This window comes from Paraburkholderia sp. BL18I3N2 (genome assembly GCF_003001875.1).
Lineage (GTDB): Bacteria > Pseudomonadota > Gammaproteobacteria > Burkholderiales > Burkholderiaceae > Paraburkholderia > Paraburkholderia phytofirmans.
Window position 1 is genome coordinate 229840 of record NZ_PVNC01000005.1, and the last position, 57671, is coordinate 287510.

A 57671-nucleotide genomic window follows, 5' to 3' on the forward strand; every position below is an offset into this window, starting at 1 on the left:
CCCCGATCTGGATGCCGGCGTCGAGCGCGCGGCGCGCAATGATCGCGCGCAAGGCCGGATCGCCCTGGTCGTGGCCAGCGGCGGTCAGCAAGGTGGGCCGCTTGCGCAGCGCGCGCAGCGCGGCTTTCTGCAACGCGTCCGTGGGATACAGATCGGGTGATGCCGTCGCGCCGCCGAGATTCAGCGCGTCCGGATAGCGCTGGAACGTCGACACGATCGAGGAAATCACCGAGTGAATACCGACGAACTGCGCGGCGCCCGGCAGCGTCGCCAAGTCGGGCTCGGACGCGGCCGGCAACGCCGCGGTGGGTGGCACGCGCACGAAGTAACCGGCGCGCGGCCGGGCATCGATCAGCGCGTCGCGTTCCAGCACGCGGTAGCTCTCCGTAGCCGTGGCGAGACTGACGCCGTGGCGCTGCATGAAGGCGCGCATCGACGGCATGCGGTCGCCCGGACGCAGCACGCCGCTGCCGATCGCGCGTCGGTATTGATCAGCCAATTGCCGATACAGAGGCTGGCTATCCGGCAGCCGGTCCGCAGGCGCTGCCTGCCGGGTCAGGATGGATTGAGTCATGAACCGATGGTGCGGACAGTTCGCACGACGCGACAGATACACATTCGTTCGATTCCGACCGATACAGCGCATTGAAAAGCGTTGCTGTACCGGTTCACATTGTCGGTGGCTGCGGCTGTTGCCACGTGAACGGACTCAATAAGCTGTATGGCATGGAAACGCTTTAAAGGAAACGGCCATGTCAGCCTGTCAATCCCGCATTGGTTCGGCACGCGGCACTACCGCCCGCCTCACCGCCGGTCAGATGGCTGTGCACGACTTGCGCGCCCGGACCTCGATCGTGGCTGTGGAAGGCGATCTGCAACTCGAGTTCCGCGATCACTCGCTCGCGTGGCTGGGCGACGCCGTGCCGGTGACGTCGATCACGTTGCACGAAGGCGAATGTTTCGTGACGCCGCAGCGCGGCGTCGTGTCGATCAGCGCCGCGCAGGCGAATGCGGCTGCGTTCGTCCTGCAACCGTGGCGCGTGCGGAAGGACGGGCACGGTCCGATCCGTGAAGCGCTGCAGCAACTGGCGAGTCTCGTCAAAACGCGGCTGCGGCGCGCGGTCTGAAACGCCGCTTGGCGAAGGACACGGCCCGGTACAATGCATGACCCAAGCCGCTTCTTGCGAGGTGCAGGTCATGTCCTTCTTCCGCGCGCTGCTGTCCGGCCGTTCCGTTCGTCTGGCTACGTTCCTCGCCATCGTCGCGCTGACGCTCGACGGTTGCGCCGGCCTGTTCGGCGGCGATCCAGTGCGAGTGAACGTGGCGGGCATCGAACCGGCAGACAGTCAGGGCCTCGAGATGCGCTTCAACGTGAAACTGCGCGTGCAGAATCCCAACGATTCCGCGGTCAGCTTCAACGGCGTGTCGCTCGATCTCGAACTGAACGGCAAGCCGTTCGCGAGCGGTGTGAGCGATCAGGTCGGCACCGTGCCGCGCTACGGCGAAACGGTCGTCAATGTGCCATTGACCGTGCCCGCTTTCGCCGCGGTTCGCCAGGCCTTCGCCTTCGCGGGCGCTACCCAGTCGGGACAGATTCCGTACATTCTGCGCGGCAAGCTCGCCGGTGGACTGACGGGCACGACGCGATTCGTCGATCAGGGCAGCTTGAGCCTGCCGTCGTCAGGCATGGCTTTGCCTTGAAGCGGGTCGTCGGATCAGCCTGCACTACGCGCGAATAGAAAACGGGTGCCGCATGATTCGCGCGCTCTCACGCGCAGAACCACATGGCACCCGCCGCTCACTACCGTTCGAGACGGATCACACCACTTCGAACAAACCCGCCGCGCCCTGCCCGCCGCCGATGCACATGGTCACGACAACCAGCTTCGCGCCGCGCCGCTTGCCTTCGATCAGCGCATGGCCGGTCAGCCGCGCGCCCGACACGCCATACGGATGGCCGACCGCGATCGCCCCGCCGTTCACGTTCAGACGGTCTTGCGGAATGCCGAGCTTGTCGGCGCAATACAGCACTTGCACGGCGAACGCTTCGTTCAGTTCCCACAGGTCGATGTCTTCGACCTTCAGACCCGCCTGCTTGAGCAGCTTAGGCACCGCGAACACCGGGCCGATGCCCATCTCGTCCGGCTCGCAACCCGCCACCGCGAAGCCGCGGAAAATGCCGAGCGGCTGCAGCCCTTCGCGCTCCGCCACCTTCGCGTTCATCACCACGCAAGCCGACGCGCCATCCGAAAACTGGCTCGCATTGCCCGCGGTGATGACACCGCCCGGCAGCGCGGTGCGAATCTTCGACACGCCTTCGAGCGTGGTGTCGGCGCGAATGCCTTCGTCGCCGCTAACGGTCACTTCCTTCGTGAAGAGACGCCCGCTCGCTTTGTCGGCAACGCCGGCGAGCGCCGTCAACGGGACGATCTCGTCCTTGAACTTGCCGGCTTCGAGCGCGGCCGCGGCGCGCTGCTGCGAACGCGCGCCGTATTCGTCCTGGCGCTCCTTCGAGATCGAATAGCGTTTCGCGACGTTCTCCGCGGTCTGCAGCATCGACCAGTAGATTTCCGGCTTGTTCTGGCTGAGCCAGCCTTCAGTCAGCATGTGGTGGTTCATCTCGTTCTGCACGCACGAGATGGATTCCACGCCACCGGCCACGAACACGTCGCCTTCACCGGCGATCACGCGTTGCGCGGCGAGCGCGATAGTTTGCAATCCCGATGAACAGAAACGGTTCACCGTCATGCCCGGCACGCTGACCGGCAAACCGGCGCGCAGCGCGATCTGCCGCGCGATGTTCATGCCCGTCGCGCCTTCCGGATTGGCGCAGCCCATGATCACGTCTTCGACACGCGCCGGGTCGAGCTTCGCGCGCTCGACGGCGGCCTGCGTCACGTGGCCGCCGAGCGTCGCGCCGTGCGTCATGTTGAAACCGCCGCGCCATGATTTGGCGAGACCCGTACGGGCGGTGGATACGATTACGGCGTCAGTCATGCATGCTCTCCTACTTCCAGATGTCGATGATGGCGCGCGGGCGATTCGCCGCACAGCGCCACCTCAGTCAATTCACTCGCGCTGTAGTTCAGCCGTTGAACCCGCGGCTGTTCGCCGCCAGTTCCGCGATGCTCGGCGCCAGTTGCCACGCATCGCCGTTCGGCTGCGCCGCATAGCGGCGAATCGCGCGCTCGACGTTGTAGAGGCCGACCGTGTCCGCGTACAGCATCGGGCCGCCGCGATACAGCGGGAAGCCGTAGCCGGTCAGATAGACCATGTCGATGTCCGACGCCTTCGACGCAATGCCTTCTTCGAGAATCTTCGCGCCTTCGTTCACGAGCGCGAACACGAGCCGCTCGACGATTTCCTCGTCGCTGATCTTGCGGCGCTCGGCGTCGGTTTCCTTCGAGAACGCGACGATCATGTCGTCGACCACTTTCGACGGATACGCGGTACGGTCGCCCGCCTTGTAGTCGTACCAGCCGCCGCCGGTCTTCTGGCCGAAGCGCCCCGTCTCGCAGAGACGATCAGCGATCTTCGAGTAATGCATGTCGGGATGTTCCAGATAACGGCGCTTGCGGATCGCCCAGCCGATGTCATTGCCGGCCAGGTCGCTCATGCGGAACGGACCCATCGCGAAGCCGAACTTCTCGATCGCTTTGTCGACCTGCGCGGGCAGCGCGCCTTCTTCGAGCATGAAAAGCGCCTGGCGGATGTACTGTTCGATCATCCGGTTACCGATAAAGCCATCGCACACGCCCGAGACCACGGCGGTCTTTTTGATCTTCTTCGCCAGTTTCATCACGGTGGCGAGCACGTCTTTCGCCGTCTCCTTGCCGCGCACCACTTCGAGCAGCTTCATCACATTGGCCGGGCTGAAGAAGTGCATGCCGACCACGTCCTGCGGACGCTTCGTGAAAGCGGCGATCTTGTCGACGTCGAGCGTCGACGTGTTCGAGGCGAGGATCGCGCCCTGCTTCGCCACTTCGTCCAGACGTTTGAACACCTGCTCTTTCACGCCAAGTTCTTCGAACACCGCTTCGACGATCAGGTCGGCGTTTTTCAGGTCGTCGTAGGAAAGCGTGGGCGTGATCAGCGCCATGCGCTGTTCGAGCGCTTCAGGTTTGAGCTTGCCCTTCTTGACGGTCGCTTCGTAGTTCTTGCGAATCGTGGCGAGGCCGCGGTCGAGCGCTTCCTGTTTCGTTTCCAGCAGCGTGACCGGAATGCCGGCGTTGATGAAATTCATCGCGATTCCGCCGCCCATCGTGCCCGCGCCGATCACGGCCACCTGGCCGATGTCGCGCACCGGCGTGTCCGACGGCACATCGGGAATCTTGCTCGCCGCACGTTCGCCGAAGAACGCGTGACGCAGCGCGTGGCTTTCCGGCGTCTGCACGAGCGCCATGAAGCATTCGCGTTCGAAGGCGAGGCCCTTGTCGAAACCCTTCTGCACGCCCGCTTCCACCGCGTCGATACATTTCAGCGGCGCGGGGAAATTCTTCGCCATCGTGGCAACGGTGTTCCGTGCGAACTGGATGAAGCCGGCGGCGTTCGGATGCTCGATCTTGCGGTCGCGCACCTTTGGATGCGGGCCTTCCTTCGCGCCGACCTTGCGGGCAAACGCCAACGCTGCTTCGGCAAGATCGCCCTGTGCGAGTTCGTCGAACAGGCCGGAATCGGCGAGCTTCTCCGACATGACGGGCGCACCGGAGACGATCATGTTGAGCGCGGCTTCGAGACCGATGGCGCGCGGCAGACGCTGCGTGCCGCCCGCGCCCGGCAGAATGCCGAGCTTCACTTCCGGCAGGGCGATCTGCGCGCCGGGCGCGGCAATGCGGTAATGCGCGCCGAGCGCCAACTCCAGACCGCCGCCCATCGCGACGCTGTGAATCGCAGCGACTACCGGCTTCGCGCTGCCTTCCACGGTCTTGATGACGGTGGCGAGCGTCGGCTCCTGGCTCGCTTTCGGCGTGTTGAATTCAGTGATATCGGCGCCGCCCGAGAAGGCCTTGCCTGCGCCGGTCAGCACGATGGCCTTGATGGCCGGATCGTTCTGCGCGCGCTCGATCCCTTCGACGATACCCGCTCGCGTCGACAGGCCGAGGCCATTCACGGGAGGATTGTTCAGCGTGATGACGGCCACGCCGTCATGAGTTGTGTAGTCCACTGCCATCGTCCTGCCTCCATGCGATCCATGCGTGAGGGCGGCAACAGATGCCGCCCATCCGGTTCATCGAGTCGGATCAACGATCCGACCGATTGTCTGTCTTTCCCGGGGTCAGCAGGCAGAATACACAAAAAAGCACGCTCGTTCAATTCTCGTTTTTTTATTTTTAGGCGGGGTTTCCCCTGGCAAGCGGCGTCAGCGGACAGTCCTTTTCGTCTTCAAGCGCGGAAGGCAGCACGTGGTTGCGGAAAATGTCGCGCAGCTTGAGTTTCTGCAGCTTGCCGGTCGCCGTGTGCGGCAATTCGTCGACAAACGCGACATCGTCGGGAATCCACCATTTGGCGACCTTGCCGTCGTAGAAAGCGAGCAGTTCCTCGCGCGTGACCTCGAAACCGGGGCGTTTGACGACCACCAGCAGCGGCCGCTCGGTCCACTTCGGGTGCGCGCACGCGATGCACGCCGCTTCGGCCACCGCCGGATGCGCGATCGCCACGTTTTCGACATCGATCGAACTGATCCATTCGCCGCCGGACTTGATCACGTCTTTCGAGCGGTCGGTGATATGCAGAAAACTGTCGCGGTCGATGGTGGCGACGTCGCCGGTGGGAAACCAGCCGTCCACGAGCGGTGAATCGTCCTTGCGGAAATAGCGGTCGATCACCCACGGTCCGCGCACATGCAGATCGCCGAACGCCACGCCGTCCCAAGGCAGTTCGCGGCCATCCTCGCCGACGATTTTCATGTCAACGCCATACAGCACGTGCCCCTGCTTTTCGAGCAACGCGCGCTGTTCTTCGAGCGGACGCTGGCTTTGTTCCCACGTCAGTTTGGACAGCGTACCGAGCGGCGACATTTCGGTCATGCCCCACGCATGGATCACCTGCACGCCGTAGTCGTCTTCGAAGGTGCGCAGCATGGCCGGCGGACAGGCCGAGCCGCCGATCACCGTGCGATTGAGCGACGAAAACCGCACTTTCGCCTCGCGCAGATAATTGAGCAGTCCAAGCCATACTGTCGGCACGCCGGCCGAATACGTGACGCGTTCGCTCTCCATCAATTCGTACAGCGACTTGCCGTCGAGGTCCTTGCCGGGGAACACGAGCTTCGCGCCGGTCAGCGGCGCGGCGTGCGGAATGCCCCATGCGTTCACATGAAACATCGGCACGACGGGCAGCACGCAGTCGCGCGCGGAGAGACTCATGGCGTCGGGCAACGAGGCGCCGAACGCATGCAGCACCGTCGAACGATGCGAATACAGTGCGCCCTTCGGATTGCCGGTCGTGCCGGATGTGTAGCACAGGTACGAGGCTTGCCGTTCGTCGAGCGGCGGCCATGCGTAATTTCCGTCCTGCGCGGTGACGAGTGTTTCGTAGCTCAGCGCGGGCGTCTGCATCGCGGGCAGATGCGCTTCGTCGGCTAGCGCGATCCAGCCGCGCACCTTCGGGCATTGCGGCGCGAGGACGTCGACGAGCGGCGCGAACGTGGTGTCGAACAGCACGTAGGCGTCGTCGGCGTGATTGACGATGTAAGCGATCTGATCGGGAAAGAGGCGCGGATTGATCGTATGGCACACGGCGCCGAAACCGGTCGTGCCGTAATACGCTTCCAGATGACGGTAGCCGTTCCACGCAAGCGTCGCGACCCGTTCGCCGGGTTCGACGCCGAGCGCGATCAGCGCTTGCGCGAGCTGCTTCACGCGCTTCTCGCAATCACGATAGGTATAGCGATGTAGGTCGCCTTCGATACGCCGCGACACGATTTCGGTGCTGCCGAAATGCCGCGCGGCGTGTGTGAGCAACGAAGGCACGGTGAGGTGCACGTCCATCATCTGGCCAAGCAGCGGCGTCGTCATAAAGAGTGGTCTCCTCGGCTCGATCGTTTCAATTGGTTTGCAGCTCGGGGGGCGCGCCTCGTCGCGCCTTCGGCGAAAAGCGCAAGGCCGGCAAGCGATCTGAACAGGATCGGTACGGGACAGAGGTACGGCCGGCCAGCAGCTCCGCGGGCGCGGACTTACAATATCGGTTAATCAAGAGGCGCTCAACATGTCGTTTTCCCCAAGCATTGCAGGGTTATCCGGGCCTTTGTCGGCCCTTTCCGATGCGCTCACCACCTTGCACGAGAGCGCGTTCGCACGGCTCGGCAGCGTGTTTCTGACGCGTCTGCCGGCGGCGCCGCTCAATGCGCCGTACCTCGTCGGGTTCTCCGCCGAAACCGCCGCGCTGCTCGGTTTAGAGCCGGGCCTCGAGAATGATCCAGGCTTTGCCGAACTGTTCTCCGGCAACCTCACGCGCGAGTGGCCGGCCGAGGCGCTGCCTTATGCGTCGGTCTATTCCGGGCACCAGTTCGGCGTGTGGGCCGGTCAGCTCGGCGACGGCCGCGCGCTCGGTCTCGGCGAAGTCGAACATAACGGCCAGCGCTTCGAGCTGCAGCTCAAAGGCGCGGGGCGCACGCCCTATTCGCGCATGGGCGATGGCCGCGCGGTGTTGCGTTCGTCGATCCGCGAGTATCTGTGTTCGGAGGCGATGCATCACCTCGGCATTCCGACCACGCGCGCGCTGTGCGTGATCGGCTCCGATCAGCCGGTGCGGCGCGAGACCGTCGAAACGGCCGCCGTGGTCACGCGCGTGGCGCCGAGCTTCGTGCGCTTCGGCCACTTCGAGCATTTCTATTCCAACGATCGCACCGACGCGCTGCGCGCGCTCGCCGATCATGTGATCGAGCGTTTCTATCCGCATTGCCGCGAAGCCGACGATCCGTATCTCGCGCTGCTCAATGAAGCGGTCATCTCGACCGCTGATCTGATGGTCGACTGGCAGGCGGTCGGCTTCTGCCACGGCGTGATGAACACCGACAACATGTCGATCCTCGGCCTCACCATCGACTACGGTCCGTTCGGTTTCATGGACGGCTTCGACGCCGGCTACATCTGCAATCACTCCGATTCGCAAGGCCGGTACGCGTACAAGATGCAGCCGCAGATCGCCTACTGGAACCTCTTCTGTCTCGCGCAAGGGTTATTGCCGCTGCTGGGCGAAAAGCACGAGGAAAGCGTGCGCGGCGACAAGGCGATCGAAGACGCGCAACGTGTGCTCGGCGGTTTCAAGGATCGCTTTGCGCCGGCGCTGGAACGGCGCATGCGCGCCAAGCTCGGCCTCGAAATTGAACGCGAGGGCGATGACGGTCTGGTCAATCGCCTGTTCGAAGTGATGCACGCCAATCGTGCGGATTTCACGCTGACCTTCCGCAATCTGGCGCGCGTGTCGAAGCACGACGCAAGCGGCGACACGTCAGTGCGCGATCTGTTTCTCGACCGCGCCGCCTTCGACGCCTGGGCGAACGACTACCGCGCGCGTCTGTCCGAAGAAACACGCGACGACGCCGCGCGCGCCATTGCAATGAAGCGTGTGAACCCCAAATTCGTACTTCGCAATCATCTGGCGGAAACGGCGATCCGCCGCGCGAAAGAGAAGGATTTTTCCGAGGTGGAACGACTGGCCGCCATCCTGCGCTGTCCATTCGACGAACAGCCCGAGCACGAAGCGTATGCCGGGCTGCCGCCGGACTGGGCGAGTTCGCTGGAAGTGAGCTGCTCGTCGTGACGCGCTGAGTGACCTCTGATTGCGCGTAGTGATGTACGTGAGCCGAACCCGCCTGACCGTCTAGCCGCCCCCAAAACAAGCCCGAGACAGGAACCGACCATGAACAAACCCGACGAACTCAAGACCGACGCCCCCGCCGTGCAGAAAGACGACGCCGAGTGGCGCAAGCAGCTCTCCGACATCGAGTATCAGGTGACGCGCCACGCCGCCACCGAGCGCCCGTTCACGGGCCGCTACCACGACCACTGGGATCGCGGCATCTATGACTGCGTCTGTTGCGGCACGCCGCTGTTCGAATCGGACACCAAGTTCGACGCCGGTTGCGGCTGGCCGAGCTACTTCAAGCCGATCGACGGCGAAGTAATCAAGGAGAAAACCGACCGCTCGCACGGCATGCTGCGCATCGAGGTGGAATGCAAGAACTGCGGCGCGCATCTGGGTCACGTATTCGAAGACGGACCCGCACCGACCGGCCTGCGGTACTGCATCAATTCAGCTGCGTTACAATTCGAGCCCAAGTAACGCAGCGCGGAGTCCGGCGCGTTGCCGGCCGGCGTCTGCGTCCATTCAGGCGCGCGCCGGCCGCGACACCCTTCATCCAGCTTGCGAACCGTTTCACCTGCTTCGCACCGCGCCCCTATTCTCCGACTCTTTCTCCGACTTTTTCTCCCACTCCCGACCAGATAATGAAATTCCTGTTCGATCTGTTCCCGATCATCCTGTTCTTCGTCGCCTTCAAGATTTGGGGCATTTTCACGGCGACGGCAGTGGCGATCGTCGCCACGCTGGTGCAGATCGCGTGGGTGGCCTTCCGCCACCGCAAGGTCGATCCGATGCTGTGGGTGAGCCTCGGCGTCGTCACCGTGTTCGGCGGCGCGACGCTCGTGCTGCACAACGACACGTTCATCAAATGGAAACCGACCGTGCTGTACTGGGCGTTTTCAGTGGCGCTGATCGTCTCGCAACTGGCTTTCAACAAAAACCTGATCGAAGCGATGATGGGCAAGCAGATCTCGCTGCCGCACGCGATCTGGGGCAAGCTGAATGTGATCTGGGCGATCTTTTTCGTGCTGCTCGGGCTAGTGAATCTGTTCGTCGCGTACAACTACACGACCGACCAGTGGGTCAATTTCAAGCTGTTCGGCGCCACCGGTTGCCTGGTGGTGTTTATCGTCGGACAGAGTTTGTGGCTCTCGAAGTATATGAAGGAAGAATGACATGACGAGCGACGCCGATGTATTCATGCACGCCACCACCGCCGAGCGCGCCGCGTTAATCGAGGCGCGCCTCGCCGCCGCGCTGGCGCCGGTCGCTTCGATCCAGATCACCGACGACAGCGCGCAGCACGCCGGTCACGCCGGCGCCTCCGCCGGCGGTCATTTCAGTGTCACGATCGTGGCTGCCGCATTCGCCGGCAAGGCCCGCGTGGCGCGGCATCGCATGGTGTATGATGCGCTGGCCGATGCCATGCAGCGCGGCATTCACGCCCTTGCCATCACGGCGTATACGCCCGAAGAATTCGCTTTGTTGCCCCGCTAGGAAAATTTTCGATGACCTTGAAGAAAACCCGTCTTTGGGTATTGCTGGCTGCATTTGCAGCCGCACCTGCATTCGCACAGAACATCGCCGTCGTGAACGGCACGCCGATTCCCAAAGCACGCGCCGATGCGCTGATCGACCAACTGGTTCATCAAGGCCAGCAAAATACGCCGCAACTGCAGACCGCCGTGCGCGAAGAGCTGGTGAATCGCGAGATCCTGATGCAGGAAGCGCTGCGCCGCGGCCTGCCGAATCGTCCGGACATCAAGGCGCAAATCGCCGTGGCTCAGCAAACCGTCGTGCTGCGCGCGCTGATCGAAGACTTCGTGAAGAACAACACGCCGAGCGACGCCGAAGTCACCGCGCGTTACAACGCGCTGATCAAGGACGCGGGCGGCAAGGAATATCACCTGCACCACATCCTCGTGGACAACGAACAGCAGGCCAAGGACCTGATCGCGAAGATCAAGGCCGGCGCAAGCTTCGAGGATCTCGCCAAGCAATTCTCGAAGGACCCGGGATCGGGCAAGAACGGCGGCGATCTGGACTGGTCGGACCCGAAGGCCTACGTGCCTGAATTCGCGGACGCGGCCACGCATCTGCAGAAAGGCCAGATGACCGACACGCCGGTGCATACGCAATTCGGCTGGCACATCATCCGTGTCGACGACGTGCGCAACATCACGCCGCCGCCTCTGGAGCAAGTGCGTCCGCAGATCGTGCAACAGATCCAACAGGAAAAGCTGCAGGCGTTCGAGGAAGGTTTGCGCAAGAACGCGAAGATTCAGTAAGCTGAGTTCGATTCTGCTTAAGGCGCTGTTCAGTCAATGACTGAACAGCGCCTTTTTCATTGGGATCGACTGTGACCGGCCGGACGAAATCGCCCGCAATTACTTGCGCAATGCGCGGCTCATCTCCGCAAGCGGCATCGCAACGATCGAATCGAGCAGGCGGACTTCGCCGGCATTCGGCTGCGCGATTTCGTCGACGCTGCGCCGGGTGTCCGCCACGCGGGCGTCGAGCGTGGCCAGCATCTCATCCAGCAGTCTTTCCGAACCCTTCGGCGAAAGACGAAGCGCTTCGCCGAATGCGAGCATGTTCTTTCTGTTGATCTGCGCGAATTGAGTGGCGTCTCCGACAGGCATGGTCAGGTCGCAGTGCGGCCAACGGTCCCGCTGCTGTGGCTGATAGGTCGGCGTGTGGTAGACGACCGTGCTCACCAGATCGTAGAACGGCGCCAGCCTGTAACCGCGAGCGGTGACGAAGAACGAGAGGTTTTTCAGGTGTGAGTCGGCATTGCCGATGAGCACATTGAAGATCGCCCAGCGGAATACGTCCAGACGCGCCACTGCCCGCGTGCTCGTCTTCTCGATCGCATCCCTGAGCACCCGCGCGGTCGCATTCTGATATTTAAAACTGCGGTCGTAGTTCAACAATTGCATGGCGTCGACAGTATGCAGCCGCCGAGCCGGCTCACTGCTCGTGTCGCGGTCGAAGCGATCGATCACGTAACAGGCCGAAGGCACCCGCAAAAAATGCGTGGGCGGTACGCGCACACCCATTGCACGCGCGAGTCGCATGCAGAAAAACTCGTTGATCGCCGAATGCGGATAGCCTGTGCTGCGCATGTCGGGCTTGAGAAGATGCATGGATGGTTCACTGCCCACGGGCTCCAGCAGTTCGTAGTCCGGCGCGTTGCCTCGCAAGGTCAGCAGCAGCTTCTGTTGGGCGCCCGCCGCGGACATGCGTTTGGGCGCCGTGGCGGTGAGCGCATGTTGCGGCATCGCCTGAATGCGCGCCTCCAGATTTGCCTGCGACAAAGACTGCAGTCCGCCAGGCGCCTCCTGTTCGCCCTCTGCAAGCAGCGTCAAGGCGCCAGCCGATTCGCGGCCGTAATAAGCGAGCAGACCCCACGCGTCGCTCGCGTCGACTTTGGCCTCACGAGCGAGCGCACTGCGCATTTCCTCTTCAGGCAGCAGGTTGTCGAAGAACCATTGCACCGGCCGCTGGCTGGATCCGTCGACGAAAGGCTCGGCTAGCAGCGGGAAAGCGGGTGAAAGCGCAAACGCGTCCTCACGAGCCAGCCAGTCCTCGGCGTAGGCAAATGACCAGACACCGCTGTCATCGCTCACGACGCCCACGCGGCGGCCATTCGCATAGGCGACTAACGTTCTAGCGGCCATGGGAACTCCGGCGGCGATGGGATGCCTTGGTGGAGACGTCGGTTGGAATGTCTACGGAAACCTCGGCGCGCAGGGTGATGCCCAGTTCGCTGAGGAGATGCAGCACCTTGCCGATCTGCGCCGTTGGCTTACCTGCCTCGATGTGCGTGATGAACTTGGGAGACAGGCCGGTGGCGGTGGCGACGTCGTCGCGCGTCAACCCCTGCGCGAGCCTGGACGCCCGCACGAGATCGCCTAGCTCCGTCATGTTGCTGATGAAAACGTTGGACTCCATCACTCGCCCCGTGTGCGTTCGTACCCGCTCGGGAACATTATGCCATGAGAGCGCGCTTCGGAGCTAATTTCGTACCCGACCGGGTACGAATCGGTATGCCAAACGTCAATAGGGAACGTTTCGTACCCGATCGGGTACGAAAGACAGGAAAATCGAGGAATATGAGCGTGGACGTACCCGAGCGGGTACGAACGAGATATGTTCAGTCTGGGAGTTGCCGCGCAGGCGGACCGGTGCGCTCGCCATCCGCCGGCCTTCGACCTCGCACAACCGCGCGCGGCCGCGGCATCAGCAAGCTGGCGCGCAGCACTGCGCGCCAGCCCGTCTCACCTCATCACCCGAACCAGCGGCGCGCGTTCTGGAATACGCGCAGCCACGGGCTTGCGTCCGTGGCGCCTTCGCCCCAGCCTTCCGGATGCCAGCTCATCTGCACCGCGCGATGCACGCGCTCGGTATGCGGCATCAGGACCGTGAAGCGGCCGTCCGGCGTCGTCACCGACGTGATGCCGTTCGGCGATCCGTTCGGGTTGAACGGATACTGCTCGGTCGCCTGACCACGGTGATCGACATAGCGCATCGCCACCGCGACCTTCGACGCATCGCCTTGCTGCGAGAAGTCCGCGTAGCCTTCGCCGTGCGCGATCGCCACCGGAATGCGCGAGCCTTCCATGCCGCTGAAGAAGAGCGACGGCGAAGCCTGCACTTCGACCAGCGAGAAGCGCGCTTCGAACTTCTCCGACTTGTTGCGCGTGAACTTCGGCCACGCTTCGGCGCCCGGAATCATCGAAGCGAGGCTGCTCATCATCTGGCAGCCGTTGCAGATGCCGAGCGCAAACGTATCTTTACGGCCGAAGAACGCGGCGAACATGTCGGCCAGTTGCGCGTTGAAGCGGATCGCCTTCGCCCAGCCTTCACCGGCACCCAGCGTGTCGCCGTACGAGAAGCCGCCGCACGCCACCGCGCCGGCGAAGTCCGCCAGATTGGCGCGGCCGGCCAGCAGATCGCTCATGTGCACGTCGTGCGCGTCGAAGCCGGCGCGGTCGAATGCATACGCAGTTTCGAGATGCGAATTGACGCCCTGCTCACGCAGGATCGCCACGCGCGGACGCGCGCTCTTGCCGATGAACGGCGCGGCGACGTCTTCTGCCGGATCGAACGTCAGGATCGGTGAAATGCCGGGATCGGCCGCGTCGGAAAGCGCGTCGTATTCGGCGTCGGCGCAAGCGGGGTTGTCGCGCAGACGCGCGATACGCCAGCTCACTTCGCTCCACGTGCGATGCAGTTCGGTGCGCGGCGCGTCGTAAATCTTCTTGGCGTCGCGATAGATTTCGATCGTGTCGCGCTCGTTGATCTTGCCGATCACATGCGAGCACGCCGACAGCCCATGTTCGCGCAACGCTGCGAGCACGGCGTCGCGCTCGGACGCGCGCACCTGAACGACGGCGCCAAGCTCTTCATTGAAGAGCGCGCGGATCGTACGGTCTTCACGGCGGCCGCTGGTCTGCTTGGCCCAGTCTTTGGCGTCGCCGTAATCGGATTCGTGGTTCGGATCGAGCACCAGCATGTCGACGTTCAGCGACACGCCCACGTGGCCCGCGAACGCCATTTCGCACACCGTCGCCCACAGTCCGCCGTCCGAGCGGTCGTGGTAGGCGAGCAGCTTGCCGTCCTGGTTCAGCGCCTGGATCGCGGCGAAGAAACGTTTCAGATCTTCCGGATCGTCCACGTCCGGCACCGTGTCGCCGACCTGCTGCGTAACCTGCGCGAGGATACTGCCGCCCAGACGATGCTTGCCGCGGCCGAGGTCGATGGCGATCAGCACGGACTCGCCCACGTCGCTCGTGCGGCGCAGTTGCGGCGTGAGATGGCGGCGCACGTCCTGAACCGGCGCGAACGCCGAGATGATCAGCGAAACCGGTGCGACCACTTCCTTCGCGACGCCGCGGTCTTCCCACTTGGTGCGCATGGACAGCGAATCCTTGCCGACCGGAATGCTGATGCCGAGCGCCGGGCACAACTCCATGCCGATCGCCTTGACGGTGTCGTAGAGCGCGGCGTCTTCGCCCGCTGCGCCGCATGCGGCCATCCAGTTTGCCGACAGCTTGAGCTTGTCGAGCGACGCGATCGGCGCCGCCGCGATGTTGGTCACGGCCTCGCCCACCGCCATGCGGCCCGAAGCCGGCGCATTGATGACAGCCAAAGGCGTGCGCTCGGCCATCGTCATGGCTTCGCCGGTGAAGCCCGCGTAGTCCATGGTGGTGATCGCGACGTCGGCCACCGGCACTTGCCACGGGCCGACCATCTGATCGCGCGCGGTCGTGCCGCCCACTGAACGGTCGCCGATCGTGATCAGGAACGACTTGCTCGCCACCGTGGGATGACGCAGCACGCTAGTCGCAACATCCGACAGCGCGAGGCCGGTCACATCCACCGGTTCGAGCTTCCGCTCGACGCGTTTGACGTCGCGATGCATGCGCGGCGCCTTGCCGAGCAGCACTTCCATTGGCATGTCGACCGGCTGGTGCGCGGTGTCGTCGTTCAGTTCGGAATCGATCAGCTTGAGCTGACGCTCGGCGGTGGCTGTGCCGATCACCGCGAACGGGCAGCGCTCGCGCTCGCACATGGCGGCGAAAGCCGGCAGATCGGCCGGCGCGATGGCCAGCACGTAGCGTTCTTGCGCTTCGTTCGACCAGATCTCGCGCGGCGATAAACCGCTCTCTTCCAGCTGGATTTTGCGCAGATCGAAGCGCGCGCCCTTGCCGGCGCCGTCGACCACTTCCGGGAAGGCGTTCGACAAACCGCCCGCGCCCACGTCGTGAATGCTCAGAATCGGGTTCTTCTCGCCGAGCTGCCAGCACGCGTTGATGACTTCCTGCGCACGGCGCTCGATTTCCGGATTGCCCCGCTGAACCGAATCGAAGTCGAGTTCAGCGGTATTGGTGCCCGTCGCCATGGAGCTCGCGGCGCCGCCGCCCATGCCGATGCGCATGCCCGGCCCGCCGATCTGGATCAGCAGCGACCCTTCCGGCAGATCGTGCTTATGGGTGTGCTGGTCCGAGATATTGCCGATCCCGCCGGCGATCATGATCGGCTTGTGATAGCCGCGCACCAGACCCGCGACGTTCTGCTCGTAAGCGCGGAAATAGCCGCCCAGATTGGGCCGGCCGAATTCGTTGTTGAACGCGGCGCCGCCGAGCGGGCCGTCGATCATGATCTGCAGCGGCGAGGCGATGCGGTCGGGCCGGCCGTATGCTTCGTGCTTGTCGTCCGGATTGCGGTGCGCGAGCGGCTGCGCCGCGTCGCGCGCGTTTTCCCATGCCTCGACACCGTCCGGCAGTTCCAGGTTCGACACCGTGAAACCCGCCAGACCCGCCTTGGGACGCGCGCCGCGGCCGGTTGCGCCTTCGTCGCGGATTTCACCGCCCGCGCCGGTCGCGGCGCCCGGGAACGGCGAGATCGCGGTCGGGTGATTGTGCGTTTCCACCTTCATCAAGGTGTGCGTGAGTTCGTTGCTGCGGCGGTAGTGCTCCGGCAGCTCACTCGCGCCCAGGTCCGCGGGCGTGCGCGGGAACCAGCGCTCGGCCATGCCGCCCGCCATGATCGCCGAGTTGTCCGAATACGCGACGATCGTGCCTTGCGGATTCAGCTTCTCAGTGTTGCGGATCATGTTGAACAGCGAGATGTCCTGCTTCTCGCCGTCGATGGTCCAGTCCGCGTTGAAAATCTTGTGGCGGCAGTGTTCGCTGTTGGCTTGCGCGAACATCATCAGTTCGACGTCGGTCGGGTTGCGGCCGAGCTTTGTGAAGGCGTCGACGAGGTAGTCGATTTCGTCGTCGGCGAGTGCGAGGCCCAGTTCCGTGTTCGCCGTTTCCAGCGCGCCGCGGCCGTTGCTCAAGATGTCGACGGTTTGCAGCGGCTTGGCCGGCAGTTCGTCGAACAGATGCAGCGCGTGGTCGCGCGACGGCGACACGCTTTCGGTCATGCGGTCGTGCAAGGCCGCCGCGACAGCTGCGCGGGCTTCGTCGGAGAGCGCCTTCTTGCCGCCCAGCAGGCCGCTTTTCAGCGTGACCGTGTACTCGACGCCGCGCTCGATGCGGCGCACCTGCGTGAGGCCGCACAGATGCGCGATATCCGTTGCCTTGCTGGCCCACGGCGACACCGTGCCGAAACGCGGCACCACGAGAAAAGTCTCGGCCGTGCCGCGCTCTTTGGTTTCTTCGAGCGGATCGCCGTAATGCATCAGCGCTTCGATCTTTGCGTTGTCTTCAGCGGAGAGCGGCGTCTGCGCGTTGACGAAGTGCAGATATTGCCCGCGCACGCCGGTGATGTTCGGATCGATGCGCGTGAGCGTTTCGAGCAGGCGGGTTTGACGGAAATCGGAAAGGGCCGAAGCACCGGGGAAACACGAGAAGTGGGCCATGGACTTGACGTTGCGTCGCTAATGATGCCGATGAGTGATGCCGATGAGTCGCGCGTGAAGGCGACGTGAGGCGCAAAGGAAGTCCGGGATTATACCCCGGGAAGAGGCTTCCAGCGGGCTTGGCGGTGCGGCATCGGGTGGGTTTCGAGATAGTTTCGGGTGGGCTCCGCGCAAGTTCCGCGTGGGTTTCGAGCGGGCTTCGGCCGGCCTCCGGTGCTCCCACCGCGCTAATTGCGGCGGCGCTCCGGCGTTGCGCCCGCGTGGCCGCGCGGCCGGTTTGACTGCTATCATTCGCCCTTTCACCAGATCGGCGCGAGCGGCCCGAGAGGCCGGCAGCGCGCCGCATGTCACGCTCAACGGGCCAGCGCCGCTTCGGCGTCCCGGCGGCCAATCGAATCAGAACATGGATGTCATCGTCATCGGCGGCGGGATCGCGGGCGTCGCCACCGCTTATCAACTGCGCGCGGCCGGCCATCGGGTATGCGTCGTCGAGCGCCACGCCACGGTCGCGCAAGGCGCAACCTATGGACACGGCGGCACCGTCCTGCCGACCCCGCTCGACGTCTGGTTCGGCCCGACTTTCATGGCCAGCCGTCAAAACGCCAAAAACGGCGTCGTCAACAAGACCGGCTTCAACGGATCGGCGCGCCAGTTCGTCAAGCAGCTCGCCGAGTTGCAGGAACCCAACGCGTTCGGCCGTCAATACGGACTGCTGCGACCGCTGATCGAGCTGTCGCGCGACACCATGGCGGACATGGAGGCGCGCTTCGGCCTCGAGTTCGAACAGACCAGCGGCCTGCTCTACCTGGTGCGCTCCGAACAGGAATGGGAGCAGTTGCGGCCCGCGCGCGGCCTGCTGCAGCTTTTCGAAGTGCCCCATCACGAGCTGACACCTGAACAATGCGCCGCGTTCGAGCATTCCGTGCGCACCGAGCCGGAATTCGCGGGCGGCGTGCTGTTCGACCAGGAGCGCACGGCCAATGCGCCGCTCTTCACCAAGCTGATCAAGCAGACGCTGGATACGCAGGGCGGCGTGCAATTCATGCTGGGCTGCGAAGTCTCGTCGATCCGTCTGGACGGCCAGCGCGCCTCGGTAGAACTGGCGCCGCAGCCGGGAGCGACCTCCCGTTCGCGCGAAGTCGACGTGATCCACGCCAACGCGGTGGTCGTGGCCGCCGGCCATGGCAGCCTGCCGCTGCTCGACCGGCTTGGCCTGCGCTTGCCGCTGCATCCGCTGCGTCTGCACACACTGGTCGCGCCGATCGCGCACGAGGAATGCGCGCCGCACGTCGCCATCGTGGACGCGGTGAAGCGGATCGCGATCAGCCGCATGAACCATCGCTTGCGGATAGCGGGCGGCGCGGTCCTGCAAAGCGCCGGCCAGATCGACAAGCCGTTGGGCGAAGCGGTGACGAAAGAAGCCCTCGCGCTGCTCGGCCAGGCCACGCACGACTGGATTCCGGGCGCCGCGCGAATCTCGGTGGCATTGCCGTGGGAAGGCGTCAAACTGCTGTCGCCGGACGGCTTGCCGGTGATCGGCAACGCACTGCATCCGCGTCTTTTCGTCAATGTGGGCCACGGCCCGGCCGGCTGGGGTCTCGCCTGCGGGTCGGGCAAACTGGTGGCCGACCTGATTTCGGGCGGCACGCCGGACGTCCCCGTGGACACACTGGCCGCGCTGCGCCCGGATCGGTTCAGGTAAATCTCGCCGGCCCGCGCACGAGCGGGCCGCAAGAGGCGCCCGCCTGGCGCTCATCGGCACTACCATAGCGATTCCCCAAGCTTTTTCGCCTGCCACCGGGCGGACCGCCAAGCCTCGCCATGACAGAAGCCGACCACACGCCGCCGACACTCATCAGCCCGCACAACCGGGCGCTGCCGCTCCTGACGCTCACCGACCTGCGGATCGCCGAATCCCAGGCGGCGGCCGCCCTGCCGCGCCACACGCTGATGTCGCGCGCCGGGAAATCCGCCGCGAGCTTCCTGCGCGAGCAGATCACCCGCGATACCTCGGTCGAGAAATCCAGGCAGAAGGTGTGGCTCATCGCGGGGCCGGGCAACAACGGCGGCGACGCGCTGATTCTGGCGACGGAACTGCACCAGGCCGGCATTGCCGTCGAGCTGTGCATGCCGGTCGAGGTGAAACCGGACGACGCACGCTGGGCGCTCGAGACGGCCCGCGCGGCCGGCGTCGCGATCGCCAGTGCGCCGCCCGCGTCGCTGGACGGCTACAGGTGGCTGGTGGACGGCATGTTCGGCATCGGCCTGACGCGTCCGCTCGAAGGCGTATTCGCGGCCGTCGCCCGGCAGCTTTCGCAACGCGCCAAAGCGCGGCCGCGCAAAGGCGGCGTGCTAGCGCTCGACGTGCCCAGCGGCCTCGACAGCGACACCGGCACGGTCGTGGGCAATGGCGATGGCGCCGCCGTCCATGCGACCCATACGGTCACCTTCATCGGCGCCAAACCTGGACTCTTCACCGCGCAAGGGCGTGATCTCGCCGGCGCCGTCACGGTCGCGCCGATCGGCGTCGACACGAGCGGCCGCACGGCCGTGCAACTGAACGCGCCCGAACTCTTCGGCGCCTTTCTGCCGCCGCGCGATTTCGCAACCAACAAGGGCAGCTTCGGCAGCCTCGCCGTGGTCGGCGGTGACACCGGCATGTGCGGCGCGCCGATCCTCGCCTCGCGCGCGGCGCTCTACACCGGAGCCGGCAAAGTGCACGTCGCGTTGCTGGGCGAAGGCGCCCCGCCCTACGATCCGCCCCATCCCGAACTCATGCTGCATGCCATCGACGATCTGCCGCTCGACCAGATGGACGCGCTCGCCGTCGGCTGCGGCATGGGCCATCGCGAACGCGCCACACGCGTGATGCACGACGTGCTGCTACTCGACGTGCCCAAGCTGTTCGACGCGGACGCGCTGAACCTGATCTCGAAAGACCCCGCGCTCGCCGCCGAAGTGACCGCGCGCGGTGTGCAAGGCGATCCGTGCGTCCTCACGCCGCACCCGCTCGAAGCCGGGCGCCTGCTCGGCACCGACGCGCCGGGCGTGCAGCGCGACCGCCTCAGCGCGGCGCGCTCGCTCGCCGCGCGGTACGCGGCCGTGGTGGTGCTCAAAGGCACCGGCACCGTCGTCGCGGCTCCGGATGGCCGCCTCGCGATCAACCCGACCGGCAACGCCGCGCTCGCGACGGGCGGCACCGGCGACGTGCTCGGCGGCATCATCGGCGCCCTGCTGGCGCAACACTTGCCGCGCTACGAAGCGGCGCTCGCGGGCGTCTATCTGCACGGCCTCGCCGCCGACACGCTGAGCGCGCAAGGCCACGGTCCCGCCGGCCTGACGGCGGGCGAACTGGCGCCGATGGTGCGGACCTTGCTGAACCGCTTGTTCTATCCGGCAGCGGAGTGCTGAAGCTGTCCGTCCCAACCTATGGATGGACCGGCCAAACCGCTGCCGTCCGTCACGCAACGCCGTTATACTGACTGACTGCGCCGCGCGTCGGAGCCACTACGGGTGACGGCGAATTTTCACCGCCACCCCATGGCGAACCGGGCCGCGCGGCATCGCTCTAACAGCATCGTTGCATCATCCTCGGCAGCGCTTCACGCGCGCGCCTTTCTTCGTGCCACTTGGTTAGACGGACGCTATGACCCAGAACTCGCTCCCCTCCTGGTCCTCGCTGCAAACGCATTACGAAAAGATTCGCGATGCGCACATGCGCGACTGGTTCGCCCCCGAGAACGACCCCGCCCCTACCCGCGCCGAGCGCTTTGCGTTCGCGGGCGGCGGTCTCGCGGCCGATTTCTCGAAAAACCGCATCACCGAAGAAACACTGAAACTGCTCGTGCAAGTCGCGCGCGAAGCCGGCGTCGAGAAACGCCGCGACGCCATGTTCGCGGGCGACATCGTCAACCCGACGGAAGGCCGCGCCGTGTTGCACACGGCACTGCGCGCCACCGATCCGAAAGCGCCGTTCTATGCGCAAGTGCAGGCCGAGCGCAAGAAGATGGCCGCGTTCGCCGACCAGGTGCGCAGCGGCGAATGGAAAGGCTATACCGGCAAGCGGATCCGCTATGTCGTGAACATCGGTATCGGCGGCTCGGATCTCGGGCCGAAGATGGTCGTGCATGCGCTGCACCATCTGGCCACGCCGGAGATCACCACGCACTTCGTGTCGAACGTTGACGGCGCCGATCTGTACAACGTGATGCAGCAGATCGATCCCGAAGAGACGCTCGCGATCATCGTCTCCAAGACTTTCACCACGCTCGAAACCATGACCAACGCGCGCTCGCTGCGCGACTGGTTCATCGAGAAAGGCTGCCCGGAAAGCGCGCTGGCGAAGCACTTCGTCGGCGTGTCCGCGAATCCCGCGGAAGTGGTCAAGTTCGGCATCGCGAAAGAGAATGTCTTCGAGATGTGGGACTGGGTCGGCGGGCGCTATTCGCTGTGGTCGGCGGTTGGGCTATCCATCATGATCGCGATCGGACCGAAGCAGTTCGATGAACTGCTCGCCGGCGCCAACGAGATGGACCAGCATTTCCGCGACGCGCCGCTGGAAAAGAATCTGCCGGTGTTGCTCGGCATGATCGGCATCTGGTATCGCAACTTCTTCGGCTCGCAAAGCTACCTGGTCGCGCCGTACTCGCAAGCGCTGCATTTCCTGCCTTCGTATCTGCAACAGCTGGAAATGGAGAGCAACGGCAAGTCGGCGCGCCTAGACGGCGCGATGGTCGACTACCCGACGGCCGCGGTGACGTGGGGCGAACCTGGCACCAACGGTCAGCACGCTTTCTTCCAGATGCTGCACCAAGGGCCGACGATCGTGCCGATCGACTTCATCGCCGTGTTGACGCCGGAGCATCCGCTCGTCAGTCATCATCCGAAGCTGCTCGCCAACTGCTTTGCGCAAAGCGAAGCGCTGATGGTCGGCCGCACGCTCGAAGAAGCGAAGAAAGTGGCCGGCGCGGACAAGCCGGAACTGGCGCCACACCTCGTGTTTCCGGGCAATCGTCCGACCACCACGCTGCTGGTCGACGCGCTCACCGCACGTTCGCTCGGCGCATTGATCGCGTTGTACGAGCACAAGGTGCTGGTGCAGGGGACAGTGTGGAACATCAACTCCTTCGATCAGTGGGGCGTGGAGTTGGGCAAGATTCTCGGCAAGGTGGTAGAAGCCGATCTGACGGCGCCGAGTGCTGATGTGAAGAAGCATGATTCTTCGACGTCGGCATTGATCGCGCGGGCGCGTGCGGCGTTGAAGAAGTGATGGTGGGCGGCGCGGTGGTTCGCGCCGCCTGAATTGCTTGGTATGGCCGCCCGATACCGGATGAGCCACCATGAAAAAGCGGGCCCTTGCGGCCCGCTTTGTTTTTGCAGCGCGGCTCGACGCTCATTCAGGCGAGACGTCCCGCCTCGATCGTCACCGTCGTATCGCAACGGCGCGCCAGTTCGATGTCATGCGTGACGAGAATCAGCGTAGCGCCGTTCGCGCGGTTCATCTCGAACATCAGATCGATCACCGCGTGACCAGTGGCGGCGTCGAGACTGCCGGTCGGCTCGTCGGCGAACAGGATTGCCGGATGCGTGACGAACGCGCGTGCAAGCGCCACGCGCTGCTGCTCACCGCCCGACAGCAGCTTCGGATAGTGACTGGTGCGCTTGCCTAGACCCACCTGCTCCAGCAAGCCGCGCGCACGCGTTGCGGCCTCGCGCGTACCGATGCCGCCTTGCAACTCCAGCGGCAAAGTGACGTTCTCGAGCGCCGTCAAATGCGGCATCAGCTGAAACGACTGGAACACGAAGCCAACCGAACCGCTGCGCAATGCGGCACGCTCGTCTTCGTTCAACTCACCGAGTTCGCGGCCGAGCAACCGAACCGAGCCTGAACTCGCGCTGTCCAATCCTGCGAGTAAGCCGAGCAGCGTAGACTTGCCCGACCCGGATGCACCGACGATCGCCACACTGCTGCCGGCGTCGATAGCAAGATCGATGTCGTCGAGAATCGTCAGTTCGCCTGTTGCATCTTTAACCTTCTTGCACAAACCCCGCACTTCAATGACTGGATCAGTTTTGTTTAGCATGGTGAAGCGTAGGTTGAAAGTGCGTGCCATGACGACTCGCGCCACGGCGTTGACAACGGCATGCGGCTGCGCAGTCGTGGCGGCCACCCTGCTTTCGGTGAGCTTCACGGCGCGGGCCGCCAACGCGCCCGAACCGGCCAAGCCGGTGATCGTCGTGCTCGGGGACAGCATCTCCGCCGAATACGGCCTGCCCCGCGACACGGGCTGGGTTGCCTTGATGCGCCAGCGCCTCGCCGACGAGCGAATCGATTATAGCGTCGCCAATGCGAGCATTAGCGGCGACACCACGAGCGGCGGACGAGCCCGCTTGCCGGCGCTCATGCAACGCCTGAAGCCGAGCGTCGTGATCGTCGAACTCGGCGCCAACGACGCGTTGCGCGGCGTGCCGCTCTCCACCACCGAAGACAACTTGCGCACGATCATCGAGCAGGCTCAGCAAGGTCACGCGAAGGTCGTGCTGGTGGGCATGTATGTGCCGCCTAATTACGGCCCCGACTATACGCAAAAGTTCCACGGCTTGTACGGCGAACTGTCCAGACAGTTGCGTGTGCCGCTCGTGCCGTTTCTGCTCGCCGGCATTGCCGACAAACCGGATATGTTCCAGGCCGATCAGATTCATCCGACCCAGCAGGCACAGCCAGTGCTACTTAACAACGTGTGGCCCGCAGTCAAGCCACTCCTTCGCACAAGTTCGCCGCACTGAAAAGCCTGCTAACAACTTGTTTCCAGAACTGTGGGAACGCGGATCGGTAAGTTCTCTCTCACACTTTCGTAATCCCGCGTAACCGGCTCGATTTTGAGCGACTTTTGAGGAGATAACGTGAAATATTTACCGTTAATCGCTTTGACCGTGGCAATTTCCGCCTGCGCCGCTCAACCACCCGCTGGCGTTCAATCCGTTGGTGAAAGCCAGCAGCCGCCGAAGGCCGTCGCTACCTGCATCGCGCAGAAGTGGGCCGACAGCTCGCAGCAACAAGTGGTCTCGCAAGACACATTGGCCAACGATCAAGCCATGGATGTGTATGTTCCGGGTCAGCAGCCGCCCAATGGCGCCGCCGCTATCGTACGTCCATCGTACTCCGGCAAGGGTACGTGGGTCGGCTTCCGCGCCGGTGGCGCTGGCGGCAGCGACGCCACGAGTGCAATCAGCGGCTGCCTGTAACGCTCGCAGCGTACCGCAGCAAACCGTTTGACGAGCTTGCACTCGTCAAATGAAAAAGCCCCGCAATTGCGGGGCTTTTTTGCGTTCAGGCGGCTTTACTCGCCGCTCGCCTGGGCATTGCTGCTGTCGAGGGAACCGTAGAACTTCACCTTCGAACGCGCGCGCACTGCTTCGACATAGGCCTCTGCTTCGGACTGCGCATCGACCTGCGCGATCTGTTGCTGCGCTGCAGCCAGACGTTGCGGATCGACCGCCGTACCCGCCACCACCGCGTTCACGCGATAGATCGCATAGCCGTCGTCGCCGAGGTCCACCCCGACGTAAGCCGGCAATTTTTGCGCGTCCGCCTTGTAGATTGCACTCAATGCAGCGGGCGGCACGCCTTGCGCGTCGTTACGCGACACCTTCAGCGGCGACGAGAATCCGGTGGTTGCCTTCGACTTTTCGAACTCGGCAAGTTTCGCCACGCCGTCCTTGTGAGCCGCTTCATCAGACTGAACCGCGATCACTTTCTGACGCACCGCGTCCTTCACGGCGTCGAGCGCCGGCACTGCCGCGGCCTTGTAGTCGGTCACGCGCGCCGCGATCAGCGTGTTGCCGCCGACGTCGATCGCTTGCGTGTTGTTGCGTGCCGTCGTGGCGTCGTTCGCGAACACCGCGGCGAGGAACTTCGCATTGTTTAGCGGGCTGTCCGGCGCGAGTTTCGGATCCGGCTGCGGCGTAACCGTGGCGGTCTGCACTTGCAGCTTGTACTTGTCGGCGGCCGGCTGCAGGCTCTTGGCTTTTTCATAGACGATCGACGTGAAGCCTTCCGAGTCGTCGGTGAATGCCTTGCTGGCCAACTGCGTCTTGAGGTCTTTCGAGATCTGGTCTTTCACTTCGTCGAACGGCTTCGTGACCGCCGGCTTCACGTCCGTCGCCTTGACGATGTGATAACCGAAGTCGGTCTGCACGATTCCGCTGACTTCGTCTTTCTTCAGCGCGAACACAGCGTCGTCGAACGCCTTGCCGCCCGCGATCATGCCGCGGCCAAAGTAACCCAGATCGCCACCCTTCGACGCCGAACCCGGGTCCTGTGAGTTCTGCTGCGCGATCTGCGCGAACTGATCCGGATGCGCCTTGATCTGTGCGAGCAACTCTTCGGCCTTCTGTTTCGCCTTGGCTTTGTCGGCCGCGCTCGCGTCTTTCGGCGCCGCGATCAGGATGTGGCTCGCGCGCACCTGACCGTCGGTGCGGTAGTGCGCGATGTTGTCGTCGTAGTACTTTTTCAGATCGGCGTCGCTCGGCTGCGCGGAAGCCGCGAGGGTTGCCGGCGACATGACGAGATACTGGATCGTGGCCGTAGCCGGCGTGGCGAATTCGTTGCGATGCGCGTCGTAATACGCTTGCAGTTGCGCGTCGGTAGGCTGCACCTTCGCGGCATAGTCGCGCGGATGGAACGCGATGCCCTGCACTTCGCGCTGCTGTTCCGCGAGTTCGGTCAAATGCTGTGCAAGCGTTTTGGACGTGAACGCGCTGCCTTGAATGCTGGCCGGCAACTGCTGCGTGGCGATGCTGTAGCGCACGCGCTCGTCGTACTGGTCGGGCGTCATGCCTTGCATGGCGAGCAACTGCTTATAGCGGTCGACGTCGATCGTGCCGTCAGGATTCTTCAGCGACGAGATCACCGGATCGTTCATCAGCACGCGGCGCACGGCGTCGTCGGATGCGGTGAGATGCAGGCGCTGTGTTTCATCGGCCAACACACGTTGCTCGATCAGACCGTCGAGCATCTGCGCGCGGCGTTGCGGCGTGTCGAACGACTTCATGTCGAACTGCGCGCCAAGCATCTGACGGGCGCGGTCGAGTTGCTGACGCATCGCGTCGTCGTATTCAGCGCGCGTGATCTTGTGACCGTTGACGCTCGCAACGTTTGCGCTTTCGTCAAAGAAGCCGCGAAAGCCCTGAATACCCACAAAACCCAACCCCGGCACAATGACGAGGATGAGCATGAACATCATCAGGCGTTTGTGATTGCGGAAAAAATCGAGCATGCGTGAGGAGTGCCAAAAACAGAACGCCCGATCTTACAACAGCGGGCAATAAAAAAGGCGAACCGGAGTTCGCCTTTCGAGGATACTGGCGGAGTGGACGGGACTCGAACCCGCGACCCCCGGCGTGACAGGCCGGTATTCTAACCGACTGAACTACCACTCCTTAATTACAGCAACTGCGCTGAAACACTTGAATGAATCTGAAACTGGTGGGTGCTGAGAGGCTCGAACTCCCGACCTACGCCTTGTAAGGGCGCCGCTCTACCAACTGAGCTAAGCACCCGTTTCGCGATTCAGTGCTTCTTCCTGCTTCTATCTGCCACCTGATCTTCGTCGATTGACGTCACTCAACGTCCATCACTCAACGCCCCTCAAGCAGCAAGCCCATTAGTTTAGCGCATCCTTCAGAGCTTTGCCAGGCCTAAATTTGGGGACCTTGGCCGCCTTGATTTTGATGGCAGCGCCGGTGCGCGGATTGCGCCCGGTGCGCGCGGTGCGCTTGCCGACCGCGAACGTGCCGAAACCGACCAACGTCACCGAACCGCCCTTCTTCAACGTACCTTTGACACCATCGATCACAGCGTCGAGTGCACGGCCTGCCGCTGCCTTCGAAATGTCGGCTTGCTGCGCAACGTGATCGATCAATTCCGTCTTGTTCATCCCAACCCCCGAGAATGTTTATGGCAATCGTGACGGCGCTTTGTTAGCACCTGGCATCACGCGGCCGGCGGCCAACGCCGGGCGCAATCATTAGAATTGGCCGAAACCCTTGTGTCAAGCGGGGTTGAGCCTGATTTGCGAGGTTTTCGAGGCGGCTTCCTATACAAAATGTTGCCTCGGATCGATGCACATACAACCAGTCGGCAAGCGCACTGCAGCTTTGCTCAATAGGTGGGAAAATGCGCCTCACTGAGGCTCGGCGAAAGCCGCTCGGCCAATAAAAAACCCGCGGCCGTGACCGCGGGTTTTCTTCAAGCAAACAGCTTCGTGACTGACTGTCTTAGTGCTTCACGACTTCCGTTGCTGCGGCGTCTTTGCCCGGCTCTGCCGCGACCGGCGCAGCAGGCTTCGGCTCTTCTTCCGGCAACGCCGTCGGCACGCGTTCGAGCGCCAGTTCGAGCACCTTGTCGATCCAGCGGACCGGCACGATTTCGATTGCGTTCTTCACGTTGTCCGGAATCTCCGTCAAGTCCTTGACGTTTTCTTCCGGGATCAGCACCAGCTTGATACCGCCGCGATGCGCCGCCAGCAGTTTTTCCTTCAGGCCACCGATCGGCAGAACTTCGCCACGCAACGTGATTTCGCCCGTCATCGCGACATCGGCGCGCACCGGAATCCCGGTCAACACCGACACCAGGGCGGTCGTCATCGCAATACCGGCAGACGGACCGTCTTTCGGTGTCGCGCCTTCCGGCACGTGGATGTGAATGTCCTGCTTCTCGAACGCTTCGTCCTTGACACCGAGACGGCGCGACCGCGAACGAACCACCGAGCGTGCTGCCTCGACCGATTCCTTCATCACGTCGCCGAGCGAACCTGTACGGATCACGTTGCCCTTGCCCGGCATCACCGCGGCTTCGATGGTCAGCAGATCGCCGCCCACTTCCGTCCACGCGAGACCCGTGACCTGGCCAACCTGATTTTCCTTCGCGGCCAGACCGAAGTCGTACTTGCGCACGCCGAGGAACGTATCGAGATTGCTGCCGTCGACCTTCACCGCGCCTTCCGCCTTCTTCAGCAGAAGCATCTTCACGACCTTGCGGCAGATCTTCGAAATTTCACGCTCGAGCGAACGCACGCCCGCTTCACGCGTGTAGTAACGAATGATGTCGCGGATCGCGGTTTCCGTCACATCGACCTCGCCATCCTTGAGGCCGTTGTTCTTCTTTTGCTTGGGCAAAAGATAACGTTGCGCGATGCTGACCTTCTCGTCTTCCGTGTAACCCGACAGACGGATCACTTCCATCCGGTCGAGCAGCGGCGGCGGAATATTCAGCGAGTTCGACGTTGCCACGAACATCACGTCCGACAGATCGAAGTCGACTTCGACGTAGTGATCGGCGAACGTATGGTTCTGCTCCGGATCGAGCACTTCGAGCAGAGCCGACGACGGATCGCCGCGGAAATCCTGACCCATCTTGTCGACTTCGTCGAGCAGGAAGAGCGGATTGCGCACGCCGACCTTGGTCAGGCTTTGCAGAATCTTGCCGGGCATCGAACCGATGTACGTACGACGGTGACCGCGAATCTCGGCTTCGTCGCGCACGCCGCCGAGCGCCATACGCACGAACTTGCGATTCGTGGCGCGAGCGATCGACTGACCCAGCGATGTCTTACCGACACCCGGAGGCCCAACGAGGCACAAGATCGGCGCTTTGACCTTGTCGACACGTTGCTGGACCGCGAGATACTCGAGAATGCGTTCCTTCACTTTCTCGAGACCGAAGTGGTCTTCGTCGAGCACGCGTTCCGCATTCGAGAGGTCGTTGTTGACCTTGCTCTTCTTGCGCCACGGCAAGCCGATCAGCGTGTCGATGTAGTTGCGCACGACCGTCGCTTCAGCCGACATCGGCGACATCAGCTTGAGCTTCTTCAGCTCGGCATCGGCCTTCTTCTTGGCTTCCTTCGGCATGCGGGCAGCGGTGATGCGCTTCTCGAGTTCTTCGAGATCCGCACCTTCTTCGCCTTCGCCGAGTTCCTTCTGGATCGCCTTGACCTGTTCGTTCAGGTAGTACTCGCGCTGGCTCTTTTCCATCTGGCGCTTCACACGCCCACGGATGCGCTTTTCCACCTGCAGGATGTCGATCTCGGCTTCGAGTTGCGCGAGCAGATGCTCGAGTCGCTCGATGACCGGGAACATCTCGAGAATGTGCTGCTTCTGGTCGAGCTTGAGCGGCAGATGCGCCGCGATCGTATCGGCCAGACGACCCGCTTCGTCGATACCCGACAGCGACGTCAGGATCTCGGGCGGAATCTTCTTGTTCAGCTTCACATACTGGTCGAACTGCGACACGATCGCGCGGCGCAGCGCTTCAGTTTCAGCGCTGTCGGCGTGGTCGGGTTCGAGCGGCATGACTTCACACGAGAACTGCGTTTCCTGTTCTTCGATGGAAAGCGTTTTCGCGCGCTGCAAGCCTTCGACAAGCACCTTCACGGTGCCATCGGGCAGCTTCAGCATTTGCAGGATGTTGGCGACACACCCTACTTCGTACATGTCCTTTTCGGTCGGCTCATCTTTCGCAGCCGTTTTCTGGGCGACGAGCATGATGTGCTTGCCGCCTTCCATCGCTGCTTCGAGAGCCTTGATCGACTTCGGGCGGCCTACGAAGAGCGGAATCACCATGTGCGGGAAGACGACTACGTCACGCAGCGGGAGCAGCGGGAGCGTAATGCGTTCCGGCGGAAGGAGTTGGGTTCCTGACATTTCATTTCCCCATGAGTGGAATCAGTTCGTTCGATAGGTGAGGCCAGCAGAAAAGATTGCAAGCCTCCGCGTGTGGGAAAAGTTCAGTGACTCCGAAGGTTCAGTGACTCCATAGTGAAAACAACCAGCCTGACCACACGATAAACGAAAAAAGCCGTTCACGTTGCCATGAACGGCTTTTTTTGCAGAACCCGCAAGCCGATCAGTTCGAACCCGCCACTTTAGGCGCGTCTTCGTAGATCAGTAGCGGTTTGCCGTCGCCGTCAATCACGTTGTCGTCGATGATGACCTTGCTAACGCCTTTCATTTGCGGCAGGTCGTACATCACATCAAGCAACGCCTGTTCCAGGATGGAGCGCAAACCACGCGCGCCCGTCTTGCGACGAATTGCCTTACGCGCGACAGCTTGCAACGCGGCCGGGCGAATTTCGAGCTCGACGCGCTCCATGTTGAACAGCTTGTGGTACTGCTTCACCAGCGCATTCTTCGGTTCGACGAGAATTTTCATCAACGCGACTTCGTCGAGCTTGCCGAGCGTGGCCACCACCGGCAGACGGCCGATCAGTTCGGGAATGAGACCGAACTTGATCAGATCTTCCGGTTCCACTTCGCGCAGCACTTCGCCGGCGTCGCGGTCCTGCTTGCTCTTCACACTCGCGCCAAAACCAATGCCGGTTTTCTCGGTACGATCGACGATGACCTTTTCGAGGCCGTCGAACGCGCCACCGCAGATGAACAGAATGTTGGTGGTGTCGACCTGGATGAAGTCCTGATTCGGGTGCTTACGGCCGCCCTGCGGCGGCACCGACGCCATCGTACCCTCGACCAGCTTCAGCAAAGCCTGTTGCACGCCTTCACCCGAGACATCGCGGGTGATCGACGGGTTGTCGGACTTGCGGCTGATCTTGTCGATTTCGTCGATGTAGACAATGCCGCGCTGGGCCTTGTCGACTTCGTAATTGCAGTTTTGCAGCAGCTTCTGAATGATGTTCTCGACGTCTTCACCGACATAGCCGGCTTCCGTCAGAGTGGTTGCATCGGCAATCACGAACGGGACGTTCAGGAGTCGCGCGAGCGTTTGCGCGAGCAGCGTCTTGCCGGAACCGGTCGGACCGATCAGCAGGATGTTGCTCTTGGACAGCTCGATTTCATCCTTCTTGTCGAGATGCTTGAGGCGCTTGTAATGGTTGTACACCGCGACCGCGAGAATTTTCTTCGCGCGTTCCTGACCGATCACATACTGGTCGAGGATTTCACGGATTTCCTGCGGACTCGGCAGATCGGACTTCGACAAGCCCGCCTCGATGCCCGCACCTGCAGCCTCATCACGGATGATCTCGTTGCACAGGTCGATACATTCATCACAGATGAACACCGACGGGCCGGCAATCAGTTTTTTGACTTCATGCTGGCTCTTGCCGCAAAACGAGCAATACAACAGCTTTTCGCTGTTAGAACCTTTCTTGTCCGCCATAGATGTTTGAGCCTCCGGACACTCGATTACATGATACGCCGTTTGCCCTGGCCTCGCAGTTTGGGCGGGGCCGGGCTTGAGCCAAGGTGACGGCGTTTGCCGCAGGCACTCGGACGAAGTTTGATTATTTCACAACCGATTTGGTCACGTTTTTGCCCCATTTCGGGGCAAAAACGCACCATCTCAAGGACGCTTGTGCGCCACCTGGTCGACGAGGCCGTAAGCCTGCGCGTCGTCGCCGGACATGAAGTTGTCGCGGTCGGTGTCGCGTGCGATACGCTCGACCGGCTGGCCGGTGTGATGAGCGAGCAGATGATTCAACCGTTCCTTCAGGTACAGGATCTCGCGCGCCTGAATTTCGATGTCCGACGCCTGGCCACGCGCGCCGCCCAGCGGCTGGTGAATCATGACGCGCGAATTCGGCAAAGCAAACCGCTTGCCCTTCGCGCCGGCCGCCAGCAGAAATGCGCCCATGCTGGCCGCAAGACCCATGCAAAGCGTGGACACATCCGGCTTGATGAACTGCATCGTGTCATAGATCGCCATGCCCGCCGAAACCGAACCGCCCGGGCTGTTGATGTAGAAACTGATGTCCTTGTCGGGATTCTCGCTTTCGAGGAACAGCATCTGCGCGACGACGAGATTGGCCGTCTGGTCGTTCACCTCACCGACCAGGAACACGATCCGTTCCTTCAGCAGACGCGAATAGATGTCGTACGAACGCTCGCCCCGGCCGCTCGTTTCCACGACGATGGGCACCAGTCCGAGCGCCTGCGCTTCGAGATCCCGTGACGACTGGGAGGTCAACGTGTCCAGCATTTGAGCGCGAAAGGTCATGCAGTGGATCCTTGTCTGAAATATTCTAAATATTAGATGCTGGACAGGTGCGGCCGACAACCCCGTATTCAAGTGCGCGTTCAGTGCGGCGCAATGCGTGACACCGGTACAAAACGCAACGCACATTCACAGCACAAAAAAAACGGCGTGCGGGCTGTCGCTCCGACAGCCGGCACGCCGTTGCAGCGACGCTTACGCTTGCGCCGTTGCGCTTGCCAGTTCTTCGAAGCTCACTTCCTTGTCCGTCACCTTGGCCTTGCTGAGGACGAAATCGACGACGTTGGCTTCAACGACGTACGCTTCCATTTCGGCAAGGCGTTGCTGGTTGGAATAATACCAGCGGACGACTTCCTTCGGGTCTTCGTAGCTTTTCGCGAACTCGTCCACTTCGGCACGAATCTGCTCCGGCTTGGCTTGCAGTTCGTTGGCCTTGACCAGTTCGGCCAGCACGAGGCCCAGCTTCACGCGGCGCTCAGCCTGTTCCTTGAACATCGCAGCCGGGATCGGCGCATCTTTGGCGTTCGGCACGCCGCGTTGCTCGAGATCCTGACGCGCCATCGCGACGAGGCGCTCCTGATCCTGTTCGATCAGCGCGTTCGGCACGTCCAGTTCGGAAATCTTCAGCAACGCGTCCATCACCTGGTTCTTGACGATGGCTTGCGTGCGGCGCTTTGCTTCGCGTTCGAGATTGTCTTTGATCTCAGCGCGCATCTTGGTCAGATCGCCGTCTTCGATGCCGAGCGACTTGGCGAATTCAGCGTCGATTTCCGGCAGATGCGGCCACTCGATCTTCTTCATCGTGATCGTGAATTGCGCGGTCTTGCCGGCGACATCCTTGCCGTGATAGTCCTCGGGGAACGCCAGATCGAATTCCTTCGATTCGCCGACCTTCAGGCCCGTGGCGGCCTTTTCGAATTCCGGCAGCATGCGGCCTTCGCCCAGCACGAATGCGAAGTCGTCGGCGCTGCCGCCCTGGAACACTTCGCCCTCGATCTTGCCGACGAAGTCGACCGTCACGCGATCGCCTTCTTTCGCTGCCGTGTCGCCGCCGCCGTCACCGTGCTCGCCGGCTTCGCCGCGAGCGTGGAAGTGCACGCGCTGCTTGCGCAGGATGTCCAGCGTGCGGTCGATTTCCGCTTCGCTGATGGTGGTCGTGGTGCGCTCGATTTCAGCCGTGGCGACGTCGCCCAGCTTCACTTCCGGATACACCTCGAACGTCGCGTCGAACGCGTAGTCGCCTTCAGTGGCGTCGCTCTTCGGCGCGAAGCTCGGCTGACCGGCGACGCGCAGGTTTTCGGTGCGGCTGATGTCGAAAAATTCCTTGCCGACCTTGTCGCTCAGCACTTCGGCTTCCACCTGGCCCGAATACTGTTGCGTCACCATCTTGAGCGGCACCTTGCCCGGGCGGAAACCCGGCATGCGCACGTTCTTCGCGAGTTGACGGATACGCGAGTCCACTTCCTTCTGCACGGCGTCCTTCGGCAGGGAAATCGTGACGCGGCGTTCGAGCTTGCCGAGGTTTTCAACAACGTTAGCCATGGCTTCAATCGTCCTAAAATTATTCGAGCGAATCAGTTATCTTCTCCGTGCCGCTTATCGATGTCGTGCAACCTCGCGTTTTTGGTCGCGTTTGGGTCGCTTCGCATCGATTGCGCGCCTGCGCCGCGGGCTTGCAGGCCGCCGGCAGCACGGTTGAGTCCAAAGAGCCGAATATTTTAGCAAACTATTTGCGCGCCTAGCCGGGATTCGATGAATGCGCGCGTTTTTGTCGAGGTTTTGGTCGGATTCCGGCCGCTTTCCGCGCTGTTTCATGCCCGTTTGCGCACTGTTCCAGTGCGGCCGGGGTGCTGCGCCGCTGCTGAGCCGCACCTGTACACGAATTTCCCCCCGCGACGGCGCTTCAGCCTGTCTGCACGAATTTTCCCCTGCGAATTCGTTTGAATCCTCAGCCGCCGGCAAAAGCAGCCGCGCCGGCTGCGCATACGCGCCCTGCCACCGTCCATGCCGGCTATGCCATTCGACATATTCAGTCGGCGCGCCCATGCTGATAAGCTAGTGGACGCGCTTGGGGTTGCGCCCGCATCTCGCCGTTTCACCCGCCCTCGCAACGATTTCAACTACTCAGAGACACCATGCCGAATTCGCCGTCCTCGCCCGTCGTCGTCATTGCTCCCGACTCCTTCAAAGGCTCGCTTAGCGCGGAACAGGTCGCGCAAGCGATCGCAGCGGGCATCAAGCGCGCCCGTCCCGCCGCGGAGGTGCGCATCTGCCCGATGGCCGACGGCGGCGAAGGCACACTCGACGCCATGCTCACGCGCGGCGGCGAACGTCGCACGCTGAGCGTGCGCGGCGCGGCCGGTCCGGTACGCGAGGCGCTCACGGGCCTGCTCGCCGACGGCAGCGCGATCATCGAAACGGCGGAGGTCGTCGGCATCACGGATCCGGTGGGAATGGGCGTGCCCGTCGAGGCGCGCAGCACACACGGCATGGGCGAGGCGATTCGCGCGCTGATGGACGCCGGCGTGCGGCGCTTTTTCGTCGCGCTCGGCGGCAGCAGCACCAACGACGGCGGCGCGGGCCTGTTGGCCGGGCTCGGTCTCAAGCTGTTCGACGCACAAGACAATGAACTCGACGCCACGCCGGAACAACTCGCGCGTCTCGCGCGAGTAGACGTGTCGCAGCTCGACGCGCGTTTATCGAGCGCGCAGTTCGTCGGCATGTCGGACGTGGACAATCCGCTTACCGGCGAACACGGCGCAACCGCGGTATTCGGTCCGCAAAAAGGTGTGAAACCGGAACAGGTTGCCACGATCGACGCAGCGCTCGCCCGCTTCGCCGATCTGCTCGAACCGGCGCTCGGCCGCACGGCGCGCCAGCTGCCCGGCGCGGGCGCCGCGGGCGGCCTCGGCTTCGCGTTGCATATGCTCGGCGCGCAGTTCGAACCCGGCGCGGAAACCGTCGCGCGGCAAATCGGTCTGGACGCCGCGCTCGAAGGCGCCGATTGGCTGATCACCGGCGAAGGCCGTTCGGATGTGCAAACGCTGCATGGCAAGGCGCCCTTCATTGCCTGCCGTCACGCACAGGCAGCGGGCGTACCGGCCACGCTCCTCTCCGGCGGAGTCGACTCAGCCGCCCTGCCGCGCCTCGCCGAATATTTCAGCGGCTGCTTCTCGCCGGCGCCCGGCCCGATCACGCTCGAAGTCGCGATTCGCGACGCGGCGCGTCTGTTGGCGGACGAAGCCGAACAGTTGACGCGCCTGAAATACGGCACGCGTTGACCGGCAGGACGGTTGCGGCAACAATCACAGCGCCGCGACCGCTCACACACTACGGGAAGACCATGAAGGACGCCAAAGCCGGCCTCGAACAGTTCCTGACGTACCGTCTGCATGTCCTCAACAAACTCGCCGAACGCGGCATCAGCGAACGCTATCAGAGCAAGCTCGGGGTGACCTTGCCTGAAGCGCGCGTGATTGCGTCGGTGGGATCGTTCGGGCCGTTCTCGATCATGGAACTGGCAAGGCATGCCAATCTCGACAAAAGCCAGGCAAGCCGCGCCGCCGAAGCGTTGATCAAGCAGGGACTCGTGAAACGCGAGGCGAGCGCCGAAGACGGCCGCGTCGTGCTGGTGTCCCTGACACCCGAAGGCCGCGCGCTGTATCGCAAGGTCATGCCGATCGCGCGCAAATGGAACGGCGACATGTTCGAGTGTCTGGACGAGCAGGAAAAGCTCGCCTTCGGTCACGCGCTCGACAAGATCATCGGCACGATGACGGCGTCCGAGGAATGACCTGCGCGCCGTAGGCGGCGCTGAGTTCAGCGCTTGCCTTCGCCCTTTCCGTTGGTTTCGCCGGTGGTGGGAGCATTAGCTGCCGGGCCCGTTCGGTCGGATTCCGGCGATGTACCCGCCACGCCAGTCCCTGCCGACGCGCCCGCCGACGTATCCGCCACGCCAGATCGTGTTGTAGCTGTACCCACCGCGCCAGTCGCCGCAGACATACCCGCTACGCCAGATCCAGCAGACCCGCCCGACACACCCCCCGGCCCGCCGCCCGCCGACATACGGGCACCCCGCGCGAGCCGCCACGCGATCGCTGCAAGCGAGCCCACGGCCAGCAGCAATGCAGCCCATAGCAAATAGCGGCGCATCACATCCGGATCCCTCGCGGACTGCGCTCTCGCTGCCTGCTCGGCTGACAGCGCCTCGCCCAGGCGCGCCGTCGCGGGGACCGCCGAGGCGCCCATCAACAGATCGTCGCGACTCACCGCCGACGACACCGTCGTCGCGCTACCCACCGCCAGGGTGAACGGCGCCGTCCCCCGCGCGACGAAAGTCAGCATCGCCGGACGCCAGCCCGCGGCGACGGTCAGCGTCCCGCTGCCGAGTCCGCCGTTGCGCGTGTCGACCACCACACGCCATTGACGATCCGTGTCGGGCGTCAATTCGAGCGAAGGATTGCTTTGCTCCACCTCGCCGTTGTGCAAGCGGAACAATGTCGCGCCCGCCACTTCGCGCCATGGCGTATCGAGCCCCGTGCGCGAATAGACGACCGCAGGCGCGACGGTGTTCGGCTGAGGCAGGTTCAGGCGCAACCGGTCGACGGGATACGGGCCGCTGGTGTTAAAAAAATACTCGCCGGGTTTCGGTCCCGCGTGCGCGACGATGCCCTCGCGCCATGCCCGCTCCGCGCGCTGCGCCGCGTCGGCGGCAAGCGCCTGAATCTCCATGTCCAGCGACTCGACATACGGCGCGCCGTCGAGCCAGCGCAAACGTAGATAACGCGCGCGATTGCCGTCCAGTTCGATCCGGTCCTGACTCAGCGTGCTGCCGTTGTAACTGACCTTGAGCAGTTGCGCATCGCCGGCCGGTTGCCAGTGGCGCAAATCGTCGCTCGATTCGACCGTGACGCGCCCCTGGTAATTGTCGTCGCGCAGGTGCACGAGCAAGGCGGTTACGCGGCTCGCACGCGACGCGCGCCCGAGGTCGATCAGGTCCGTGTCGTGTTGCGCGCGGGACGGCGGCGCAGAGGTCGCGCGCAGCGAACCGTCGCTGGCGATTGTCACGCCGAGCGGTGCGGAGGTACTGCTGGCGGCCGCGGGCGGCAACGGAAACCAGCGCACCGGACGCAGCGTGGGCGGCGTACGCGGCGGCTCGCGCGGCGCATCGAGCGAATACGGAACGGGTTCGCCCGTGCCGTTGAAGACCCGCACGTCGCCGAGATCGTGACGCTGGCTCGCCGCGTAGACGGCGGCTGGAAGCGCCACGCTGTAGTACGCGGCGCCTTCTTCGAGTTGCAGCGCGAAATGCTGTGCGAAATCGTCGGCTGCGGTAGCGGGCGCGGACGCCCACATCGCCGCGATCGCGAAACACCAGCCGGTCAATGTAAAGACCCGCTTCATTGCTTGGATTCCACTACCAGAGCCTTAGGCGGTAACGGTGAGAAGTAGCCGATCAGCAGCAACATCAAACCGATGCCGATAAACGAAACGATCCGCTCGATTCCCGTCACGTGAGACAGGTCGAACAGGAACAACTTGACCACGGTCGCCGCCAGCAGAGCGCCGCCGATGAACCAGAACATCCGGCTCGCCCGGCGCGTCGCCCAGATCATCATGGCAAGCGCGCACACCGTCCAGAATACCGATATTGACGCCTGAACGAGCATCGAGTGTGACATGGTCTCGAACTCATATGGCACGCCGGTCCAATGATGCAGCGTACGCAGCAGCATCGCGTTCAGCCAGACGAATCCTGTCGCACCGGCTGCCACCTGCAAAGGCATGCGATATTCGCCGAGCGGCACGCCGAGCCGTTGAACCCGCACGAGCCAGAACGCCGCCAGCGCGAACACCACCGCCTGCACCAGGTCGAGCGGATTGAGCAACGGCAGACGCGCCCATGTACCGCCGTCCTGCGTCAGGTTCGCGAAGAACGTCCATATCCACATCACGAGCACGAGCGGCGTCGACGCGATGGCGCACAGCCGCACGATACTGTCGCGGCGCGCGAGCCACAACCCGGCAAAAGCAAACGCGCTCCAGCCGACCAGAAACACCTGCTGCAGGCTGAACGAGGCGAGCACCGCACCGACATCGTACGCCGCGTGAAAATGATGATGCAGCGTGCGCAACAACAGCGCGTTGAACCAGAGAAACAGCGTGGCGAGCACCAGATAATCGAAGGCGCGCGGATGCCATTGCACGCCCAACGCGCGCAGTCTGCGCATCCATACCGCACAGGCGACGAACGCGAGAATCTGCGCGACGTCGAGCGGATTGAGAATCGGCAGCCAGACGAGAGGCGCGGCGCTGCCGTCGCTCGTCACACTCGCGATACTCCACGCCCACAGCAGAACAGCGAGCGGCGCTGCGGCCCACACCTGATACGCCTGCATGAAGCGCGCGACCGGCCAGCGCAGACGGTGCCCGGCACCCGCCACCAACAGCAGCAGCACACCGAAGCCATATGCCCACGCGCTCCAGCTCCATGCGCCTTCGGGCACGTAAGCCCGCAAACCCCAGTAGCCTTCGAGCGCGGCAAGCGCGCCGGCCGTCCAGAACATCAGCGTATGCAGCGGCGCGAGCACGATATCGCTGACCTCACGCTGCTGGCGCCACAACAATCCATACGCCGAGAGTGCGGCGAGCGCGCCAACCAGCCAGCCGTAGCCGCTCACCGGCGCCATGCCCAACGTGAAGAGTTCCGCGGTGAGCAGCGCGAGAACCGGCACGAGCGCCAGCGCCGGCAACTCGGCGAGCGGCCAGCGCAGCGTGTGGCGCGCGCCGTGCGCGAGCCACGCTGTCAGCACCGCGAAGAGCGCGACGGCGGCCGTATCGAAACGGGCGTGTTCAACGCCAGAGTGAGCGCTCGTGTACGCATGGATTTCGTACAGGCCGCCCAATGTCCACCACAACAAACCCCACACGCTGGCGACGAGGCCGATCTGCGGCATCCACTTGTGCCATTCGCCTGCTTCGCTGCGGCCGTGCAAACGCCATCCGGTGAAAATGCCCGCGAGCGCGATCAGCACCGACGCGATGTAAGCGCCGTTCAGGACCGGCCAGACGTTTGCGTCGTGAGCCTGCGCAATCGTGCCGGCCGCGTAGGCGCCCGCCGCGGCCAGTTGCAGCAGCATGCCGAAACCAAACGCGCTCAGACGTCGCTGACGCACCGCGAGCCAGGTGATCGCTGCGCCTTCGATGGCCCAGGTCGCGCTCGTGGTCGGTCCGGTGAACGCAAGCGGCACGGCGAGCGTGGCAAAGATCACCGCCAGCGCGAGCATGGCCTCGAACATCATGCCGAGGCGCTCGCGGCGTCGCGCGAGCCAGCCCGCGATCGCCAGGTAGAACGCGGCGAGCGCCACCGCGCTCCACGCCAGGCCGAACTCGGTATTTTTCATCAACGCGGCTTGCAGGCCGATCGCCACCAGCGGCGTGCCGAACACCAGCGTGCCGTCGACGTAATGCTTGAGGGCGATTTCGCGCCGCACCGCGTAGAGCAGCGCGATGCCGACGTACATCAGGAAAAACAGGATCAGGAACGGCTCCGTGCTGGCGAGCAACTCGGAGCGGTAGGCCATCGCGCCCCACGCGGCGCCGATCGAAAACGTAAATACGAAGCCGAGCAGATTCAGCGGGCGCCACGCCTTGAACCAGGCGATCGCGAAGATGCCGGCGTTGAGCAACGCGTAGTAGCTGAACAGCATGACGTGACTGCCGCCGCCCGTGGACAGCAATACCGGCGCGAGAAAACCGCCCGCGCTGCCCATGAAGGCCAATGAGGACGCATTCTGCCGGACCGCAAGAAATGCACTGAGCGCGCAGATCGCGACCATCAGCGGCAAGGCTGCGCCCGCGGGTAGCAGGTGGTAGAGCCGCGTGGCCGCGAAGACGGTCAGATACAGCGCGCCGACGCCGCCGCCTTGCAGCACCAGCCCATATGCGCCGCGTCGCTCGCCGATGCGCCAGCCAAGCACGATCAGGGCGGTCGCGGCGAGCGCCACGCCGGCAAGGCGGAATTCGATCGGCAGCAGGCTGTTGTCCGCGGCGTATTTGAGCAGGAAGGCGATGCCGAAAAACAGCACGATGATGCCGACCCGCACGACCGTGTTGCCGCCCAACAGCCAGTCGCGGCCCGCTTTGAAGAGGCGCTCGGCGAGATTAGGGCCGCGTGGAGGCGCGGGTGGTGAAGGTGGAACGGGAGGCTGCGGCGCCGACGCTGGCGCGGAAACAGGTTGTGCGGTCGGGGCGACTTGAGAGGCGCCGGGTATGCCAGGTACACCGGGTACGCCTGGTGCACCACGAGCGCCCGTTGCGCCTTCCGCGCCCGCCGCCCCCGTAGCAGCCGGCCCCATCGCTTCTGCGCTTGCCGACGAGCGCGCGGCGACGAGCGGCCTCGCCGGCACCTCGGGCTGCGGACGTACTGTCCGCTCATCGGCAGGCGGGATCGCATAAGGACTCGACGCTGCGTCCGACGGCGACCGCCTGAACGCCGCAGTGTCAGAGGTCTGCGCCTTAGCATCAGCGGCGCCCTCGACGCCTCCCGCTTGCAACTGACGAATCTCGCCGCGCAATGCGACGATCTCCCGCTCGAGCCGCTCGACGCGCGCCGCGAGTTCGCCCGGAGGATTCGAGCCATAAGTGGTGGCCGTGGTGGCCGCTGTGGCCGCGGATCCGGTCGCGGTATCCGCAGACTTCTTTTGCAGCAGACGCGAAAACGCAAAGCCAGCCACGGCGCCCAGCAATGCACCGAGGCCGATCGAGAAATCGTTCGACAAGGCAGTCAGTATGCCGACCACCGCGCCAAGCAGGGTCAATATCACGCTCATCGCATCCCTCTTTTTTTATTGTGTTCTATTGCGAGATTTGTTTGGTTACGCACGGATTAATCCGCGAGTATTACATCAACGATACGGCGAAAATCGGCGCGGAGAATACCATGTAAACCGCGCTTTAGAGCCAACTATCAAGTGAGTCAATGACGCGTGCGTAACTATGCTTAACAATCCCCCCGACGACATTGCGCCATTCGTCTCAACCGGATCGATATCAGCAGCCGCGCAAGCCGCCAACCATGTCAAAATTCGCCACCGGCCATCGGGCCATCCCTCTCCCATATTTCATTTAAGGAAGTAGCAGTGGACATCAACAAACAGGTCGCGGCCCTCACCGCTTCGGAACTCCAGACGGCCGGCGCGAGCCAGGCCACGGCGATTGCGGTCAGCGTGCTGCTGCGTCATCTGCGCTCGCCCGAACTGGCGAAGCTGCTGTCGTCGGCGTTCGAAAACCATCAGGCGGTGATGCTGCAAACGCCGTGGCCCGAGCCGATGCTGCAGGCGTTCGAATCGACCCGCCGCTTTCTCGAAGGCGCCACGCAAGCGGACCTGCCGGGCACGCAAGCGCCCGCGCAAACGCCGGACGCCTGAGCGCAGCCGGGACCCTTCAGGAAGACGCTGCGAGCAGCGCGCCAAGCCAGGCGCGCAGCGCCGATATCTCCTCCGCGCATACCGAATGCGGCATCGGATACGCGCTCCAGTCCACCTTGCAACCTCGCGTGATCGCAAAGTCGCGCGCGGCCTCCCCTAGCTGGATCGGTAACACGTCGTCGTACATGCCATGCGCGGCGAAGATAGGCGTGCCACGGTTCGCGGCGCTCAAACGGCTGTCGATAAAACCCGGCGACGGCACATACCCCGACATCACGATCAAGCCGGCAAGTGTCTCGGGGTGCGTCAGCCCTGCTGAATAGGTCATCGCCCCGCCTTGCGAAAACCCCGCGAGAAAGATGTTCGAAGTCGGAATGCCGCGCCGGTTCTGCGCCTCGATCAATTGCCGCACGGTTGCGCAAGACGATTCGATACCCGCTTCGTCGATCTGCTCATTGATGTTCTGAAACGAACGGATGTCATACCACGCGCGCATCACGTAGCCGTTGTTCGCGGTAACGGCGATCTCCGGCGCATTGGGAAACACGAAGCGCACGGCAGGCGCATCGCCGAGACGCAGTTCGGGCACGAGCGGCACGAAGTCGTTGGCGTCGGCGCCTAGACCGTGCATCAGGATCACAGCGAAGCTCGGATTCGGCGCGCTTTCAATTTCAATGGTCGGCGGTTGCTCGGTCATGTATCGCGATTACCCGGTTGCGGAAAACGTTCAGAGGATCGGAATGAGTACGAGGAGCATATACCGCCAGGGCACACAAGGCACACCTGGCTTCTTCAAAGCCTGTCCCCTGCCGCCTCGGCCCGCGACCGCGCCCGCCCGCGTCCTGCCGTGTTTCGCGCCGGCGCAACGACCTCGGCGAGCAGTTCCTCGTGCAGCGCTCGCAAGACCTTGACGAACGCCGACGCGAGCCGCTCTCGCGGCCTGTGCGGAGGAAACAGCAGATAGGTCTGAAAGCGCGTGGCCGGCAGGAATGGACGAATCGCGATTTCCGGCCCGGCGAAGTCGCGCGCGACGATGGGATGCGCGAGCGTCACGCCCATGCCGTGGCGCACCATCTCGCAGCACATCGCGGCGTATTGCGCCTCGATCGACATGACGCGCTGCACGCCCGCGCGCTGGAACACTTCGTCCATCAAGGTGCGCGTGCCGTCGCCGTGACACAGCGAAATGAACGGCTCACCTTCCAGATCCTCCGGCTTGATGCTGCGCTTCTTCGCCAGCCGATGCGCCGCCGGCATCACACACACGGCGGCCACATCCGCCAGCTGTTCGACTTCGCAATCGGATGCCTCGCTGACGTACACCGCCACGCCGAGATCGCAGAACTGCGAGGCCGTCCAATGATTGACCGTGCCCGACGTATTCACGTGCAGCGACACAGTGACATCCGGAAATAGCTCGACGAAACGCTTGATGGCGTGCGGCACCAGCGTCATGCCCGCCGAAGGCATCGCCGCGATGCGCAGACGGCCGCTGCCGAGATTGCGAATCTGCGCCGCGGCATTCGCCAAACCCTGCAGGCCGACAAACGCGCGCTCGACTTCGCGAAAGAACGCCTCGCCCTCGCTCGTGGGAATCAGCCGCACGCCGCTGCGCTGAAAGAGTTGCAGCCCCGTGTCGCGCTCGAGTTGCGCGATCAGACGGCTCACGTTCGGCTGCGACGTGAAGAGCGCCTTGGCCGCGGCAGTCATCGACCCCGATACCATCACGGCGCGGAACGCCTCGATGTGCTTGAGATTCATCCGTATTCTCCCTTAGACGACGCCCTTCGATCCATATCATCCATGCATGGATAGGTATTTTATTCGTATTGGACGGCATGACCAGCCGGCGCGACACTGCATTTCAACGACCGGCAGCGAAGCCCGCGTCCCCACACCGGAACTGGAGATCGTCGTCATGAAACGAGCGTTGCATCGCCGCCTGTCCGCCTCGTCCCACCCCGCCATCGCGGCGCTTCTGGCCGCTTCCGCCCTCGCCGCTCCGCTCCTCGCGCAGGCCGACACCACGCTCTATGTCGCCAATGTCGGCGGCTCGAACGAGCAGCTCTACCGGCAGAAAATCATCCCGCCGTTCGAGAAGGCGCATCACGTCAAGATCGTCTACGTCGCGGGCAATTCGAGCGATACGCTCGCCAAGCTGCAGGCGCAGAAGGGCCATCAGCAGATCAACGTCGCCGTCATGGACGACGGTCCGATGTACCAGGCGATGCAGCTCAACCTGTGCGCGAAGCTCGACGACGCGCCCGTGATGCAAGACGTCTACCCGCTCGCCAGGCTCGGCCCGAGCGCGATCGGCGTCGGCATGGTGGCGACCGGCATCGGTTACAACGAGGAGGCCTTCAAAAAGGCCGGCCTGCCGCCGCCCGACTCGTGGAAGGCGCTCACCGACAGCCGCATCAAGGGCAAACTCGGCGTGCCGCCGATCACCAACACCTATGGTCTGCATACGCTCGTGATGCTCGCGCGTCTTTCCGGCGGCGGCGAGAAGAACATCGATCCCGGCTTCGCCGCAATGACCAGACAGGTCGCGCCGAATGTGCTGTCCTGGGCCCCGACGCCCGGCGAGATGGATGGCCAGATGCAGTCCGGCGACGTGATCCTCGCGCCGTACGGCAGCGGGCGCGCCGTCGCCTTGCAGAACACCGGCTTCCCGCTCAAGTTCATTTACCCGAAGGAAGGCGCGGTGGCGTTGCAGGTGGCCGCCTGCGCGATCGCGGAGAACGCGCAGCCGCAGTTGTCGCAACAGTTCGTGCAATACCTGTTGAGCCCGGAAGTGCAGGTGTTGCAGGCGCAAGGCATCGGTCTGGGTCCGGTCAACAAGACCGTCAAGCTCACGCCTGAGATCGCCGCCCGCGTGCCCTACGGTCCCGAGCAGATCTCGAAGCTGACGGCGATGGACTGGGCCACCATCAACCAGCATCGCACCGAGTGGACTGAGCGTTGGAACCGTTCGGTCGAACGCTGAAGTGCGGCACCAGCACGTTCCTCGCGCGACGCGCGATCTGATGAAGGAGCGAGGCACATGGCCTTCCTGACTCTGCAAGGCATCTCGAAACGCTACGGCGATTTCACGGCGATCGAACAGCTCGATCTTGCCGTCGAACGCGGTGAACTGCTCTCGCTGCTCGGACCGTCCGGCTGCGGCAAGACCACCACGCTGCAAATGGTCGCGGGCTTTATCACGCCGACCACGGGCCGGATTCTGCTCGACGGCCGCGACATCACCAACGAGCGTCCCGAGAAGCGCGGCATCGGCGTGGTGTTCCAGAGCTATGCGCTGTTTCCGCACATGACGGTGGCGGGCAACGTCGGCTTCGGGCTGGAGATGCGCAAGGTCAGGCGCAAGGAGCGCGACGAGCGCGTCGCCGAAGCGCTTTCCCTCGTGCGCCTGAAAGGCCTCGGCCACCGCTATCCGAAGGAACTGTCGGGCGGCCAGCGTCAGCGCGTGGCGATTGCGCGTGCCATCGCCATGCAGCCGGAATTGCTGCTGCTCGACGAGCCGATGTCGAACCTCGATGCCAAGCTGCGTGAAGAGATGCACATCGAACTGCGCGCGATCCAGAAGCGCCTCGGCATCACGACGATACTCGTCACGCACGATCAGGTCGAAGCGATGACCATGAGCGACCGCATCGCGGTGATGCATCGCGGCGTCATTGCGCAACTGAGCACGCCGTATGACGCGTACGAGCGTCCCGCCACGCCGTTCGCCTCGACGTTTCTCGGGCGCACCAACGCGTTTTCCGGCGAAGTGCTGCGGCGCAACCCGCGCTGCGCGGAAGTCGCCGTCGCGGGCACGACGCTGCATGTGCCGCACGAAGGCCGTCATGTGGACGGCACGGTGAACGTCTATATCCGCCCGGAAAAGGTTCATCTGGCCAATGGCGATGCCCGCCTGCGCGGGCGCATCGCGACGCGCGTGTTCGTCGGCAATCAATGGCTGCTCGAAGTGGACACCGAACTCGGCAAGTTGCGCATCGCGCAACCGAATCACGGCGCGCCGCCGCCGGAAGAAGGTCACGAAGTCGGCCTTGCATGGACCGACGACGACCTGCGCGTGCTCACGCAAGACAATCAGGAGAGCGCTCATGGCCACGCTTGACGACGCCCGTCCCGGCGCCGCCCCGTGGCTGCTGTCAGGGCCCGCGCTGCTGCTGTTCGTCGGTTTGCTGCTGGTGCCGCTGCTGCTCACGCTGATGCTGTCGCTCCGCGTGTTCAGCGACACGGCCGGCGTCACCGCCGCCTATACGCTCGCGAACTACTGGGAAGTCGTCAGCGATCCGTACTACGGCACGATCTTTGTGCGCACCGCCGGGCTCGCTTTCGCCGTCACGCTGCTGTCCATCGTGCTCGGCGTGCCGGAGACCATCGTGCTCGCGCGCATGAAACGGCCGTGGCAATCGCTGTGTCTGCTGGTCGTGCTCGGCCCGCTGCTCATCTCCGTGGTGGTGCGCACGCTCGGCTGGCAGATTCTGCTCGGCAACAACGGCGTGCTGAACAACGTGCTCCAGGCACTGCATGTGACCGACGAACCCATCCGCCTCGTCTTCACGATGACCGGCATGATCATCGCGCTCACGCATGTGCTGGTGCCCTTCATGGTGATGTCGGTCTGGGCGACCATGCAGAAACTCGACCCGCAAGTGGAATGGGCCGGCCGCTCGCTCGGCGGCTCGCCGTTCGCGGTATTCCGCCGCGTGGTGCTGCCGCAAATCATGCCGGGCGTGCTGTCGGGCTCGATCATCGTGTTCGCCTTGTCGGCATCGGCGTTCGCCACGCCGGCGCTGATCGGCGGCCGGCGCCTCAAGGTGGTCGCCACCGCCGCCTACGACGAGTTTCTCGGCACGCTGAACTGGCCGCTCGGCGCCAGCATCGCCGTGCTGCTGCTGATCGCCAACGTGGCGATCGTGATGGGCTGCAGCCGCCTCGCCGAGCGCCGCTTTCAGCACATCTTCGATTGAGCGGGAGACAGCGATCATGAAACAGAACGGCATTCTCGGGCTCGTCTACAACGCGTTCTTTCTGACCTTCATCCTCGCGCCGCTCGCGGTGGTGATGCTGGTGGCCTTCACCGACAAGGGCTTCATCTCGATGCCTTTCGATGGCGCGTCGCTGCGCTGGTTTCGCGCGATCATCGAGAACGGCGACATCGTCGCGGCCTTCTGGCTGTCGGTGCGGCTCGCGTTCGCGGCGGCGAGCATCGGCGTGCTGCTCGCGGTGCCCGCCGCGCTGGCGATCGCGCGTTATCGTTTTCCGGGCCGCGCCGCGCTCACCAGCTTCTTCCTCTCGCCGATGATGATTCCCGCGGTCGTGCTCGGCATCGCGTTCCTGCGCTTTCTGTCGCTGCTGCATCTGTCGGGATCGTTCTGGTCGCTGGTCTGCGCGCACGTGATCATCGTGCTGCCGTATGCGTTGCGCCTCGCGCTGTCGTCGGCCGTCGGGCTCGATCGCGATGCCGAACGCGCCGCGCTTTCCTGTGGCGCGAGCCGCTTCACCGCGTTTCGCCGCGTGGTCCTGCCGATGATCCGCACCGGCGTGGCCGGCGGCTGGGTGCTCTCGTTCATCCAGAGTTTCGACGAACTGACCATGACCATCTTCGTCGCGACACCGGGCACGACCACGCTGCCCGTCGCCATGTACAACCAGATCGCGCAGACGATCGATCCGCTGGTCGCTTCAGTGTCGGCGGTGCTGATCGTCGGCACGGTCCTTCTGATGATCCTGCTCGACCGCATGGTCGGACTGGATCGCATTCTGATCGGAGAAACCCGATGACATTGACAAGCACCGATAGCCCCGACGTGCTGGTGCTCGGCGGCGGCCTGGTCGGTTCGGCCGTGGCCTACGGACTCGCCCGCGAAGGCGCGCGCGTGACCGTGCTCGACGAGGACGACGGCGGCTTGCGCGCGTCGCGCGGAAATTTCGGCCTCGTCTGGATTCAGGGCAAGGGCTATGGCCTGTCGCCGTATGCGCGCTGGTCGCGCAGTTCGGCCACGCGCTGGCCGGGACTCGCGCAAGCGCTGCAGAACGAAACCGGCGTGGACGTGGCGTTGCGCCAGCCGGGCGGCTTCCACTTCTGCTTCAACGACGGCGAACTCGCCGAACGCGAGAAACGCCTCTCGACGCTGCAAGCGGAGCTCGGCGATTACCCCTACCAGATGCTCGACGCCGCCGAAGTCCGCGCGCGCATTCCGCAAATCGGCCCTGCGGTGATCGGCGCGAGCTATTCGCCGATGGACGGCCACGTGAATCCGCTCAAGCTGCTGCGCGGTCTGCATACCGCCATGCAGGCGCGGGGCGTGCGGCTCGTGTCGGGCGAACGCGCGGAGCGCATCGAGCCGCAGGCGCAGGGCTTCGTCGTGCACGGAAAGCGCGGCACTTATCGCGCGGCGCGCGTCGTGCTCGCCGCGGGACTCGGCAATCGCGCGCTCGCGCCGTTCGTCGGACTCGACGCACCGGTCGCACCGAATCGCGGGCAGGTGCTGGTGAGCGAACGCGTCGCGCGCTTTCTCGACTATCCGACGCTCAACGTGCGCCAGACCGATGAGGGCAGCGTGCAGTTCGGCGATTCGATGGAAGAAGTCGGCTTCAACGATTTCACGACCACGCACGTGCTGGCCGACATCGCCCGGCGCGGCGTGCGCGCCTTCCCGATGCTGCAGCATGTGCGGCTCGTGCGCATGTGGGCCGCGTTGCGTGTCTATAGCCCGGACGGTTTTCCGATCTACGACCACTCCGAGGCGCACCCTGGCGCGTTCGTCGTCACCTGCCATAGCGGCGTGACGCTGGCGGCCGCGCATGCGCTGCGCGTCGCGCCGTGGATCATGGGCGCGCCGACGCCCGACGAACTGCCCCACTTTTCCGCGCGCCGCTTCGAGCACGCCCGTGAACTGACTCCCGCTCATTGAATCCGACATGACTACCCAATCGACTCATTCGCTTTTCAAGCCGCTGCCGGGCGCGCAAGGCGCGGCTGCCACGCAGGTCGCCATCTGGTTCAACGACCGGCCGCTGTCCGCGCCGGGCGGCTGCTCGGTCGCGGCGGCCCTGCTTGCGGCAGGCGTATCGCGGTTTCGCGCGACGCCCGTCTCCGGCGCGCCGCGCGCGCCCTTCTGCATGATGGGCGCGTGCTTCGACTGCCTCGTCGAGATCGACGGCATGCCGAGCCGCCAGGCCTGCATGGTCGAGGTCACAGCCGGCATGAGCATCCGCTCGCAGGAAGGCGCGCGCGATCTGCCGCCCTGCGGCGCGACTGCCGCGACCGACGCACCGCTGGAGAGCGCCCATGACCGCTGATTTCGCTTCCGAAGCCGTCGACGTCGTCGTAATCGGAGCCGGCCCAGCCGGCATGAGCGCGGCGACGCGCGCGGCGCGTGCGGGCCTCACAACCGTGCTGATCGACGAACAGGACGCCGCGGGCGGCCAGATCTATCGCGCCATCGGCCGCGCCGATGCGCGCCGCAAGGAGATTCTCGGGCCGGACTACGCGGCGGGCACCGCCATCGCCGAAGCGTTCGCCGCCTCGGGCGCGCGGCATCTGACCCATGCGACCGTGTGGCAGGTCACGCGCGAGCGCGGCGTCAATTATCTGAAGGACGGCAAGATCGGCAGCTTCGACGCGCAACGCGTGATTCTCGCCAGTGGCGCGCTCGAGCGGCCCTTTCCGATTCCCGGCTGGACGCTGCCCGGCGTATTGACGGCGGGCGCGGCGCAGATCCTCTTGAAGAGCGCGGGCGAAGTGCCTGCCGCGCCGCCGGTGCTCGCGGGCTGCGGACCGCTGCTGTATCTGCTCGGCTGGCAATACGTGCGCGCCGGCGTGCCGATCCGCGCGCTGGTCGATACCACGCGTCATGAAGACCGCTGGCGCGCGAAGCGTCATATGCTGGCGGCGCTGCGCGCGTGGCCGTTCCTGAGCAAAGGCTTGCAGCTGATCCGCACGCTGCGCGACGCGAACGTGCCGATCTTCGAGGCCGCCGACAATCTGCGCGTGGAGTCGCGCATCGGCACGGATCATGTCGAGCGTGCCGCCGCCTTGCACTTCACGACACAAGGCACGGCGCATCGTCTCGAAGCCGACGTGATCCTGCTGCATCAGGGCGTCGTGCCGAACACGCAATTCACCCAGGCGCTGCGCGCCGCGCACCGCTGGGACGATGCGCAACTGTGCTTCACCCCGAAAGTCGATGTGTGGGGAGAACTGGACGTGCCCGGCATCTTCGTCGCGGGCGATGGCGCGGGCATCGGCGGCGCGCAGGCGGCCGCCTTGCAGGGCACGCTCGCGGGTCTCGCGGCGGCCGCGCAGCTCGGCGCGCTCACGGCCGAGGCGCGCGATGCCGAAGCCGTTTCGCAGCGCCGCGCGCTCGCGGCCGTCATGCGTATCCGGCCATTTCTCGATAGCCTGTACCGTCCGCGCGACATCAACCGCATTCCGCGCGACGAAACCATCGTCTGCCGTTGCGAGGAAGTGACCGCGGGCGAGCTGCGCAAGTTCGTCGAGCTCGGCTGTGTCGGACCGAATCAGGCGAAGTCGTTCGGACGCTGCGGCATGGGCCCGTGTCAGGGACGCATGTGCGGTCTCACGGTGACCGAAGTCATTGCCGATGCGCGCCGCGTCTCGCCCGCGGAAGTCGGCTATTACCGCGTCCGTCCGCCGATCAAGCCGCTCACGCTCGGAGAGCTCGCCGGTGAGTGACACGACCGACATCCAGCAAGCCGATGTCCTCGTGATCGGCGGCGGGCTGCACGGCACGAGCAGCGCGTTCCATCTGGCGCGGCGCGGCTTGAAGGTCATCGTGCTCGAAGCCGATTATGTGGCGCGCCATGCGTCGGGCGTGAACGCGGGCGGCGTGCGCACGCTGGGCCGCCCCTTGCCCGAAATTCCGCTCGCGCTGATGTCGCGCGAAATCTGGCACGGCATGAGCGAGCTGCTCGGCGAGAACGGCGGCTTCGTTGCGTCCGGTCAGTTGAAGATCGCCGAAACGAATGACGAACTCGACGCGTGCCGGCAGCGCGTCGCGCTGCTCGAATCGCATGGATTCACGCACGAGAAGGTGATCGACCGCGAGACCGTGCTCGGACTCGAACCGGCGCTTGCGCCGCATGTCACCGGCGGCATCTGGGTCGAGCACGACGGTTACGCGCTGCCTTATCGAACCACCACGGCCTTTCGGCTCGCCGCACAGCGGCTCGGTGCGCGTTTTCTGGAAGGCACGCCGGTGCGCCGCATCGAGCAACGCGGCACGAGATGGTTCGCCGTCACGCCGCACGGCGCGTTCAGCGCAAGCCAGTTGCTCGTCACCGCGGGCGCATGGTCCGGCGAGTTGGCCAAACAGGTCGGCGAAAGCGTGCCGGTGCATCCCGAAGGTTTGATGCTGATGGTCACGCAGCGCGTGGCGCCCTTCTGTCGCGCAACACTCGGGGCAACAGGCCGGCCGTTGTCCTTCAAACAGTTCGATAACGGCACGGTGGTGATCGGCGGCAAGCTGATCGGCTTTGCCGACGTGGCGAATCGTCACGGCGAAGTCGATTTTGCCCGCCTCGTGCGCAGCGCGCGAACCGTGACCGATCTGTTTCCTCATCTGCGCCATCTCGGCGTGAACCGCGCGTGGGCCGGTGTCGAAGCTTTTACGGAAGATGAACTGCCGGTCATTTCCGCGAGCCGCAAGGCGGCGAATCTGTATTACTCGTTCGCCTATTGCGGCAGCGGTTTTCAGCTCGGACCGGGTTGCGGCAAGCTCGTGTCCGAACTGATGCTGGACGGTAAGCCGTCGCTTTCGCTCGATGCGTTTGCCGTCGATCGTTTTGGCCGCGCGGCAGCGGCTTCCCGCCCTGGCGCTTCGCATCTCGTTGCGCACTAACCGATTTTTTCCGTCGCGCCCTTCAGTCGATGCGCGCGGCGGCTTCGTTCGCCTTTTCAAATGGAGAGATTGTCATGACCGATATCGTTCGTATCGAAACCAACCAGCGTATGAGCCGCGTCGTCAAAGCCGGCGGCCTCGTGTTCGTCGGCGGCCAGACTTCTGCCGATCACAGCCCTGATGTGAAACTCCAGACCGCGAAGGTGCTGGAAAAGATCGACGGCTATCTGGAGAAGGCCGGCATCGACAAGACGCGCCTCGTCTCCGCGCAAGTCTGGCTCGCGGACATTGGCCGCGATTTCGCGGGCATGAACGAAGTGTGGGATGCGTGGGTGCCGCAAGGTCACGCACCGGCGCGCGCGACGGTGCAAGCGAAGCTTGCCGCGCCCGAGTTGCTCGTCGAGATCGCGGTCGTGGCACTGGGTTGAGTGACGCGGTTAGCGCGTCCGCGCAGTGCTGATCTCGGCGTGCCGACATGCCTCGCCGCCCAATCCATGAGGTTGGCGAGCGGCCCGTCACCAAGGTACCGGCCGTCCGAGATAGTCGAGGTAATGCAAGCCCGCGCGCCCTTCATAAGCCTCGATCGTATCGACGAGGTTCGGAATGCTTTCTTCGATGGTCAAGCGCGCCGTGGGGCCACCCATGTCTGTCCGGACCCATCCGGGCGCCATCAGCAAAAGGCTCCGCGGATAGGCGGCGCTGCGAGCCGCGAAAGTGCGCATGAACATATTCAGTGCGGCCTTGCTCCCTCTGTAAACTTCATAGTTCGCGTTAGTGGCATTGGTGATACTGCCTTGGCCCGACGACATGACACCGATCGTTCCAGTCGGCGGGACAAGGTCCTGAAACGCCTCGACGACTCTCATCGGACTCAGCGAATTCGTTACCATCACGCGCACAAATTCGTCGGTCGAGACGTCCGCTAACGTTTCACGATCGTCGTTCTTCACGCCGGCATTCACGAAAAGCACATCTATACGACGCCCTTCAAGACGGGCGCGCAGCGCCGCGATCTGCTCTGGAATCGTGACATCGACAGTGTCTACCTCGAGCGCGCCAGCGAAGGCTTCCGCTAGATGCCGAAGCTTTTCTGTCGAAGCAGCTCGCCCGGTGGCGATCACTCGGCAGCCGCGCTTCAAAAACTCCTCGACCATCGCGAGGCCAAGGCCGCGCGAGGCGCCGACGAGGAGAACGGTTTTTTGTGAAGGTGTGTCTTGCATTGGCATCCTCGATAAACAAAGCCGCTCTCGAACCTGGAAGTATCGGGAGCGATTCTTTCCGGTCACTTTGCGGGTCACTTTCGGGTCATTCACGCAAACCAATGTAGCGGTTCATCAGGGACGGCGGAAGCCGCACTGAATGCAACTAATATATGCGTCGGACGCCCTACCTCACCCTGCTTACTGCGATCACGCGATGCCAGAACCCGACCTCAATCTACTTTTCGCGCTCGATGCGTTGCTGACCGAGAAAAACGTCACACGTGCCGCTCGATCGTTGCATCTCAGTGCGTCCGCAATGAGCCGCACGCTGACTCGCCTTCGTGCTGCGACCGGCGATCCACTGCTCGTCCGGGCGGGGCGCAACATGGTGCTGACTCCGCATGCCGAGGAGATTCGTGAGCAAACACAAAACATCGTTCTTGAGGCGCGCTCGCTGCTGTGTCCGTCGTCGGCGGCAGCAGATTTTTCAACGCTGCGCAGAACCCTTAGGATTCGTGCCAACGAAGCTTTCGTGGAAGCCTTCGGCGCGCCATTGATCGCTGAAGTGACCGCGGCTGCGCCGCTCGTGCGTCTGCACTTTTCCTCGAAAGCGGAAAAGAGTGCGGAGTATCTGCGAAATGGTTCGGCCGATCTCGAGATTGGCGTGCTGGAGGAAATGGGACCTGAAATACGCGTGCGCGCGTTGTTTCGAGACCGCTATGTTGGCGTGGTCAGAAAGGGGCATCCGCTGGAAACGGAACAGGACGTGACTATCGCGCAATATGCTGCGTTCGGCCACGTAGTCGCGCCGCACGGTCGCCAGATAATTGATGCACTTGACGCCGCGATTGCCTTGCCAGGATTGGAACGAACGACCGTGGCGGTCGTGCCGAGTTTTCCGGCCGCGTTGGCGGTGGCGCGAGCGTCCGATCTGGTTGCGCTCCTGCCCGCATCTTTCGTCACTGCGCAGCAGAGCGAGTCCGTCCACTCTTTTGAGCTTCCCGTCGCAACTGACGCCTTTACGATTTCCCAGATGTGGCATCCCCGTTTAGAGAATGATCCGGTTCATCGCTGGTTTCGGCAGTTGGTGCTCGATGTGTGTCGTCGGCAGGTGCCGTTCTGAACGCAACTCGGGTTCCGTTCAGAACGGCACGCCAGCGCCTTGTTCGACACGAATCCAACTCGTGCGCGACCGACAACAGCAGGTGAGCGCGGCCTCAGGCAGGCGGCGCTCACAAAAGATCACGAAGATTCGGCGTCTCCGGCATTGCGCGCACCACACAGGCGCCATGCGGCCTTTGGTGCAGCGACGGTCTCGCCGACGTGGCGCCACCAGCGTTCGCCGCGATGCGGCGCGTTCAGATCCAGCCGTTCGCCCATGCGTGGCGTCGACAGCGCGACACCGCGCGCGAGGGCGAGCGCCATCACCCTTTCGAACGGCTCCTGCCAGCGGTGCATGGCGAGGTCGAAGGTGCCGTTGTGGATCGGCACGAGCCAACGGCCGCGCAGATCGATGTGCGTCTGCACGGTTTCTTCGGGCTGCATGTGAACGTATGGCCACTGCGCGTCGTAGGCGCCCGTCTCGACCAGCGTGACGTCGAACGGCCCAAGCCGCTCGCCGATCGTCCTGAAACCATCGAAGTAGCCCGTGTCTCCGCTGAAGAACACGCGCAGATCATCGTCGACGATCACCCACGACGCCCATAACGTGCTGTTGCCATCGAACAGGCTGCGGCCGGAAAAGTGCTGCGCGGGCGCAGCGGTGAATTGCACACCGTCTACCTCGGTGCCCTGCCACCAGTCGAACTGCCGCACCTTCGACGCGTCGATGCCCCATTCGATCAGCCGGTCGCCGACGCCGAGCGGCGTCAGAAACACGCCGGTGGTCTCCGCGAGCGCGAGCACCGTTTCACGGTCCAGGTGATCGTAGTGATCGTGCGACAGGATCACGCCGCGCAACGGCGGCAAATCGGCGAGCGCGATCGGCGGCGCATGGAAGCGCTTCGGGCCGAGATGCCGGAACGGCGAGGCTCGTTCGGCGAACACCGGATCGGTCAGCCAGAACTGGCCGCGCAGCTTGAGCAGCATCGTCGAATGGCCGAGCCGGTAGAGGCTGCGGTCGGGCGCCGCATCGAGCTGCGCGCGCGTCAGCGCATCGACGGGCAAAGCCTCGGCCGGCACGGTGCCGCTCGGCTTGTTGAGCAACACATTCCACGCAATGCCGAGCGTCTTGCGCAGGCCTTCAGTGGGACGCGGCTTGACGTTGCGAAAGCGTTCGCCGTCATGCTGCGGCGAGGTGCTGGACAACGCGCGACCGCGACGCGCGGCGGTCAAGCCGAGCACGCGGCTCACAAGAGCGGGAAGCGACGTCATGAGGTAGGCCGTCCATAGAAAAATGTACACTCGACAGTGTAGTTTATTTTCGATAAAAGTAAACTGCCCGGTGTAAAATCTATCGATGGATCCGAGCACCACTCACCAACGCCTGACTGACCGCAAGCGCGTCGCCATCGTCGGCGCCGCGATCGAGGAATTCCTCGCGGCCGGTTACGACGCGACCAGCATGGACCGTATCGCCGCCCGCGCGAACGTCTCGAAACGCACGGTCTACAACCATTTCCCCAGCAAGGAAGCGCTGTTCGCGGCGATTCTCCATCAGCTGTGGGACGCGAGCCAGAGCGGCGATGCGCCCGCGTACAGCGCCGACCAGCCATTGCGCGCGCAGTTGCTCGACCTGTTGGGCCGCAAGCTGCGGCTGCTGAACGACGAGTCCTTCCTGGCGCTGGCGCGTGTGGCGATCGCGGCCGGCATCCATTCGCCGGAGCGAGCGCGAGACATGGTCGCCCGACTCGGCGAACGTGAGGAAGACCTGACCGTGTGGATCCGGGCGGCCGCCGCCGACGGCCGTCTCAAGACCGACGATCCGCTCTTCGCGGCGCTGCAGATGCAGGCGCTGGTGAAGGCCTTCGCCTTCTGGCCGCAGGTGACGATGGGCCAGGCGCCGCTCGGCGAACGGGAGCAAAAGCAGGTCGCTGAATCGGCCGCTGACATGTTCCTCGCACGTTATGCATGAGCGGACCGCCGTGCTGCTCTCATGGGCATAAGGGTCGGCCAAACGGCTTGTTCGAGCGTCTACAATCGATAATTTCGACTCTTTCACATTGCGCCGATGTCCCAAAAGATCGACTACCTCAACCCCGCCCTTCCCTCCGGCCTGCGGCGCGTGTCGATGCCCGTGGTCGACGCGACCCCGGCCACGCTTGACGGATTTGGCCGGCTCGTGGCGGACCCGAGCGAATGCCCGATCGAGATCGTGCAGTGGCCGGCGATGGGCTCGCGGCCTATCGACCCGGGAACCGGCGATGAGGCCGGCACCACCGAAGGCACGTTCGTGAGCGAATGGCGCGGGGACATTCTCTACGGCCGCAACGAGGCCGTGGGCGGTCACTACGTTCTTGCGTACGCAACCGAGCCTGAGGCCGCTCGCGACGACAACGCCCGCGCACCGGAACGGATGTTGCTGTGGCACGCGAACTACCATCCGGATGGCGGCCAACTGTTCTTTCCGCTGGACCATCGCCCGTTCTATGTTCCCCTGGCCTTGCCCGGCGACGACATCGCGCCGGATAAGTTCGTGTGCTTCCGCTTCGACGGAAAGCAAGGGCTCTACATCCATCCGAACATCTGGCATGAAGGGGTGTTCAGTCTCGAAGGGACGCAGCGGTTCTTCGACAAGCAGGGCGCCGTCCATGCGCGGGTCTCGGTCGACTTTGCCCGTGAGTTCGGTTGTCTTCTCGAGGCGCCGATCGACCTGTAGCGACAGGAAGCACGTCCCGGCAACGGGCAGTAGAATCGCAGGATGCCGCGCGCGTTGACGTCGCCAGGACGCATGCCGCGGCAGCCAACCGTATCAAGGATTTCTGCAGGAAAGCCCGGCGCGCGCCGACAGGTTTGGACGCGCCCTTTCTGCCGAGGAGATCTCATGAAGGTGCTCGCCGTACATCCCAGCGGCCTGATGTACACCCGCGTGTTCCTGCGGCTCGAACCGCTCGGCCTGGAGACGGTCGCGGCCGTACTCCGCGCGGCTGGGCACGAGGTCCGGTTGCTCGACCTGCAAGTCGAAGCGCACCGCGATCTGGAGCGTCTGGTGCGCAAATGGCGTCCTGATGCCGTCTGTTTTTCCGGCAACTACCTCGCCAATATTCCCGAAATCATCGACCTCTCGAAAGCGATCAAGGCGCAATGGCCTGACTGCTTCGTGTTCGTGGGCGGACACAGCGCGTCGTTCACCGCAGCCGATATGCTCAAGCACGCCGATGGCGCGATCGACTGCGTGCTGAAAGGCGAAGGCGAGGCGAAGGTCGCCGAACTCCTCGACGCCGTCACGCGCCACGCGGATCTGCTTTCGATACCGGGCGTCGTGACGCGCGCCGGCGAAGGACCGCTGCCGGGCTTCGCCGAAAGCCTCGATCAGGTTCGTCCCGCGCGCGATCTGTTGCGGCATCGGCGCAAATATTTCATCGGCGTGCTGGATCCGTGTGCGTCGATCGAATTCGCGCGCGGCTGCCCGTGGGATTGCACGTTCTGCAGCGCGTGGACATTCTACGGACGCAGCTATCGCTCACGCAGCCCCGCAGTGATCGCCGACGAACTGGCGTCGATTCGCGAGCCGGGCGTCTTTATCGTCGACGACGTCGCCTTCGTGCACGCGGATCACGGCATGGCGATCGGCCGAGAAATCGAGCGCCGCGGCATACGCAAAAAGTACTACCTCGAGACACGCGGCGATGTGCTGTTGCGTAACAAGGAGGTCTTCCAATACTGGCGCCGGCTGGGCCTGCAATACATGTTTATAGGCATGGAGGCGATCGATGCGGAAGGGCTCAAGGCATTTCGCAAGCGCATCGATCTCGACAAGAACTTCGAGGCGCTCGAATTCGCGCGCTCGCTCGGCATCACCGTCGCGATCAATCT

Annotated in this window: 48 protein-coding genes and 2 tRNA genes (2 of these 50 only partly in view); 28 read left to right on the forward strand and 22 right to left on the reverse strand. The window is 63.8% G+C overall.

Going from position 1 to position 57671, the window contains the following annotated elements; all coding sequences use genetic code 11:
• A protein-coding gene (locus B0G75_RS16535) for a PLP-dependent aminotransferase family protein (protein WP_106308034.1) crosses the window boundary here: on the reverse strand, positions 1-574 show its 5' portion. It extends 923 nt beyond the left edge of the window; 574 of the gene's 1497 nt are visible here — the first part of the coding sequence; it begins with the start codon at positions 572-574; the stop codon falls past the left edge of the window.
• A 178-nt stretch (positions 575-752) separates the two neighbouring features.
• Here B0G75_RS16535 and B0G75_RS16540 point away from each other — a divergent pair, with 178 nt between their 5' ends.
• Both B0G75_RS16540 and B0G75_RS16545 read left to right on the forward strand, forming a co-directional pair.
• Positions 753-1127 (forward strand): hypothetical protein, encoded by a 375-nt coding sequence (locus B0G75_RS16540; RefSeq protein ID WP_106307413.1) that lies wholly within the window; start codon positions 753-755, stop codon positions 1125-1127.
• A gap of 70 nt (positions 1128-1197) precedes the next feature.
• On the forward strand, positions 1198-1701 hold the full coding sequence (locus B0G75_RS16545) for an LEA type 2 family protein (protein ID WP_106307416.1): 504 nt from the start codon (positions 1198-1200) through the stop codon (positions 1699-1701).
• A 117-nt stretch (positions 1702-1818) separates the two neighbouring features.
• Here the strand turns inward: B0G75_RS16545 and B0G75_RS16550 are convergent, their stop codons facing one another.
• The 3 genes from B0G75_RS16550 to B0G75_RS16560 all read right to left on the reverse strand — a co-directional run bounded on the left by B0G75_RS16550 (position 1819) and on the right by B0G75_RS16560 (position 7016).
• Entirely contained in the window at positions 1819-2997 is a 1179-nt protein-coding gene (locus B0G75_RS16550; protein ID WP_106307419.1) for an acetyl-CoA C-acyltransferase, read from the reverse strand.
• A gap of 88 nt (positions 2998-3085) precedes the next feature.
• Positions 3086-5170: a 3-hydroxyacyl-CoA dehydrogenase NAD-binding domain-containing protein gene (locus B0G75_RS16555; protein WP_106307422.1), complete on the reverse strand. Its 2085-nt coding sequence runs from the start codon at positions 5168-5170 to the stop codon at positions 3086-3088.
• 160 nt (positions 5171-5330) lie between these two features.
• Positions 5331-7016 carry a 3-(methylthio)propionyl-CoA ligase gene (locus B0G75_RS16560; protein ID WP_106307425.1) on the reverse strand — a complete coding sequence of 562 codons (1686 nt, stop codon included), beginning with the start codon at positions 7014-7016 and terminating at the stop codon, positions 5331-5333.
• A gap of 190 nt (positions 7017-7206) precedes the next feature.
• Between B0G75_RS16560 and B0G75_RS16565 the strand changes: the two genes are divergently transcribed.
• From B0G75_RS16565 to B0G75_RS16585, 5 genes are all read left to right on the forward strand, one after another.
• Positions 7207-8763 carry a YdiU family protein gene (locus tag B0G75_RS16565; RefSeq protein WP_106307428.1) on the forward strand — a complete coding sequence of 519 codons (1557 nt, stop codon included), beginning with the start codon at positions 7207-7209 and terminating at the stop codon, positions 8761-8763.
• A 99-nt stretch (positions 8764-8862) separates the two neighbouring features.
• The gene (gene msrB / locus B0G75_RS16570) at positions 8863-9285 is read left to right on the forward strand and encodes a peptide-methionine (R)-S-oxide reductase MsrB (RefSeq protein ID WP_012432931.1); all 423 of its coding nucleotides are present in this window, start codon (positions 8863-8865) and stop codon (positions 9283-9285) included.
• A gap of 164 nt (positions 9286-9449) precedes the next feature.
• A complete protein-coding gene (locus B0G75_RS16575) occupies positions 9450-9980 on the forward strand; it encodes a septation protein A (RefSeq protein ID WP_106307431.1) in 531 nt (176 codons plus the stop codon).
• A 1-nt stretch (position 9981) separates the two neighbouring features.
• On the forward strand, positions 9982-10302 hold the full coding sequence (locus B0G75_RS16580) for a BolA family transcriptional regulator (RefSeq protein ID WP_106307434.1): 321 nt from the start codon (positions 9982-9984) through the stop codon (positions 10300-10302).
• 11 nt (positions 10303-10313) lie between these two features.
• Positions 10314-11093, forward strand: coding sequence for a peptidylprolyl isomerase (locus tag B0G75_RS16585; RefSeq protein WP_012432928.1), 780 nt, complete (start codon positions 10314-10316; stop codon positions 11091-11093).
• Between the two features lie 99 nt (positions 11094-11192).
• On the opposite strand, the gene B0G75_RS16590 is transcribed toward B0G75_RS16585, so the two are convergent.
• The 3 genes from B0G75_RS16590 to purL all read right to left on the reverse strand — a co-directional run bounded on the left by B0G75_RS16590 (position 11193) and on the right by purL (position 17179).
• The gene (locus tag B0G75_RS16590) at positions 11193-12485 is read right to left on the reverse strand and encodes a HipA domain-containing protein (protein WP_106307437.1); all 1293 of its coding nucleotides are present in this window, start codon (positions 12483-12485) and stop codon (positions 11193-11195) included.
• Complete coding sequence (locus B0G75_RS16595) at positions 12475-12759, reverse strand: helix-turn-helix domain-containing protein (RefSeq protein ID WP_106307440.1); 285 nt, start codon at positions 12757-12759, stop codon at positions 12475-12477. Before B0G75_RS16595 ends, B0G75_RS16590 begins: the two co-directional genes overlap by 11 nt.
• A gap of 334 nt (positions 12760-13093) precedes the next feature.
• Positions 13094-17179, reverse strand: a complete 4086-nt coding sequence (gene purL, locus B0G75_RS16600; protein ID WP_106307443.1) for a phosphoribosylformylglycinamidine synthase — start codon at positions 17177-17179, stop codon at positions 13094-13096.
• A 403-nt stretch (positions 17180-17582) separates the two neighbouring features.
• Here purL and B0G75_RS16605 point away from each other — a divergent pair, with 403 nt between their 5' ends.
• The 3 genes from B0G75_RS16605 to pgi all read left to right on the forward strand — a co-directional run bounded on the left by B0G75_RS16605 (position 17583) and on the right by pgi (position 22448).
• Positions 17583-18881, forward strand: a complete 1299-nt coding sequence (locus B0G75_RS16605) for an FAD-binding oxidoreductase (protein ID WP_106307445.1) — start codon at positions 17583-17585, stop codon at positions 18879-18881.
• 119 nt (positions 18882-19000) lie between these two features.
• Positions 19001-20590, forward strand: coding sequence for an NAD(P)H-hydrate dehydratase (locus B0G75_RS16610; protein ID WP_106307448.1), 1590 nt, complete (start codon positions 19001-19003; stop codon positions 20588-20590).
• 235 nt (positions 20591-20825) lie between these two features.
• Complete coding sequence (pgi, locus tag B0G75_RS16615; protein ID WP_106307451.1) at positions 20826-22448, forward strand: glucose-6-phosphate isomerase; 1623 nt, start codon at positions 20826-20828, stop codon at positions 22446-22448.
• 127 nt (positions 22449-22575) lie between these two features.
• On the opposite strand, the gene B0G75_RS16620 is transcribed toward pgi, so the two are convergent.
• Positions 22576-23262, reverse strand: coding sequence for an ABC transporter ATP-binding protein (locus B0G75_RS16620; RefSeq protein WP_106307454.1), 687 nt, complete (start codon positions 23260-23262; stop codon positions 22576-22578).
• Positions 23263-23290: 28 nt separating this feature from the next.
• On the opposite strand from B0G75_RS16620, the gene B0G75_RS16625 reads away from it, so the two are divergent.
• Both B0G75_RS16625 and B0G75_RS16630 read left to right on the forward strand, forming a co-directional pair.
• The gene (locus B0G75_RS16625) at positions 23291-23965 is read left to right on the forward strand and encodes an arylesterase (protein ID WP_181309285.1); all 675 of its coding nucleotides are present in this window, start codon (positions 23291-23293) and stop codon (positions 23963-23965) included.
• A gap of 117 nt (positions 23966-24082) precedes the next feature.
• Positions 24083-24424, forward strand: a complete 342-nt coding sequence (locus tag B0G75_RS16630; RefSeq protein ID WP_106307460.1) for a hypothetical protein — start codon at positions 24083-24085, stop codon at positions 24422-24424.
• A gap of 95 nt (positions 24425-24519) precedes the next feature.
• On the opposite strand, the gene B0G75_RS16635 is transcribed toward B0G75_RS16630, so the two are convergent.
• The 8 genes from B0G75_RS16635 to tig all read right to left on the reverse strand — a co-directional run bounded on the left by B0G75_RS16635 (position 24520) and on the right by tig (position 33731).
• On the reverse strand, positions 24520-26457 hold the full coding sequence (locus B0G75_RS16635; protein ID WP_106307463.1) for a SurA N-terminal domain-containing protein: 1938 nt from the start codon (positions 26455-26457) through the stop codon (positions 24520-24522).
• Positions 26458-26543: 86 nt separating this feature from the next.
• A tRNA-Asp gene (locus tag B0G75_RS16640) sits at positions 26544-26620 on the reverse strand.
• A gap of 44 nt (positions 26621-26664) precedes the next feature.
• Positions 26665-26740, reverse strand: a tRNA-Val gene (locus B0G75_RS16645).
• A gap of 104 nt (positions 26741-26844) precedes the next feature.
• Positions 26845-27117 carry an HU family DNA-binding protein gene (locus tag B0G75_RS16650; RefSeq protein WP_012432917.1) on the reverse strand — a complete coding sequence of 91 codons (273 nt, stop codon included), beginning with the start codon at positions 27115-27117 and terminating at the stop codon, positions 26845-26847.
• Between the two features lie 340 nt (positions 27118-27457).
• Positions 27458-29881: an endopeptidase La gene (gene lon / locus B0G75_RS16655; RefSeq protein ID WP_012432916.1), complete on the reverse strand. Its 2424-nt coding sequence runs from the start codon at positions 29879-29881 to the stop codon at positions 27458-27460.
• Between the two features lie 202 nt (positions 29882-30083).
• Positions 30084-31355 (reverse strand): ATP-dependent Clp protease ATP-binding subunit ClpX, encoded by a 1272-nt coding sequence (gene clpX, locus B0G75_RS16660; protein WP_007182009.1) that lies wholly within the window; start codon positions 31353-31355, stop codon positions 30084-30086.
• Positions 31356-31538: 183 nt separating this feature from the next.
• Positions 31539-32192, reverse strand: a complete 654-nt coding sequence (gene clpP, locus B0G75_RS16665; RefSeq protein WP_007182010.1) for an ATP-dependent Clp endopeptidase proteolytic subunit ClpP — start codon at positions 32190-32192, stop codon at positions 31539-31541.
• Between the two features lie 192 nt (positions 32193-32384).
• On the reverse strand, positions 32385-33731 hold the full coding sequence (gene tig, locus B0G75_RS16670) for a trigger factor (RefSeq protein WP_106307466.1): 1347 nt from the start codon (positions 33729-33731) through the stop codon (positions 32385-32387).
• A 593-nt stretch (positions 33732-34324) separates the two neighbouring features.
• Between tig and B0G75_RS16675 the strand changes: the two genes are divergently transcribed.
• Together B0G75_RS16675 and B0G75_RS16680 are read left to right on the forward strand one after the other, a co-directional pair.
• Positions 34325-35470 carry a glycerate kinase gene (locus B0G75_RS16675; protein WP_106307469.1) on the forward strand — a complete coding sequence of 382 codons (1146 nt, stop codon included), beginning with the start codon at positions 34325-34327 and terminating at the stop codon, positions 35468-35470.
• A 62-nt stretch (positions 35471-35532) separates the two neighbouring features.
• On the forward strand, positions 35533-35982 hold the full coding sequence (locus B0G75_RS16680) for a MarR family winged helix-turn-helix transcriptional regulator (RefSeq protein ID WP_106307472.1): 450 nt from the start codon (positions 35533-35535) through the stop codon (positions 35980-35982).
• Between the two features lie 26 nt (positions 35983-36008).
• Here B0G75_RS16680 and B0G75_RS16685 read toward each other — a convergent pair whose 3' ends face one another.
• On the reverse strand, positions 36009-37592 hold the full coding sequence (locus B0G75_RS16685; protein WP_106307475.1) for a DUF3999 domain-containing protein: 1584 nt from the start codon (positions 37590-37592) through the stop codon (positions 36009-36011).
• Complete coding sequence (locus B0G75_RS16690; protein WP_106307478.1) at positions 37589-41020, reverse strand: DUF2339 domain-containing protein; 3432 nt, start codon at positions 41018-41020, stop codon at positions 37589-37591. The genes B0G75_RS16685 and B0G75_RS16690 overlap by 4 nt, the downstream gene beginning before the upstream one ends.
• Before the next feature lie 309 nt (positions 41021-41329).
• Here B0G75_RS16690 and B0G75_RS16695 point away from each other — a divergent pair, with 309 nt between their 5' ends.
• The gene (locus B0G75_RS16695; RefSeq protein WP_012432910.1) at positions 41330-41617 is read left to right on the forward strand and encodes a hypothetical protein; all 288 of its coding nucleotides are present in this window, start codon (positions 41330-41332) and stop codon (positions 41615-41617) included.
• Between the two features lie 16 nt (positions 41618-41633).
• On the opposite strand, the gene B0G75_RS16700 is transcribed toward B0G75_RS16695, so the two are convergent.
• Positions 41634-42314 carry an alpha/beta hydrolase gene (locus B0G75_RS16700; protein ID WP_106307481.1) on the reverse strand — a complete coding sequence of 227 codons (681 nt, stop codon included), beginning with the start codon at positions 42312-42314 and terminating at the stop codon, positions 41634-41636.
• Between the two features lie 95 nt (positions 42315-42409).
• A complete protein-coding gene (locus B0G75_RS16705; protein WP_106307484.1) occupies positions 42410-43378 on the reverse strand; it encodes a LysR substrate-binding domain-containing protein in 969 nt (322 codons plus the stop codon).
• Between the two features lie 157 nt (positions 43379-43535).
• On the opposite strand from B0G75_RS16705, the gene B0G75_RS16710 reads away from it, so the two are divergent.
• The 9 genes from B0G75_RS16710 to B0G75_RS16750 all read left to right on the forward strand — a co-directional run bounded on the left by B0G75_RS16710 (position 43536) and on the right by B0G75_RS16750 (position 51923).
• The gene (locus B0G75_RS16710) at positions 43536-44603 is read left to right on the forward strand and encodes an ABC transporter substrate-binding protein (protein ID WP_106307487.1); all 1068 of its coding nucleotides are present in this window, start codon (positions 43536-43538) and stop codon (positions 44601-44603) included.
• Between the two features lie 57 nt (positions 44604-44660).
• Positions 44661-45740 (forward strand): ABC transporter ATP-binding protein, encoded by a 1080-nt coding sequence (locus tag B0G75_RS16715; protein WP_106307490.1) that lies wholly within the window; start codon positions 44661-44663, stop codon positions 45738-45740.
• Positions 45727-46599, forward strand: a complete 873-nt coding sequence (locus B0G75_RS16720; protein WP_106307493.1) for an ABC transporter permease — start codon at positions 45727-45729, stop codon at positions 46597-46599. Before B0G75_RS16715 ends, B0G75_RS16720 begins: the two co-directional genes overlap by 14 nt.
• Before the next feature lie 16 nt (positions 46600-46615).
• On the forward strand, positions 46616-47413 hold the full coding sequence (locus B0G75_RS16725; protein WP_106307496.1) for an ABC transporter permease: 798 nt from the start codon (positions 46616-46618) through the stop codon (positions 47411-47413).
• On the forward strand, positions 47410-48546 hold the full coding sequence (locus tag B0G75_RS16730) for an FAD-binding oxidoreductase (RefSeq protein WP_106307499.1): 1137 nt from the start codon (positions 47410-47412) through the stop codon (positions 48544-48546). The genes B0G75_RS16725 and B0G75_RS16730 overlap by 4 nt, the downstream gene beginning before the upstream one ends.
• A gap of 7 nt (positions 48547-48553) precedes the next feature.
• A complete protein-coding gene (locus B0G75_RS16735) occupies positions 48554-48934 on the forward strand; it encodes a (2Fe-2S)-binding protein (RefSeq protein ID WP_106307502.1) in 381 nt (126 codons plus the stop codon).
• The gene (locus B0G75_RS16740; RefSeq protein WP_106307505.1) at positions 48924-50330 is read left to right on the forward strand and encodes an NAD(P)/FAD-dependent oxidoreductase; all 1407 of its coding nucleotides are present in this window, start codon (positions 48924-48926) and stop codon (positions 50328-50330) included. The genes B0G75_RS16735 and B0G75_RS16740 overlap by 11 nt, the downstream gene beginning before the upstream one ends.
• Positions 50323-51495, forward strand: coding sequence for an FAD-binding oxidoreductase (locus B0G75_RS16745; RefSeq protein ID WP_106307508.1), 1173 nt, complete (start codon positions 50323-50325; stop codon positions 51493-51495). The genes B0G75_RS16740 and B0G75_RS16745 overlap by 8 nt, the downstream gene beginning before the upstream one ends.
• A gap of 74 nt (positions 51496-51569) precedes the next feature.
• Positions 51570-51923, forward strand: coding sequence for a RidA family protein (locus tag B0G75_RS16750; protein ID WP_106307511.1), 354 nt, complete (start codon positions 51570-51572; stop codon positions 51921-51923).
• A gap of 87 nt (positions 51924-52010) precedes the next feature.
• On the opposite strand, the gene B0G75_RS16755 is transcribed toward B0G75_RS16750, so the two are convergent.
• Positions 52011-52715: an SDR family NAD(P)-dependent oxidoreductase gene (locus tag B0G75_RS16755; protein ID WP_106307514.1), complete on the reverse strand. Its 705-nt coding sequence runs from the start codon at positions 52713-52715 to the stop codon at positions 52011-52013.
• Positions 52716-52911: 196 nt separating this feature from the next.
• Between B0G75_RS16755 and B0G75_RS16760 the strand changes: the two genes are divergently transcribed.
• Positions 52912-53820: a LysR family transcriptional regulator gene (locus B0G75_RS16760; RefSeq protein ID WP_106307517.1), complete on the forward strand. Its 909-nt coding sequence runs from the start codon at positions 52912-52914 to the stop codon at positions 53818-53820.
• Positions 53821-53939: 119 nt separating this feature from the next.
• On the opposite strand, the gene B0G75_RS16765 is transcribed toward B0G75_RS16760, so the two are convergent.
• Positions 53940-55070, reverse strand: coding sequence for an MBL fold metallo-hydrolase (locus tag B0G75_RS16765; RefSeq protein WP_106307520.1), 1131 nt, complete (start codon positions 55068-55070; stop codon positions 53940-53942).
• 85 nt (positions 55071-55155) lie between these two features.
• Here B0G75_RS16765 and B0G75_RS16770 point away from each other — a divergent pair, with 85 nt between their 5' ends.
• The 3 genes from B0G75_RS16770 to hpnR form a co-directional block, all read left to right on the forward strand.
• Positions 55156-55770, forward strand: coding sequence for a TetR/AcrR family transcriptional regulator (locus B0G75_RS16770; protein ID WP_106307523.1), 615 nt, complete (start codon positions 55156-55158; stop codon positions 55768-55770).
• A 96-nt stretch (positions 55771-55866) separates the two neighbouring features.
• Complete coding sequence (locus B0G75_RS16775) at positions 55867-56514, forward strand: ureidoglycolate lyase (protein WP_106307526.1); 648 nt, start codon at positions 55867-55869, stop codon at positions 56512-56514.
• A gap of 165 nt (positions 56515-56679) precedes the next feature.
• Positions 56680-57671, forward strand: the 5' portion of a protein-coding gene (gene hpnR, locus B0G75_RS16780) for a hopanoid C-3 methylase HpnR (RefSeq protein ID WP_106307529.1). 547 nt of this gene lie beyond the right edge of the window; 992 of the gene's 1539 nt are visible here — the first part of the coding sequence; its start codon is at positions 56680-56682; the stop codon falls past the right edge of the window.

What these genes read in the sequence shown, in the direction of transcription:
- B0G75_RS16555 (WP_106307422.1), bottom strand. Translation starts at nt 5,170, where the DNA reads ATGGCAGTGGACTACACAACTCATGACGGCGTGGCCGTCATCACGCTG.
- B0G75_RS16720 (WP_106307493.1), top strand. Translation starts at nt 45,727, where the DNA reads ATGGCCACGCTTGACGACGCCCGTCCCGGCGCCGCCCCGTGGCTGCTG.
- lon (WP_012432916.1), bottom strand. Translation starts at nt 29,881, where the DNA reads ATGTCAGGAACCCAACTCCTTCCGCCGGAACGCATTACGCTCCCGCTG.
- B0G75_RS16595 (WP_106307440.1), bottom strand. Translation starts at nt 12,759, where the DNA reads ATGGAGTCCAACGTTTTCATCAGCAACATGACGGAGCTAGGCGATCTC.
- B0G75_RS16770 (WP_106307523.1), top strand. Translation starts at nt 55,156, where the DNA reads ATGGATCCGAGCACCACTCACCAACGCCTGACTGACCGCAAGCGCGTC.
- B0G75_RS16635 (WP_106307463.1), bottom strand. Translation starts at nt 26,457, where the DNA reads ATGCTCGATTTTTTCCGCAATCACAAACGCCTGATGATGTTCATGCTC.
- B0G75_RS16725 (WP_106307496.1), top strand. Translation starts at nt 46,616, where the DNA reads ATGAAACAGAACGGCATTCTCGGGCTCGTCTACAACGCGTTCTTTCTG.
- B0G75_RS16690 (WP_106307478.1), bottom strand. Translation starts at nt 41,020, where the DNA reads ATGAGCGTGATATTGACCCTGCTTGGCGCGGTGGTCGGCATACTGACT.
- B0G75_RS16650 (WP_012432917.1), bottom strand. Translation starts at nt 27,117, where the DNA reads ATGAACAAGACGGAATTGATCGATCACGTTGCGCAGCAAGCCGACATT.
- B0G75_RS16765 (WP_106307520.1), bottom strand. Translation starts at nt 55,070, where the DNA reads ATGACGTCGCTTCCCGCTCTTGTGAGCCGCGTGCTCGGCTTGACCGCC.
- B0G75_RS16610 (WP_106307448.1), top strand. Translation starts at nt 19,001, where the DNA reads ATGACAGAAGCCGACCACACGCCGCCGACACTCATCAGCCCGCACAAC.
- tig (WP_106307466.1), bottom strand. Translation starts at nt 33,731, where the DNA reads ATGGCTAACGTTGTTGAAAACCTCGGCAAGCTCGAACGCCGCGTCACG.
- B0G75_RS16625 (WP_181309285.1), top strand. Translation starts at nt 23,291, where the DNA reads ATGACGACTCGCGCCACGGCGTTGACAACGGCATGCGGCTGCGCAGTC.
- B0G75_RS16750 (WP_106307511.1), top strand. Translation starts at nt 51,570, where the DNA reads ATGACCGATATCGTTCGTATCGAAACCAACCAGCGTATGAGCCGCGTC.
- B0G75_RS16545 (WP_106307416.1), top strand. Translation starts at nt 1,198, where the DNA reads ATGTCCTTCTTCCGCGCGCTGCTGTCCGGCCGTTCCGTTCGTCTGGCT.
- B0G75_RS16680 (WP_106307472.1), top strand. Translation starts at nt 35,533, where the DNA reads ATGAAGGACGCCAAAGCCGGCCTCGAACAGTTCCTGACGTACCGTCTG.
- B0G75_RS16740 (WP_106307505.1), top strand. Translation starts at nt 48,924, where the DNA reads ATGACCGCTGATTTCGCTTCCGAAGCCGTCGACGTCGTCGTAATCGGA.
- B0G75_RS16710 (WP_106307487.1), top strand. Translation starts at nt 43,536, where the DNA reads ATGAAACGAGCGTTGCATCGCCGCCTGTCCGCCTCGTCCCACCCCGCC.
- B0G75_RS16675 (WP_106307469.1), top strand. Translation starts at nt 34,325, where the DNA reads ATGCCGAATTCGCCGTCCTCGCCCGTCGTCGTCATTGCTCCCGACTCC.
- B0G75_RS16715 (WP_106307490.1), top strand. Translation starts at nt 44,661, where the DNA reads ATGGCCTTCCTGACTCTGCAAGGCATCTCGAAACGCTACGGCGATTTC.
- B0G75_RS16590 (WP_106307437.1), bottom strand. Translation starts at nt 12,485, where the DNA reads ATGGCCGCTAGAACGTTAGTCGCCTATGCGAATGGCCGCCGCGTGGGC.
- B0G75_RS16580 (WP_106307434.1), top strand. Translation starts at nt 9,982, where the DNA reads ATGACGAGCGACGCCGATGTATTCATGCACGCCACCACCGCCGAGCGC.
- B0G75_RS16605 (WP_106307445.1), top strand. Translation starts at nt 17,583, where the DNA reads ATGGATGTCATCGTCATCGGCGGCGGGATCGCGGGCGTCGCCACCGCT.
- B0G75_RS16760 (WP_106307517.1), top strand. Translation starts at nt 52,912, where the DNA reads ATGCCAGAACCCGACCTCAATCTACTTTTCGCGCTCGATGCGTTGCTG.
- B0G75_RS16730 (WP_106307499.1), top strand. Translation starts at nt 47,410, where the DNA reads ATGACATTGACAAGCACCGATAGCCCCGACGTGCTGGTGCTCGGCGGC.
- msrB (WP_012432931.1), top strand. Translation starts at nt 8,863, where the DNA reads ATGAACAAACCCGACGAACTCAAGACCGACGCCCCCGCCGTGCAGAAA.
- B0G75_RS16700 (WP_106307481.1), bottom strand. Translation starts at nt 42,314, where the DNA reads ATGACCGAGCAACCGCCGACCATTGAAATTGAAAGCGCGCCGAATCCG.
- B0G75_RS16565 (WP_106307428.1), top strand. Translation starts at nt 7,207, where the DNA reads ATGTCGTTTTCCCCAAGCATTGCAGGGTTATCCGGGCCTTTGTCGGCC.
- clpP (WP_007182010.1), bottom strand. Translation starts at nt 32,192, where the DNA reads ATGACCTTTCGCGCTCAAATGCTGGACACGTTGACCTCCCAGTCGTCA.
- purL (WP_106307443.1), bottom strand. Translation starts at nt 17,179, where the DNA reads ATGGCCCACTTCTCGTGTTTCCCCGGTGCTTCGGCCCTTTCCGATTTC.
- clpX (WP_007182009.1), bottom strand. Translation starts at nt 31,355, where the DNA reads ATGGCGGACAAGAAAGGTTCTAACAGCGAAAAGCTGTTGTATTGCTCG.
- B0G75_RS16550 (WP_106307419.1), bottom strand. Translation starts at nt 2,997, where the DNA reads ATGACTGACGCCGTAATCGTATCCACCGCCCGTACGGGTCTCGCCAAA.
- B0G75_RS16540 (WP_106307413.1), top strand. Translation starts at nt 753, where the DNA reads ATGTCAGCCTGTCAATCCCGCATTGGTTCGGCACGCGGCACTACCGCC.
- B0G75_RS16560 (WP_106307425.1), bottom strand. Translation starts at nt 7,016, where the DNA reads ATGACGACGCCGCTGCTTGGCCAGATGATGGACGTGCACCTCACCGTG.
- B0G75_RS16620 (WP_106307454.1), bottom strand. Translation starts at nt 23,262, where the DNA reads ATGCTAAACAAAACTGATCCAGTCATTGAAGTGCGGGGTTTGTGCAAG.
- B0G75_RS16575 (WP_106307431.1), top strand. Translation starts at nt 9,450, where the DNA reads ATGAAATTCCTGTTCGATCTGTTCCCGATCATCCTGTTCTTCGTCGCC.
- B0G75_RS16755 (WP_106307514.1), bottom strand. Translation starts at nt 52,715, where the DNA reads ATGCAAGACACACCTTCACAAAAAACCGTTCTCCTCGTCGGCGCCTCG.
- B0G75_RS16735 (WP_106307502.1), top strand. Translation starts at nt 48,554, where the DNA reads ATGACTACCCAATCGACTCATTCGCTTTTCAAGCCGCTGCCGGGCGCG.
- B0G75_RS16775 (WP_106307526.1), top strand. Translation starts at nt 55,867, where the DNA reads ATGTCCCAAAAGATCGACTACCTCAACCCCGCCCTTCCCTCCGGCCTG.
- pgi (WP_106307451.1), top strand. Translation starts at nt 20,826, where the DNA reads ATGACCCAGAACTCGCTCCCCTCCTGGTCCTCGCTGCAAACGCATTAC.
- B0G75_RS16685 (WP_106307475.1), bottom strand. Translation starts at nt 37,592, where the DNA reads ATGAAGCGGGTCTTTACATTGACCGGCTGGTGTTTCGCGATCGCGGCG.
- B0G75_RS16705 (WP_106307484.1), bottom strand. Translation starts at nt 43,378, where the DNA reads ATGAATCTCAAGCACATCGAGGCGTTCCGCGCCGTGATGGTATCGGGG.
- B0G75_RS16585 (WP_012432928.1), top strand. Translation starts at nt 10,314, where the DNA reads ATGACCTTGAAGAAAACCCGTCTTTGGGTATTGCTGGCTGCATTTGCA.